This window comes from Paraburkholderia sp. A1RI_3L (assembly GCF_048957895.1).
Taxonomy (GTDB): Bacteria; Pseudomonadota; Gammaproteobacteria; order Burkholderiales; family Burkholderiaceae; genus Paraburkholderia; species Paraburkholderia kururiensis.
In genome coordinates, this window is record NZ_JARCHA010000002.1 from 286,806 (window position 1) to 342,515 (window position 55,710).

Genomic DNA, 55,710 nt, shown 5'->3' on the forward strand with positions numbered 1-55,710 from the left:
TTCGCGATGGTCGCCACCTTCATCGCCATCGTCGTGCCGCAGCTGGTGGCCGTCCGCTACTTCGCGGCCGCGGTCACCGCGGGCACGCTCGCGCTGCTCTGGCAGACGTGGCCCTACAAGCTCGGACTGCTGGGCGCCGTGCTCGCCGGCGTCGCGGTGGGTGTCGCGCTGTCGCTGCCGGGCGCCTCGCGCGGACGCACCGCAGAGGCAAGCCGATGAACTACGCGCTCCTGATTCTCGGCATGGCGCTCATCACCTGGGCGATCCGCGCGGCCGTGTTCGTGCTGGGCGACCGCGTCGTCTTTCCGCCGCTCGTGCGCACGGCGCTTGGCTTCGTGCCCGTCACCGTGCTCACGGCGCTCATCGTCCCCATGGCGGTCGCCCCGCACGGCAGCCCTGAGTTGACGTGGCGCAATCCGCAGCTCGTCGGCGCGCTCGCGGCTATCGCCGTGAGCGCGCTGACGCGCCGGCCGCTGCTCACTATCGCCGTGGGGCTCGCCGTGTTCTTTGTCTGGCAAGGCGTCGTGCTGCGTTAGCGCCCCCGTCCCTTCCCCGTCCGCCGAACGTGAGCCCCCGGCGCGCCCGCCCCGGAGGCCGGCGTTTCGTGCGCTGCGTCATGACTTCCTCAAGTTTGCCCACCGCACGCCGTTAAACAGATCGAAGTCCGCCGATCGAAATCCGCTTTTCGCGCCGGCTCCGGCCCTGGTGCCCGCCGGCCTGGCGGCGCGCAATGCGCCCGGATCGCACGCAGATCGCGCGACGCGCGTCGTCCGTTCACCGCGCCGTCACGAACGTGAAGACGCCGGCAACCCGCGCGAAGGACGCTCCGCCGGCATACAGCAGATACGCCACGGCGCCACGAAGAGGGGCGGACCGGGGAAACGGGATAACAACATGGGCCAGATCACCCTTACGCTGAAGGAAGAAACCCTTGTGTCGCTACGCAAGGATTTCGACGCGTTCCTGCGCGTGTCGCTCAAGCTCGACCCGCAGTTCGCGACGCCCTCGTTCGAGGACTTCCTGCGTGCGAAGCTGCTCGACAACATGGTGCCGCTCACCGAGCACGCGGTGCAGCGCATGCTTCAGGGCGGCCAGTACGCGTGGGCAAAACGCACGCTCGACAAGGAATTTCCGGACGTCGTCGCCATCCTGATGCGGCAGGCCGCCGAGTACGGCTTCGGTTTCGCCGCCCGCTCCGAATGGACGCCCGACGAGCTCGCCAAGCACTGTCGCGACTGGGCCACGGCGATCGTCAACGAGGCGCAGGCCGCGCCCAACCTGATCGATCCGCTCTCGGCGCAGATCAAGTCGGCCGTGCAGGACATCCAGACGCTCGAAGAAGTGATGCAGACGCCGGCGTGGCGGCTCGCGGAATCGCTGCGCCAGCGCATCTACGAGGCGAAGATCGCCTGCGAAACGAGTGTGGGCAGCGCGTCGCGCGAAAAGCTGGGCGAGTTGCGCGGGCTGCTGCGCCTTGGCATTTCGCACGGCTCGTTCCAGAAGCAGGAAGCGCAGCAGATCATGGAATACCTGCGCCTGCTCAAGCCCGAGATCTTCGTCGAAGAACCCTACGACGTGTTCGCTCGCCTCGCGGCGTGGCTGCGCAACGTCTTCACGCCGCCCGTGCGCAACCAGCAACAGCAGCAGCGTCAGTCGCGCTGAGGGCGCAGCGCTGAAGCCAGCACGCCAGCCGCCTTGGCCTCGGATGCAATAACCCTGCTCAGTCCCACATCTTCCTGAGCTTCGCCGCAATCTCCACCTTGGCGTGAGCCGCCGCAGCCAGCCCCGCCGCCGTGGGCGCGGCGGCGACGGGCACGGGCGGCCACGCACGCGCCTCGAAGAGCGGCAACAGCGGCGCCGGAATGAAGCGCGTGCGCGAGGCCCAGACATGCCGGTCGCCCGCTTGCGTCTGGTTGTGCACATAGAAGCGCTGCGGCACGACGATGTGCAGGTCTTCCTTCGCGCGCGTCATCGCCACGTAGAGCAGGCGGCGCTCCTCGTCGATCTCTTCGTCGCTGCCGGTGCCCAGGTCGGACGGAATGCAGCCGTCCACGCCGTTGAGCACGAACACGTTGCGCCACTCCTGGCCCTTCGCCGAATGGATCGTGGAGAGAATCAGGTAGTCCTCGTCGAGCAGCGGCACGCCGGACTCGCCGCTCGTGGCATCGGGCGGATCGAGCGTGAGTTCCGTGAGAAAGCGTTCGCGCGACGGGTACGTGCCCGCAATGCTTTCCATCTGCAGCACGTCCGCGTGACGCATGGCGGCGTCTTCGTGGTTGCGTTCCAGATGCGGTTCGTACCAGCGGCGGATCAGCTCGAACTCGGCAGGCCATGCACTCGTGCGCGAGCAGACCGTCGACATCATCGCGACGAACGCGGCCCAGTCTTCTGCGGCGCGCGGTGGCGGCGCGAATGCCGCGAGCGCGTCGGCGGCAGTCCAGGTACCCTTGCAGGCTGCGACCTGATCGAGCAGCCGCGCCGCCGTGGCCGGCCCCACGCCAGGCAGCAGTTGCACGACCCGAAAGCCCGCCACGCGGTCGAGCGGGTTTTCCGCCCAACGCAGCACAGCGAGCACGTCTTTCACGTGCACGGAATCGAGAAAACGCAGCCCGCCGAACTTGACGAACGGAATGTTGCGTCGAGCCAGCTCCACTTCGAGCGCCGCGCTGTGGTGCGCCGCGCGAAACAGCACGGCCTGCGACTTCAGTTTCATGCCCGCTTCGCGCGCCTCGAGCACCTGCTCGACGACATAGCGCGCTTGCGTGGCTTCGTCGGCCACGGTAACGAGCCGCGGACGCTGCTCGCTCGCGCGGTCGGTCCAGAGGTTCTTCGCGAAGCGCTCTTTGGCGAGCCCGATCACCGCGTTCGACGCCTCGAGAATGGGCGCCGTGGAACGGTAGTTGCGCTCGAGCATGACCTGCCGCGCGGGCGGATCGAACTGCGCGGGAAAGTCGAGGATGTTGCGCACCGTGGCGCCGCGAAACGAGTAGATGGCCTGGGCGTCGTCGCCCACCACCGTCAGGCCGCGCCCGTCGGGCTTGAGGGCGAGCAGGATCGACGCCTGCAGGCGGTTCGTGTCCTGGTACTCATCCACGAGTACATGATCGAAGCGCGCGGAAAGCTCGGCGGCAAGCGCGGGCTCCGCGGCCATGTGCGCCCAGTACAGCAGCAGGTCGTCGTAGTCGAGCACGTTCTGCGCCTGTTTCGCCTCGACGTAGCGGGCAAAGAGCGCGCGCAGGTCCGCCTCCCACTCGCAGCACCACGGAAACGCACGGGCGAGCACATCGGCGAGCGACGCACCGGTATTCACGACGCGCGAATAGATCGAGAGACACGTGGACTTCGACGGGAACCGCCGTTCCTTCGCCGACAAACCGAGTTCGTGGCGCACGAGGTTGATGAGGTCCGCGGAATCTTCGCGGTCGTTGATGGTGAAGCCAGGCGCGAGGCCGATGCGCTCGGCGTACTCGCGCAAGAGCCGCGCGCCCACGCCGTGGAACGTGCCGGCCCACATGAGCCCGTGCGCGAGCGCCGCAGACGCGCCCGGCACGCCGGCGGCGATGCGCGTCACGCGGCGCGTCATTTCGTCGGCGGCGCGGCGCGAGAAGGTGAGCAGCAGGATGCGATGCGGGTCCGCTCCGTTCACGACAAGATGGGCCACGCGATGCGCAAGCGTATTGGTCTTGCCCGAGCCCGCGCCCGCGATCACCACGAGCGGCGCGGGCGCGCCGGCCTCGCCGACGCCGTGCTCGACGGCCGCGCGCTGGGCGTCGTTGAGCTTCGCGAGCCAGGCGGCGACTTTCGTTGCAACCTCGGCTGCCATTTCGGGCGTCGGGCTTGCGCCGCCATGCGCGGCGGGGCGCTCGACGAGGGCAGACGAATCGCGAACAGAAGCGGAAACCGGAACGAAAGCGGAAGGCACGGCGTAGGCAGAATGGGAAGATGGCGACGCACACTGTATATCCATACACCCCTACGAGACAAGCGCGCAGAACCCTTGCCCGCCCACGCACCCGCGGCCTCCACGCAATCCGTTCGACGCGCCCGCGCCCGCGGGCTTATGATGCGAGCCCTTGAACCTGTTCCCTCGCGTGCGCCATGCCCAATCTCGATTTCCCGCTCACCGGCGACTACGTCGAACTCCATAACCTGCTGAAGATCACCGGCCTCGCCGACAGCGGCGGCGCGGCCAAGCAGCTGGTGGCCGCAGGCGAAGTGAAGGTGGACGGTCAAGTGGAGCTGCGCAAGACGTGCAAGATACGCGCGGGCCAGGTCGTGCTGTTCGGCGATACACGCATCGCCGTGCGCGAAGCCGATTGAAAGAAACTGCACCAAAAACGGGCTTTTCCATCGACAACTGCCCGTTCCCGCAATAAGCTGTCCGTCCCGAAAGACATCATAAGAATCGCGGCGCGCCCGTACGCTCGCGCCGTTTTTTCCCTTCCCATGACCCAGCAATCGAGCTTCTCGCGCGTGGGCACGAGGCCGCCCACGCTTTCCCGCCACGCCGCCGACACCGCCCGCCTCGCCGCCCCGCTCGCCATCGCGCAGCTCGCCCAGATGGCCATGAGCGTGACCGACACGGTGCTGCTCGGCTCGCTCGGCGCCGATGCGCTCGCCGCCGGCGGCCTCGGCGCCGCGCTCTACTTCGTCGTCGTCACGCTGCTGCAAGGCGTGCTCACCTCCGTGAGCGTGACCGTGGCCAACGCGCGCGGCGCGCAGAACGAGCATCACGTGCCGCACATCTACTGGACCGGCTTCGTGCTCTCGCTGCTGCTCACCGTGCCGGCGTTCGCGCTGCTGTCGTTTGCCACGCCGATTCTGCTCGCGTTCGGCGAACCTCCGCTGCTCGCGCGCAACGTGGGCGAGTACTGCGCGGTGTTGCGCTGGGCCGCGCCCGCAAGCCTTGCGGGCATCGGGCTGCTGCGCTCGTTTCTGCCCGCCATTGGCGCAGCGCGGCGGCTGCTCGGTGTTTCGATTGCGAGCGTGTTCGTCAACGCGTTTCTCAACTACGGACTCATCCACGGCGTGTACGGACTGCCGCGGCTCGGCTTTCTCGGCTCGGCCGCGGCCACAACGCTCACCGTCTGGCTCTCCGCGCTCGTGCTGGCGGCGCTGCTCCATTTGCGGCCGCGCTACCGGCACTTCGTCGCTGCCCGGCGCCCCACCGTGCCGCTGATGGGTGAACTGTTCGGCATCGGCTGGCCGGTGGCGATCACGTACGGGGTCGAATCGACGCTCTTTCTCGCCACAGGGCTCATGGTGGGCGTGCTGGGCGAATCGCAGCTCGCGGCGCACCAGATTGCGCTCAACGTAGCGTCCGTGTCGTTCATGGTCCCGCTCTCGATCGGCCAGGCGGCCAATGTGCGCGTCGGCTTCTGGGAAGGCGCGGCGCAGCCGCTTGCCGCGCGCCATGCGGGCTTCGTCGCGCTCGTGCTCGGCGTTGCGTTCATGTCGCTCTCGGGGCTCGTGCTGATCGTCGCGCCGCACTGGATCGTCGGGCTCTACCTCAAGCTCGACGACCCCGCCAACGCGAACACCGTCGCGCTTGCCGCGTCGCTGCTCGGCGTGGCGGCGATCTTCCAGATCGTGGACGGCATGCAGACGGTGGCCTCGGGCTGCCTGCGCGGCCTCAAGGACACCCGCGTTCCCATGATCGCGGCTGCGTTCGGCTACTGGGGCATCGGTTTTCCGACGGGCTACACGCTCGCGTTTCACTTCGGCCTGGGCGCGCGCGGGTTGTGGTGGGGGCTCGCCGCGGGGCTCGCGAGCGTGGCTGTTCTGATGACGCTGCGCTTTCACCGCTTGAGCCTTCAGCGTGGGCCGGGCGCAGGGCAAGACCGCGCTTGATCGAAACGTCAGAACAACGCGGGGGCGAAGCATCGCAGCGCGCCGACGATAAGCAACGCACGGATCGTTGGTTGGTAGCACATGGCGTGCACGCTACGATGAAGCCGTTTTCCGTGACACTCCTCTGACAGGGTTTGGGCCCGCGCACTGCGCGGGCTTTTTTTCACGCCCGCGCCCCCATCGACCGCGCACCCACGTGCGGTACCGCCCCACAGCCTGCCTTAACAATTGCCCGTAGAATGTTCTCCACAGGGTACCGGCCCCGTCAGGCCGGCGCCGACAACACCACCCGTGGAGGACGAGGCGTGCTGCCGTACATCGACCGGTCCGTCGCAGCGCTGTGGCGCAAGCGTGTCCGCGCAACGCCTGCGGCACGTCTCTGCCATGACGCGCCTGCCGGGTTTGCGAGCCGGCTCGCCAGCCTTCTGCTCGCCTTCGTTACAGCGCTCGCGCTCGGCGCCTGCGCCACGCGCCCACCCGCTACCGCCTATCCGCGCGACGTCACGCACGCGCTGCCGCCCGGCGCTTCCACGCCACTTGCCGAAGCGCTCGACGCGCCCGTGAAGGCCCATGGCGGCCAGTCCGGATTCAGACTGCTCTCCGCCGGCACTGAAGCCTTGCAGATGCGCATTGCGCTCGCGCGCGCCGCCACGAAAACCCTCGACATGCAGTACTACATCGCCAACGAGGACACCACCGGCAAGCTGCTGCTCGGCGCGGCGCTCTATGCGGCCGATCAGGGCGTTCGCGTGCGCATGCTGGTCGACGACCTGAACTTCAAGGACATCGACAAGCTGATGGCCGCGCTCAACACGCATCCGAAGATCGAGATCCGCGTGTTCAATCCGTTCGGCAGCGAGCAGTTGAGCATGTTCGAGCGCACCACGGACCTGTTCACGCGCATCGACACCTTCACGCGCCGCATGCACAACAAGGCGATGATCGTGGACAACCAGCTCGCGATCGTGGGCGGCCGCAATCTCGGCGACGAGTATTTCAACGCGAGCCCCACGCTGGAGTTCCGCGATCTCGACATGCTTGCCGCCGGTCCCATCGTCGCGGACATCTCCGCGAGTTTCGACCGGTACTGGAACAGCGCGAGCGCCTACCCGCTGCGCGTGCTCAACCGGCAAAGCTTCGACCCGCACGATCTCGACCTCGCGCGCGACGCACTGCGCGAGCACTGGCGCGAAAACGCCGATCCCTACGACGCGAAGCCGATCAATGCGACACCGCTTGCGCAGCAGATCGCGCGTGACGAACTGGGTCTCGTCTGGGCCCCGGCCGAATTCAAGGCCGACACGCCCGACAAGGTGGCCGTGCCGACGGCCGACTACAAGAGCCCGCCCGCGCAGCGGCTCTTCGAACTGATGCGCGGCGCGCACGAGAGTCTGCAGGTCTTCTCGCCCTACTTCGTGCCGCACGAAGTGGGCGTGAAGGCGCTCTCGCGGTTGACGGCACGCGGCGTGCACGTGGCGATTCTCACGAACTCGCTGGCGGCCACCGACGCCGTCGCCGTGCAGGCCGGCTACAGTCCGTACCGCGTGCCGCTTCTGGAGCACGGCGTGGACCTCTACGAATTCAAGCCCGTGCAACGCGAACGCAGCGTGGGTTTCACGGGCTCGCGCTCGCGCGCAAGCCTGCACGCGAAGGCCTACATCATCGACCGCAGCACGCTCGTGATCGGCTCGCTGAATCTCGATCCGCGCTCGGTGCATCTGAATACCGAACTCGCGCTCATCGTGCACAGCCCCCAGATCGCCAGTCAGGCCGCGGCGCTCTTCAAAAGCGCAACGGCGCCCACGGCGAGCTATCGCGTGCAACTGGCCTCGCCGCAGGAAGCCGCCTCGCTGCGGCGCATCGGCGCGCCGCCCTCGCCGCTTGTCTGGACCGGCGAGGACGACGGCGAGATGCGCACCTACAACTTCGACCCGCAGGCGGGTTTCTACAGGAATCTGCTGACCGGGCTATTCTTGCTGTTGCCGGTGGACGATCAGCTCTGAAGCCCACTGCGCCCTGAACGCCCTGCCCGCGCGAACGTCCCTGAATCGAGAAACTGCAGCGAAGAACTGCGGCGCACCGTCTCGCGACGATACGCCATCCACCCAGAGCCTCTGCCGGTTGCAACCATCGCGCGACCGGCAACGCTCGTCATACGGAGCGAAGCTATGACCGAAGACGTCAGAATGGAGCGCGACACGTTCGGCGAAATCGCCGTGCCCAACGCGCAGCTATGGGGCGCGCAAACGCAGCGCTCGCTGCAGAACTTCCGCATCTCCACGGAAAAGCAGGCGCCCGAAATCATCACCGCGCTCGCCACCATCAAGCGCGCCGCGGCGCAAGTGAATCTCGACCTCGGCGTGCTCGACGAAGCGAAGGCGCGCGCCATCATGACGGCCGCGGACGAGATCATCGCGGGCAAACACGCCAACGAGTTTCCGCTCGCCGTGTGGCAAACGGGCTCGGGCACGCAGACCAACATGAACCTCAACGAGGTGATCGCGAACCGCGCGAGCGAGCTGCTGGGCGGCGTGCGCGGCGAAGCGCGCAAGGTGCATCCGAACGACGACGTGAACCGCGGCCAGTCGTCGAACGACGTGTTCCCCACGGCGATGCATGTCGCCGCCGCGGTGGGCATCGTCACGCATCTGCTGCCCGCGCTGAAGACGCTGCGCGAGACGCTCGACGGCAAGGCGAAGGCCTTCGCGGACATCGTGAAGATCGGCCGCACGCATCTGCAGGACGCCACGCCGCTCACGCTCGGCCAGGAGTTCTCGGGCTACGTGGCGCAGCTCGACCAGGGCATCCGGCATGTGGAGTCGACGCTGCCGCACCTCTACGAACTCGCGCAGGGCGGCACGGCGGTGGGCACGGGCCTGAACGCGCATCCGCAATTCGCCCGGAAAGTGGCCGAAGCCATCGCAAAGCTGACGGGGCTGCCCTTCGTCACGGCGCCCAACAAGTTCGAGGTGATGGCCGCCGCCGACGCGCTCGTCTTCGCGCACGGCGCGCTGAAGACGGTGGCCGCAAGCCTCATGAAGATCGCCAACGACATCCGCTGGCTCGCGAGCGGCCCGCGCTGCGGACTCGGCGAACTGTCGATTCCAGAGAACGAGCCGGGCAGCTCGATCATGCCGGGCAAGGTGAATCCCACGCAGTCCGAAGCGGTGACGATGCTGTGCTGCCAGGTGTTCGGCAACGACGTGGCCGTGAACATGGGCGGGGCGAGCGGCAATTTCGAACTCAACGTGTATCGCCCGATGATCGCGCACAACGTGCTGCAATCCGTGCGGCTGCTTGCCGATGGCGCGCGCAGCTTCAACGACAACTGCGCGGTGGGCATCGAGCCGAATCGCGAGCGCATCGATGCGCTGCTCAACGAGTCGCTGATGCTCGTGACTGCGCTCAATCCGCACATCGGCTACGACAAGGCCGCGCAGATCGCCAAGAAAGCGCACAAGGAAGGCACCACGCTCAAGGCTTCGGCGCTCGCGCTCGGCTACGTGACGGAGCAGCAGTTCAACGAGTGGGTGCGGCCGCAGGATATGGTGGGACAAGTGCCGGGCAAGGGTTGATGGCGCCGGCGAGTAACTCGGCCGTGGCGTAGGCGGTGAACGCCTGCGCCATGCCGCTCGAGCCCTTAAAGCCCTTCAAACCGCGCCCGCTGCCACCTCTTCGGGCTTGAGTTCCACGATCGCGTCGAGCGCTTCTTTCACGTCCATCGCGTAACGGGCGAGGCGCTTCTGCTCGTCCGTCTCGGGCACGAACGACGGCACCGGCATGGGCGTGCCCGTCTCGTCCACGGCGACGAACACGACGAGGCAGTCGGTGGTCTGGCGCAACTGTCCGCTCTTCGGGTCGCCCGCGTGAACGGAAACGTGGATATGCATGCTGGTGCGGCCCGTCGCCACGACGCGCGCGCGTAGCTCCACCATGTTGCCGACATGAATGGGACGCCGGAACCGGATGTTGCCCACGCTCACCGTCACGCAATAGCGGCTCGACCACACGGCCGCGCAGGCGTAGGCGGTTTCGTCGATCCACTTCATGAGCGCGCCGCCGTGGACCTTGCCGCCGAAATTCACCGAGCTCGGCTCGGCCAGAAACCGGAACGTGGTTTCGGAACGGTCGTGTGCGTTCGAAGGGGTACTCATCTTGACTCCGGTCATTGACTCCGCTCGTGCGGATGTATATGGAAGGAGCCGATTATACGGGGCGCCATAAAGCGCGGTGGTTCTGTCGGAGATGCGGCGGGCGCGCGTGGCCGCGTTACTTGCTGTGGTAGCTGATGCCTTCGTCGATGGTGCCGTACATCGTGATGCCGCTCCCGCCGCCCGACGATGCAGACGGTCCGCCTGCGGCACAGGCGCTGCACAGAATGCCGGCAAGCACGGCGGCAACGACCCAGGAAAATTTCATGGCTGGCTGGGCGACTGACGTTCGAAATCTGGAGCCACCGATTCTAGCGCAGGGACTGTGAGCGCCGCAGGTGAACCAGGCGCGGCACGAATCGTCGCCGTGCAGTCCACGCTTCACGTCAGCCTGAAACGTCGAATGCCGGCATCCGCTACAGTGCAGACCAGTTCCGACGAAAGAGGCCAACCGCGCAGCACGCCGCATTGCGTTGCTACGCTGGCGCACCGAAAGGAGGTTCCGATGTCCCTTCCCCACTCCGCCGATTCGAGCCATTTCCCCGGGCTCTCGCGCATCGGCGCGCTGCTTGCCGACCCTGGCCGCGCCGCCATGCTGTGGGCGCTCATGGACGGCAGCGCGCGCCCCGCTGGCGAACTGACGCTGATCGCCGGGCTCTCGCCCTCCGCCGCGAGCGCCCACCTCGCGCGGCTCACGGAAAGCGGCCTGCTCGCGCTCGAAGTGCGCGGCCGCCACCGCTACTTCCGCATCGCCACGCCCGAAATCGCGGCGTCGATCGAAGCCCTCGCGCATCTGGCCGAAGCCGCCGCACCGCAACGGCCGGCACCGCGCCCGGCCCGCACCGTGCCGCTCGACATGCGCTACGCGCGCACCTGCTACGACCATATGGCGGGCGAGCTGGCCGTGAACGTCTTCGACCGGCTCGTCCGCGACGGACTGCTGAGCGCCCACGGCGACGAACTCGACGCCACGCCGGCCGGGGCAGCGCGCCTCGCGGACTGGGGCATCGACGTTGTCGCACAGCGCCGACGGCGGCGGCGTTTCGCCTGCACCTGCCCCGACTGGAGCGAACGCCGGCCGCATCTGGGCGGCTCGCTCGGCGCGGCCCTGCTCGACGCCTGGACCGCACGCGGCTGGGTGGAACACGCGGAGCGCCCGCGCGTTCTCCGTATCACGCCGCCCGGGCAACGCGCGTTCGACGAATTCTTGTCGAGCTGATTGCTGCGCCTACTGCCGCGTCAACTGGGTCAACTACCGGATCAACCGCGGGGGCTACCGCCCGGCCGCCTGCCGCCCCAACCGGTCCGTACAGCGCGGCAAAGCAGCGAGGCGCGGTCAGGCAAACGCCTTGCGCGACCTTCAGACGCAAGGCGCTCGAAAGGCCCCCGCATCCGGGACAAATTTTGTTACAGCGCACCATGACGCCCTTACAAATGACTGCCCCTTGAAACATGCACCGCGGATAGAGTGAATTCCGAGGGCGCGCCGTGCCGGCCGCGATCGCGCGTGGCCGCCCCGCTCCGTCGGAGACACACAATGAAAACGCCAGCCACATCGCTCACGCTATTTCGACGCGCCAGTTCCGCGACTCGCGTCAGCCGCACGGGACGCATAAGCCGCCCCGCCATCATCGTCTGCGCGGTGCTTGCCGCGTTCAACCTCGCAGCCTTGCCGGCGCTCGCGCAAACGCCGCCGGTGGCCCCCGGCGCAGCCGTCACGCAGGCAGGCGACCCGCCCGGCCGTGTGGCGCGGCTCGACTACATGGCCGGTGCCGTAACTACGCAGCCCGCCGGTGCATCGGACTGGTCATACGCGCAGTTGAACCGGCCGCTCACCACCGGCGACCAGCTCTGGAACGACCGCAACGCGCGCTCCGAACTGCACATCGGCTCCACCGCGGTACGCATGGACGAACAGACAAGTCTCGACGTCCTCAACCTCGACGACACCTCGACGCAACTGAAGGTCGCGCAGGGCACGCTGTCCACCCACGTTCGCTCGCTGCCGCCCGGCAGCAGCTATGAGATCGACACACCGAACCTCGCGCTCGGCGTGAACGGCCCCGGCGACTACCGCGTGGACGTCGCGCCCGACGGCAGCACCACTACCGTCACGGTGCGGCGCGGCAGCGCTACCGTGTACGGCGACGGCGGGCAGATGCCTGTCGAGGCGGGTCAGCAGGTCCAGTTCGCCGGTACGAACCTGCAGCAGGTGGCGGCGAGCGGCGCCCCCGCGCCCGACGTGTTCGACCAGTGGAGCGGCGCGCGCGACGCGGCCGAAGACCGCTCGGTGTCCGCGCGCTACGTCTCGCGCGAAATGCCGGGCTACCAGGATCTCGACGCGAACGGGTCCTGGCGCGACGATCCGCAGTACGGCGACGTCTGGGTGCCCAATGCGGTGCCCGCGGGATGGGCGCCCTATCACGACGGACACTGGGTATGGCAAGCACCATGGGGCTGGACCTGGGTCGACGACGCTCCGTGGGGTTTCGCGCCCTACCACTACGGCCGCTGGGCTTACGTCGACGACACATGGGCCTGGGTGCCGGGTCCGGTCGTAGAAGCGGCGCCACCTGTCTATGCGCCGGCGCTGGTGGCGTTCGTGGGTGGCGGAGGCGGAGGCGTCGACTGGGGCGTGAGCCTCACGCTGGGCGGCGTGGCAGCGGCCGGGGTGGCGTGGTTCCCGCTCGGCCCCGGCGAGCCGTGGCATCCGCGCTGGTGCAACTGGAGTCCGCACTACTACGAACGGGTGAATCAGCCTGTCGTGATCAACAACTACCGCAACAACGTGAACATCACCAACATCACGAATGTTCACAACACGTACATCAACTACCGGGCACCGGGGGCCATCACGGCTGTGCCGGCCACGGCGTTCGTCCACGGGCAGCCCGCGTCGCGGTTCGCGCAGAAGGTGGATCCGCGGCAGTGGCAACACGCGAGGATCGAATCGGGCACGCCTGGCATCGCGCCAGTGCGCGAGAGTTTCGGCCCGGGTTTGCGCAACGCCGGGTTCCGACCGCCCGCGAGCGCGGGCGAACGCCAGGTCGTCGCCACGCGGCGGCCCGTCGCGCCGCCGGCCTTCCACGATGCGCTCGCACAACGTGCGGCGCATGGCGGCGTGGTGCCGGGCGCGGGCGCGCCGGTGGTGAGGACTTCCGCGCCCGCGCGTAGCGGGTTCATCGGCAACGTGCCGCGTAATCCGGCCGTGCAGGCGATTCCGAATGTGAGACTCGTGCCGCCGCATTCGCCGACGCTGGCCGCCGCCGGGCCGGGGCATCAGCCGCCCGCGAATGGACAAGCGGAACGAGCCGGACAACCGGGCGCGCAACCCGGCATGCCGGCAGCGGGGGCCGGTCCTCAGGCAGCGCAACGGCCGGGCATGGGGGCCGTACCAGGCGGCGGAGCCCGGCCGCAGCCCGGTGCACCGATGGCCGCGCTCGAGCGGCAGCCCCAGCCCGGCAACGGTGTGCCAAGGCCGCCACAACCCGGCGTGCGACCCGAGAACGGCATGCCGCGCGGCGCTGTTGCTGCCGGCGGCCAGCAGCCGCAGCCGGCCCAGGCAAACGCGCGGCGCGAGCCGGTCTGGACGCAACCCCACACGCCGATGGCGATGCAAGGGCAGCCGCGCGTCAACGGCGCACAAGCGGCGCCACAAGAATCGCGCATTGCACCTCAAGGCGGACAACCGATGCCCCGCACACCGGAGGCTGCGGGCCAGCAACGTCAGGCGTTTGCGCCGCAAGGCGGACAGCCGGTGCCGCATGCGCCGGAAGGGCAAAGCCAACAACGTCAGGCGCTCATGCCGCAAGGCGGCGCGCAGCCGGGTGGCCAGCCTCAGGTACAGCAGCCGCGCGAAACCGTCCGCGCGCCACAGGCAGCGGCCCAGGCGCCGCGCCCGCAGTTTGAGCCGCGCGCTCCGATGGCGGCACCCCAGGTGCAGCAACCACGGCCAGAAGTTCGCGCACCGCAGGCAATGCAACCGCGTCCGGAAATCCGTCCACAGCCTCAGCCGCAACCGCGTGCCGAGTTCCGTCCGCAGCCTCAGCCTCAGTCGCAACCTCAGCCGCGCGCGGAATTCCATCCGCAACCTCAGCCGCAACCGCAGCCCCAGCCGCGTCAGGAATTCCATCCGCAGCCGCAGGCCGTTCAGCCGCACGCCGCACCCGCACCCGCGCCTGCAGCCGGCCAGCGCGACGAGCACCATCACGGCTAGGCGAGGCTTTTCCGCGAAGGGAAAGTCTCACTTGCAAAAGAAAACGCCCGCTCCGCGAAATCGCGAAGCGGGCGTGATGCTGTGATTTACCAGCGGCGCGACCGTTTCAGACCTGCAACGCTGCGGCGGAATGCCTGCGGCGCATCGGCGCAAGCCGGACGAACGGGACAAAAAGCAAGCCGCGCACAGCGGCACGAGCGCCGCAGAAGCTGCGCTGCCCGTCGATTCAAACGGCCATGGGCGCCGTCAGCGGCTCGTGATGCCGATACCCCACCAGCGAGAAATCGGACGGCTCGATCTGCTCCAGCCATTGCGGCTCGTAGACGCCGGTCTGCGCGTAGTCGGGCACACGGTCCGAAATGGCGAGCCGCGGGCTCTCGTACGGCTCGCGCGTAAGCTGCTCGCGCAGCATCGGCAGCTGGTTCTCGTAGATGTGCGCGTCACCGATGAAATAGGTGAACCAGCGCGGCGTGTAGCCCGTCAGGCGACCCACCAGATGAAGCAGTACCGCCCCTTCGGTGAGATTGAACGGCGTGCCCAGTCCCACGTCGTTGCTACGGATGTAGAGGCACAGCGACATTTCGCGCCGCGCGGCGTTCGGCAGGAACTGGTACAGCAGATGGCAGGCCGGCAGCGCGATCTGGTCGAGCACTGCAGGGTTCCACGCATGGAACAGGATGCGGCGATCCGCCGGGTTCTGCATGATCGTGTCGAGACACTGGCGTAGTTGATCGACTGCCTTGTACAGCAGCACCTTCTGCGCGCCGTCCTCGGTGAACTGCGTCACCACCTTGAAGCCGCGCGCCTGCGCGTCGGCCAGTTGCGCCGTTGCGGATGCATCGAGCACCTTGTAGGCCGGCCACCGGCGCCATTGCACGCCGTAGACGTCGCCCAGATCGTCCGGCCCCTCGCGGTACGGATTCGCGAGCCACTGGGCGTTCTCGTTCGCGTTGGCGTCCCACACCTTGCAGCCGAGCGCGCGGAAGTCCGCGGCGCTGCGCGACGCGCGCAGAAAGCCCACCAGCTCGCCTACCGCCGACTTGAACGCCAGTTTCTTCGTGGTGACGGCGGGAAAGCCCTGCTGGAGGTCGAAGCGCATCATCGCGCCCGGCATGCTGATGGTACGGATGCCGGTGCGGTTTTCCTGCCACGTGCCGGTGTCGAGAATCGTGCGGACGAGGTCGAGGTACTGTTTCATTCGGGGGCTTCCTTCGGGCCGGCGCGGCGCCGTTTGGATGAACTGAAGCCCCCGATTCTAACAAGCGCGCGTGCGCCTCACCTGGCACCGCCCTCGGCATCGCTCATTGGGCATCGCTCATTGGGCGCCGCACCGGCAGATCGCCCGGCATCCGCGTACCCGAACGTCAGGCCATGCCGCGGTATGTCGCGTCATGCCCTCTCACAGATGCGGCACGCTCGCCGGCAAGTCCCCGCCCTGATGGCCGAGATCGCCCTCCATGTGGCGCATGCCATGTGCGCACAGCAGCCGGTATAGCGTGACGCGCGAGATGCCGAGTTCCTGCGCGGCGTCGCCAAGACGTCCGCGATGGCGCAAGAGCGCAAGCTCGATGGCCTGGCGCTCCGCCGCCTCGCGCGCCTGGGCGAGCGAGACCGGCACGATCTCCACGTACTCCGAGAGTTCGAGGTCACGCGCCGTGATAGCACGGCCCTCCGACATCACGATGGCGCGGCGCACGCGGTTGATCAGCTCGCGCACGTTGCCGGGCCAGCTGTAGTTGTGCAGCGCCGCGATGGCATCCGGCGAGAAGCCGCGCAGACGGCGGCTCGCGTCCTTGCGAAAGCGTTCGAGCATGTGCCGCGCGAGCAGCTCGATGTCCTTGCCGCGCGCGCGCAGCGGCGGCTCGTCGATCTGCAGCACGCACAGGCGGTGATAGAGATCCTGACGGAAGCGCCCTTCGATCATCGCCGTCTGCATGTCCACGTGCGTGGCCGAGATGATGCGCACATCCACGGGAATGGATTGATGCCCGCCCAGCCGCTCCACCTTGCCTTCCTGGAGAAAGCGCAGCAGGCTCGCCTGGCTTTCGAGCGGCAGGTCGCCGATTTCGTCGAGGAACAGCGTGCCGCCATTGGCCGCTTCCACGCGCCCGATCTTGCGCTGGTTCGCGCCCGTGAACGCGCCGCGCTCGTAGCCGAACAGTTCCGATTGCAACAGGTGCGGCGGAATGGCGCCGCAGTTGATGGGCACAAACGGAGCATTGCGCCGCGCGGAGCGCTCATGAATGGCGACCGCGGTCAATTCCTTGCCCGTGCCCGATTCGCCTGAAATGAAAACGGGCGCATCGGTCATCGCAACCTTGCGGATGGAGCGGAAGAGCGCCAGCATCGCGTCGCACGAGCCGACCATTTCGCCCTCGGCGCCCGCGCCCGATTCGTTCGACGCCGGCTCCCCCAACTCCACCATGCCGAACGCGTGGCCCACCGAATCCACCACGCGTTCGCCCGTCCACGGCATCGTTACATAGTCGAAACAGTAATCACGGACCAGCCGGCGCAGCGACGCGTCCTGCAGTTGCCCGGCCGTCGTGGCCGCCACCCAGCCCACGTTGGGCATGGTGAGGCACGACTCGAAGGTCACGATTTCATGCGGCTGAAAACGGCTGGCGAGGTCCAGCAGACCGCCCGCCGTGGCACCCGGGCGCACGGCGCGGCGCACGTCGCGCGCGCTTTCCACAACATCGACTTGCCAGCCACGGTCACGAAAGCGCGAACTCAACTCCGGACTGGGGTTGCGTGTGACATAAACGAGTTGCCGTGTTGCGGGTTCCATTCTTCAGATCCTCTCGTCAACGTGCGCCCGAAAATCCGACAGCACGCACCTGATTCTCCGGACATGCGGACGGGCGGCGGCATTTGCCTAATGGCAAAAAATACCGAACGACCATTCCATTTCCTGTGGACTGCTGATACCCGAAAGCGGCATGTGTGCGTTCAAACGGCCGAATGCTGAGGTTTTTTAAAAATCGGCTCGTGTCAGGAGCTTACTATACGCGTCGTTCGGGCAACAGCAAATATGCAAATAAAATCCTCGGAGCCCATATCCCACAAGGCTGTGCGGCATGGCTGCATGTCTGACGAATTATATAAAACGTTTTCTGCGCCATTACCATGATTACCCTGGTAATGTGACTGCCGCATTGCGAAATAAGCGGTATTTTCTTCCCGCCGTTTCAGTGCTGAAACGTTTCGGCGCGATTTCGGACCTGGGCCCGGGCGCCAATTTCAGCTTCTCCTGTCGCGTCAATGGTTTCCGCGCGATGGCACACGTTTCGCTAAACGTGGGCCACCAGGGAGAAACATCATGCGACTCGTTGACTGCGTAGAACGATGCATTGCCAGGCGCGCTCCGCTCGTGCTCGCCGCCTCGCTAGCACTGCTATTTGCTGCCTCCTCTGCCTCGGCGCAGGAAGCCGCAGCCATCGCCTCACCCGACCCGGCGGTCGCCACCCTCGTGGACACCCCGTCCGCAGCGGTGACGCCGTCGCAGACGGTGGCCCAGGCCGACACCGGTAGGGCCCCCACCACCGCAGCCATCCTGTTCACGCGAGCAATGGCCGTTCCCGGCGCGACCACCTTGAGCGACATCCCGCTCGACGACCAGGTGCTCTCGCGTCAGCGCGGCGGTGCGGTGGGAATGATGATGGTCGCCGCCACGCCTCAACTGATGCGCGGCAACGGCGTGACGCTGTGGGACGAAATCGCCCCGCCCGCGCCGCTGCCCATTCCGGTGGACGCTGCGCGCGCCGCACAGAGCAACGTCACGACGTATCAGCGCAACGGCAACTAAGAGCAATCAAGAGCCACTGGGCGAGGCATCGTGCGCCACGCGCCCACATCGCCCGCCAGTTTCGAGGAACCGACATGATCGCCTCATCTCCCGTGCCACGCCGCGGCGTCCCGTTTGCCGCGCTGCTGTGCGCACTCGCCAGCGCAGCCGCCGCAGCGGCAACGCCCGCGGCCGCGCAGCAACTCATGCAGCCCACCACGCAGCCGGGCAACCTCGTGATCGAGCGCACCATCACGCCGCGCGATGCGTTCGTGCCGGTACCGAAGAGTCAGGATCCCATCGCAGTCCAGGTGGAGACCTTCCCGCGCGCCACGTTCAACGGGGCCATGGCGTCCATGGCCACCGACCTCGACCTGAATGGCGCCCACGGTTCGGGCGGCATTGCGGGCAGCGGCGTGCGCTCCACGCTTGCGAGCGTCGGCGGCATGGGGCAAGTGCTGGGCGCCACAGGCAACTCCGTTCCCGTGGGTGCGAACGCAACGGCGGGCGCAGGCCTCGCCGGTCTCGGCAGCTCGATCTCGCAGACCGTGACGAGCGCGCTGGCGCCGCTCGGTGCCGCACTGGGAGCCACGAAATGAGCGCGTCGCGTCTTCTGCATCGTCTTCTCTTCGCGACTGCCGTCGATCGGCATGTTGGCTCAGGCCGCGCCGTTGGCCGTGTGCTCGGCCGCACGTTAGTCGCCTGCGCGGTGGCAGGCGCGAGCAGCGCGGCGAGCCTCGCCGCCCACGCGCAAACCGTGCCGGAGCGCGTCGACGCGCTCTCCGTGATCGGCAGCGCGGCGGTCACCGGCGCGGTGGGCGTGGTCGCCGTGAACCAGGCGAGCGGCCTCGACAACGTTCAGGCGAACCAGGCGGTGGTCACGACCGGCGCGATGCCGATCGACCTCACGGCAAGCGCGCAAGGCGCGAGCGCCAATGCGCGCGCCACGAACGCGGCGAGCGTGATCGCGAGCAACGCATTTTCCAATGCCTCCGGCGTGATTCAGCTGAACCAGTCGGCAGGCGTAGCGAATCTTCAGCGGAACAGCGCCTTGATCGGCGCTGCTCCGGGTGAAGCGGAGATCGTATCGGATGGGGTGCTATCCGCTACGACCGCCAACGGCAGTGGGCTGGCGAGGTCCGTGGGCAGCCACGACGTGCAGCAGGCGTCCATCGGTGCGGGCGCTTTCGCCAACGTCAACGGCGTCTTGCAGATCAACCAGACAGCCGGAGCAGGCAACGTCAGTTCCAACAGTTTTGTGCTCCGTCCCCCGGCGGGCACCTTTTTTTAACTTGATGTTTTTCGGAGCGTAATCATGAAACGCACTCTCATTGCAGCGGCTGTTCTGTCGACGATGGTCACCGGCGCCTACGCGGGCGAACGCAATTGCGGATCCGGCTGCGACCCCGCCGAGCTTTTCACGGCCACCAACATCTACACCGACATCGGCGAATTCGGCTTCATCACGCTGCGTGGCCACGTGAACGTGGCGGCCAGCTCGGGCGCGACGGTCAACAACTCGCAGAGCGTCAACATCGGCGGCGTGGACATGCAAGGTCCGCCGCAGTCGTACACCAAGGGCAACATCACGACGAATGTGAACACCACGCACGCCTGGGACAACGCAAGCGGCAGCGGCAGCAGCTGGAGCGTGAGTGACTCGTACAAGAACGACAGCTATGCGTACAACAACACGCATACGAGCACCTCGAACTGGTCGAAGAGCGGCAGCTTCGTGAAGGGTGGCGGCTTCGCCTCGGGCATCTCGGCCAACTATGGCGGCTACCAGTACGCGAACACGCATCAGTCCGCGAACGGCTTCATCGCGGCGGGCTTCATCGCGGGCCTGGGCGGCGGCCCCGGCGTGATCTTCGGCGGCGTGGCGGCGGGCTTCGCCGGTGCGCTCAACACGCACGAATCGTCGAACTTCGGCGGCGGCTTCCACGGCAACGCGAGCGGCTACGACGTGGCATGGGGCGGCTTCGCGGCAAGCGGCCAGAGCAGCGCCACGCACACCAACAGCGGCAGCGGCTCGTTCACGTCGAACGACTACTCGGCTCACGCTCACGCCTACGGCTGGAACCGCAACTACGCCGAAGACGCCGGCCGCGTGACGGTGACGGGCTCGGTCACGGAGCACATCGACACGCGCAAGACCACCACGATGGCCGCGACGATCGACTCGGGCGCGCTCGCTGGCGCACAGGGCAACATCGGCGTGAACATGGCCACGGGTGCCAACAATGCGCAGTCCAACGACGCCGCGCTCGCCAACATGGACGTAGGCCCGGTGTTCGGCAGCGCGCAGATCTTCTCGACGCAAAGCTCGTCGGGCAAGGCGAAGGTGGGTCCGCTCAACTTCGTGGCGGCCGTGGGCTCCGGCGTGCTGGCCGGCGCGTCGGGCAATGTCGGCGTGAACGTGGCGTCGGGTGCGGGCAACGTGCAGAACAACAGCCTTGCCGTGTCGTCCACGACGGTTTCGAAGAGCGACCCGAGGGGCTGGGATGAACATAGCAAGAGCGGCAACGGCGGCGAAGTCATCGCGAGCGACCAGAACTGCCAGACCGCCGAAGCCGGCGTGAAGGGCAGCTTCACCGGCTCGTCGTACCTCGGCGCCGGCGCGCTTGCAGGCGCCACGGGCAACATCGGCGTGAACATCGCGTCGGGCGTGGGCAACCTGCAGCACAACGGCCTCGCAGTCGCGAGCGTGGCATCGCACTAAGCCACCTCCCACCGCAGGCAACAGCACTGCACGGGGAAAAACCGGCCGGCCTCGACATCGGCGTCGAGGCCGGTCCGGACCTGATGTCGAGGCCGGTCGGCCCGCATCACCAAGGGGGACATCATGTTCGTTGGAACGAGCAGGGCCGCTGCTTTGTCCGCGCTGGCATTGGCCGTCTCATGCGTCGTGCCGCACGCGGTGCGCGCGCAGTCTTCCCTCAACATGAACGCCGCGGCCGGCGTGCCCTTCAACGTGAAGGTGCGCTCGGTGCGCGAGCTGCGCTACAACCACATCGTCACGCAGCAGTTCGACTACAGCTGCGGGTCCGCTGCGCTTGCCACGCTGCTCAAGTACGGCTACGGCATCGACATTCCCGAAAGCGAACTCATCGCCCGCATGATGGCGTTCTCGACTCCCGAGGTCGTCGTCAAGAACGGCTTTTCGATGCTCGACATGAAGAAGTTCGTCGAGACCATCGGGCTGCGCGGCCGCGGCTTTCGCGTCACCTCCGAGGCGCTTTACCACCTGCAGATCCCCGTGCTCGTGCTGATGAACAGCGACGGTTACGAGCACTTCGTCATCGTCAAGCACGCGGAGTACGGCCGCATCTTCGTCGCCGACCCCGCGCTCGGCAACCGCATCGTGCTCGAAGACGACTTCGTGAAGAAGTGGAACGGGCTCGTCTTTGCCGTCGTCGGCAAACCTTTTCTGGAGGACTCTCCGCTTTTGCAGGGCAACGAATCGCATGCGCTCAAGCTGCGCCAACGTGCGCTGGAAGACGGAAGTGCAGCGATTCCCTTCGTAGAGTTCGGTCTGATCAAGGCAGAGTTGTTCTGACTCGTCATGGATAGAAACCTTCTCACCGCCGGCTGCGCGTTGTGCATCACCACGCTCGGTCTGGCTTCGGTCGCCCATGCTGCCGGGCAAGGTCCGACCGTTTTCGACAACGTCCCGGCGCTCAGGCTTCAGGCCGTGGACGACAACGTGCTCGCAGCACAAACCGGCAAGGGGCTGGCTGGAGACATCATCTCGGGCGTGGTGGTGGAACTGCTCTCCAGCTGGAAAATGCCCAACGGGGCCACGGCCGTCGCGCAAGGCGCGCTCTCGCTCGTGACCGGCAAGCTCAACCAGGTGGCCGCCCAGGTGAGTTCGCAGGCTTCGGTCACGGAGCCAGCGCACAACGCAAGCGGCGGCGCCAATCCGAACGCGGGCGCCGCAGGTGGCGAAAACGTCAGTGTCAACGGCGTTTCGCAGATCACCCAGATCGCGGGCAACAGCAACATCGGCAGCAACCAGGCCGCCATCGACTTCAACGCGGCCACCAACGCTCACACGTCGCCCGCCGCCTGGAACAACGCGACCTCGGCAGCCGCCAGCAGTGCCGACGGTTCGGTCAAAGCCGGCATCACGTTCGGCAGCGGCGGCATCAAGGTGGCCCTGCAAACACCCGCAGGCATCGCCACGCAAACGGTTGCACCGACCAACGCCCAACAGGCAAGCATGATCGGGCAACTCCTTCAGATCGCAGGCAATAACCAGCAAGTGGCCAACCAGCTGCAACTGCATCTGCAGACGCAGCCGATGTCGGCCGACGCGCTACGCCAGCTCGGCGTACTACAAGCCCTGCAGAACGGTGTGAGGAGATAGGCGGGCAGCCGGCCCGCACGCGCGTCACCGAGGACGCGCAGAAACAAAGGCAGCACACGGAAGAAGAACGCAGCCGCGCAGGCCACACAGGAGACCGGTGCTGCGCGGCCGCAACACCGGGGGACCAACAATGAACCACTTGCAGAGGACGAGGGGGCCGCGCATGGCGTTGGCGGCCATTCCGGCAGCAGTGATGCTGCTCGCCATATCGCAGGGAGCAGGCGCGCAGGCGCTTGCGCATCAGTCGCTGGAAGACCGGCTCAACACGCTGATGCGTGTGGTCGATGAGCAGCAGAGACAGATCAATTCGCTGGAGCGCCAGGTGACGGATCTCCAGATGGCACAGCGCGGGCGCGGGCTGCCCGGCGCAGGCGCCGCGCCCGCCGACAACGGCGCAGCCGACAGCACCGCTGCCCAGCAGCCCGGCGCCGACGGCCTGCCGGTGCCGCTGCCGCCGCTCGCACAGATCAATCCCAACGCGAATGCGCCGGGCAGCAGCACGGGCACGGCCACGGGCGTGCCGGTCACGCCGCCGGTGCCTGAAGGCGCGAGCGCAAAGGCCGCAGGCACGGGTGGAGGGACAGGCGGCGCGCCGTCGTCAGGCGAATCGCCGGGCGCGATCGGTCAGACCCAGAAGGCCGCCGAGCCCGCCCGCACCCAGGCCGAAGAAGCCGTCGTGCAACGCGAACACGCCCCGCTCTTCGACCACAAGCTCACGCTCGACTGGGGCATCAACGACACCTATTACGACCGCCGGCAACTGCAGCTTTCCGGCTTCCTCGCGCTCGACGCGATCTTCCTCGGCAACATCAACCTGGGCGAGACGAAGTCGCACCAGGTCATGTCGGACCTCGACGTGCGCTACGGGCTCACTGACCGCATCAGCATCGACGCCGACGTGCCCTACATGTACCGCACGAGCAACTTCATCGTGGGCGGCGCGGGCGGGTCGGCGAGCACGATGTCGGATGCGTCCGCCAGCTCGCATGCGCTCGGCGACGTCAACTTCGGCCTCTACTATCAGCTGCTCAAGGAGACCGGCAATCTGCCCGACGTGGTGGCGAGCCTGCGCGTGAAGGCGCCCACCGGCACCTCGCCCTTCGGCATCAAGGTCGTGCAGGTGGATGCGGACAATACCAACCTCGTCGCGCCGACCAAGCTGCCCACGGGCACGGGCTTCTGGAACATCACGGGCGGCGTGTCGGTGCTGAAGACCTACGACCCGGTCGTGCTGTTCGGCAGCTTCTCGTACACGTACAACGTGTCGCGCTCGTTCGCGGACATCTCGTCGGTGGTCGGGCAGACGCAGCCCGCCACCGTCAAGCTGGGCGACGTGATCCAGTTCGGCGGCGGCGTCGCGCTCGCCTTCTCCGACAAGGACTCGGCAAGCGTGGCCTACACCATGGCGCTGGAACCCGCCACCGAAACGAAGGCGCCCGGCGGCGCCTGGTCGAAGGTGCCGGGCAGCGAAACCACCGCCTCCGCCGTGACGTTCGGCCTGAATCACGTGGTAAACAAGCATCTGACCATCAACGGCTCGGTATCGATCGGCCTCACGCCCGATACGCCGAACTTCGTGGTTGGCGTGCGCTTTCCCTACACTTTCTGATGTAAGAGGCTCATCGTGCGCGAATCACCCCACTTGAGCGGTACAGTTACGTCGTTAGCGGGCTCGGGCCCTCGTCTCGTCATGACGAGCCCGGACAAGATCGAAGCGCAGCGCCACAAGAACACTTCGCCCGCCCGAACCGAGGACACGACACCTTTGACGACTGCTCAGGCCGAACGCTTGCTGCTCTACGTCGCGCGCTCCCCCGACGACGACCTGGCGGCACACCTGAAGAGCCGCGGCTGGAACATTTCAGTCGCCCGCTCCGCGCACGACGTCGCCCGGCTGGCCAAGCCCGACGCAACCTGCGCGGGCATTGTCGATCTCACGAGCTTCGCCGCCCGCGACGTTGCCGGGCTCGAATCCGCGCTGCGCCAGCAACAGATCGGCTGGATTGCGCTCGCCAACAGCGAGCGGCTTGCCGACCCGGAAGTGCGCCGCCTGATTCGCCACTACTGCTTCGACTACGTGAAGATCCCGGTTGCCAATGCAACCATCGACTATCTCGTCGGCCACGCCTACGGCATGGTCACGCTCTGCGATCTCGACTTCGTGGCGGGCGTGGCCACTGCGGGCGACGACGAAATGGTGGGCACCTGCGAGGCAATGCAGCAGCTCTTTCGCACCATCCGGAAGGTGGCGAACACCGACGCGACCGTCTTCATCTCGGGCGAATCGGGCACGGGCAAGGAACTCACCGCGCTCGCCATTCACGAGCGCTCGCAGCGGCGCAAGTCCACCTTCGTGCCGATCAACTGCGGCGCGATTCCGCATCACCTGCTGCAGTCCGAACTCTTCGGCTACGAGCGCGGCGCGTTCACGGGCGCGAACCAGCGCAAGGTCGGCCGCGTGGAAGCCGCGGACGGCGGCACGCTGTTCCTCGATGAAATCGGCGACCTGCCGCTCGAAAGCCAGGCGAGCCTGCTGCGCTTTCTGCAGGAAGGCAAGATCGAGCGGCTGGGCGGGCACGAGTCGATTCCGGTGGACGTGCGCATCATCTCGGCGACCCACGTGGATCTCGAAGCGGCGATGCGCGACGGCCGCTTTCGCGCGGATCTTTTTCACCGCCTCTGCGTGCTGCGCGTGGACGAACCGCCGCTGCGCGCACGCGGCAAGGACATCGAGATCCTCGCGCATCACATCCTGCACAAATTCAAGACCGACAGCGCGCGCAAGATTCGCGGCTTCACGCCGTCGGCCATCGAGGCCATGTACAACTACAACTGGCCCGGCAACGTGCGCGAACTCATCAACCGCGTGCGCCGCGCCATCGTGATGGCGGAGAACAAGCTGATTTCGGCCGAAGACCTCGACCTCGAGCACTTCACGGCGCAGCAGACCATGACGCTCGCGCAGGCGCGCGAGGCCGCCGAGAAGCGCGCGATCGAGTCGGCGCTGCTGCGCCACCGGCACCGGCTCAACGAAGCGGCCACCGACCTCGGCATCTCGCGCGTGACGCTGTACCGGCTGATGGGCGCGCACGGCCTGCGCGACGCGAGCGCAAGCGACGAGAAGAACCTGTTCGGCGGGGAAGCGGAAGGACACGAATAACGCGTTACTCGGCTCGCACGCAGCCGGGCAACGAAGGGCGGTCGGTTAGAATCGCGAGATTCACGACTGCCCTTCCTGTTTTCATGACGACGCTCACCTTGATCGTGGCGCGCGCGCGCAACGGCGTAATCGGCCGCGACAACCAGTTGCCCTGGCGGCTGCCCGAAGACCTCGCGTTTTTCAAACGCACCACGATGGGCGCGCCCATCATCATGGGACGCAAGACGCACGAGTCGATCGGCCGGCCGCTGCCGGGCCGGCGCAACATCGTCGTCACGCGCGACCCGGCGCGCCGCTTCGAAGGCTGCGACACCGTAACGGGTCTTGACGACGCGCTCGCGCTCGCCGCGCGCGACGGCGCCGCAGAGGCATTCCTGATTGGCGGCGCCGAGCTTTACCGCGAAGGATTCGAGCGGGCGCAAAAACTGATCGTCACCGAGATTGCCGCGGACTTCGCAGGCGATACCACCTTCCCGGCGCCGGACCCGCTCACGTGGGACGAAGTCTCGCGCGAAGCCCATCGGGCCGCGGCGCCCAATGACTTCGAATTCGCGTTTGTGGTCTACGCGCGCAAGCCGGGGGCTTGAGGCGTATTCGGGGAAAGAACTGCGAGGGAGGCGAGCGGCCGAATGCGCCGCCCACCGATGTGACACAAAGAGCGGCGGCCTGTGCCAACCTGCCGCGCAGGCCCGCCCGCTGTTGCGGTGACTTGCGCCTGCTATTTACTGCCCTGCCACCGTCATCCGTTCGATCAGCACCGAACCGGTCTGCTTGGTGCCGCGCACGATGGTGTCGGCGCCCACTGCAACGATGTTGCGAAACATCTCCTGAAGCGTGCTCGCCACGGTGATCTCTTCCACCGGATACTGGATCTCGCCGTTCTCGACCCAGAAACCCGAGGCGCCGCGCGAATAGTCGCCCGTCACGTAGTTCACGCCCTGCCCCATCAACTCCGTGAGCAGCAGGCCCGTGCCGAGCTTCTTCAGCATCGCCTTGAAGTCGTCTTCGGGCCGCGTTTGCGTGCTGAGCAGCGAGACGTTGTGCGAGCCGCCCGCGTTGCCCGTGGTCTGCATGCCGAGCTTGCGCGCCGAATACGTGGAGAGGAAATAGCCTTCCACCACGCCGTCCTTCACGACCGAACGCTGCTTCGTGCGCACGCCTTCTTCGTCGAACGGTGCGCTGCCCATGGCGCGCGGCACGTGCGGGTCTTCGACGATCTGGATGTGCGGCGCGAATACGGGTTTGCCGAGGCTGTCGACCAGAAACGAGGTCTTGCGGTACAGCGCGCCGCCGCTCGTGGCCTGCACGAACGCGCCGAGCAGGCCGGAGGCGAGCGGCGCCTCGAACAGCACCGGCACCTTGCGCGTATCGAGCCCGCGCGCGCCCATGCGGGCGAGCGCCCGTTCGGCGGCGTAGCGGCCCACGGCCTCGGGCTGCGCCAGTTCTGCCGCACTGCGCTTCGACGAGTACCAGTCGTCGCGCTGCATGTGGCGGCCTTCGCCCGCAATCGGCGCACAGGCGATGTAGTGGCGCGAATACGGATACCCGCCGAGGAAGCCCCGCGTGGTGGCCAGCACGAACTGCGAGTGCTGCGCCGACACGCTCGCGCCTTCCGAGTTGCGGATGCGGGAATCGGTGGCAAAAGCGGCTTCTTCGGCGCGACGCGCGAGCGCGACGGCCTCGTCGGCGGTGAGATTCCACGGATGGTAGAGGTCGAGGTTGCGCGGCGACGTTTCCAGCAGTTCGGCCTCGGCGAGGCCCGCGCAATCGTCTTCAGCCGTGAAACGGGCGATGTTGTAGGCGGCCGCAACGGTGTCCTTGAGCGCCTGCGACGAGAAGTCCGAGGTGCTCGCGTTGCCGCGCTTGTTGCCGATGTAGACCGTCACGCCCACCATCTTGTCGCGGTTGTGCTCGATGGTCTCCACTTCACCGCGCCGCACCGACACCGAGAGGCCGTCGCCTTCGGAAATCTCGGTGCCGGCATCGGTCGCGCCGAGCGCCTTCGCGTGGCGGAGAATGTCCGACGCGATCTCCTTGAGCTCGTCCTGGGTGTGCGGGAAAAAGCGTTGCCGGGCTTCGATGTCTGCTGCCATTGTGTTTGCTGTCCGGGTTCGGGGCCCTGGGTGGCCCGGGATAAGGTGCGTGGCAATTTCGTCACGTATCACGCGATCATAGCAAGGTCCGCGCAAAGACATGTGCCGCAGCCTGACGGCGTTCGCCGGCGCGGCTGTGCGGCGTGCCGGCGGCCCGGGCCGGAACTGTCCCGTGACAGGCCCACGCTACAATACGGCCCATGACACGCAAAACCCGCATCCAACCTATGCACGCGGCCGTCGAGGAAGACGACAACGGCTACGATCGCCCCAGCAAATCCCAACTGAAGCGTGAAATGCACGCGTTGCAGGAGCTGGGCAAGGCGCTCGTCGAACTGCCGAAAGACGCGCTCAAGCGCATGCCGATGCCAGAGCATCTCGCCGATGCCGTTGCCGAAGCGCGCCGCATCACCGACCACGAAGGCAAGCGCCGCCAACTGCAGTACGTCGGCCGCGTGATGCGCGGACTGGCCGACGAAGAGACCGAGGCGTTGCGCACGGCGCTGGAAACCTACCGCGGCGTGAACCGCGCGGCCACGGCACAACTCCACTGGATCGAACGTACCCGCGAACAGCTGCTTGCCGACGACGCCGCGTTCACGGCGTTCCTGCGCGAGCACCCCGCCGCCGACGCCCAGGAAGGCCGCACGCTGATCCGCAACGCGCGCAAGGAAGCGCAGATGGGCAAGCCGCCCCGCTACTTCCGCGAACTCTTTCAGTGGATCAAGGACGTGAGCGGCAGCACCGACGAAGACACAGGCGACACCGGCGACGCAGGCGAAGGAACCGACGATGACGACTCCCACGCGTAACCACCCCGACGAAATCGTGATCGGCCTCGTGTCCATCAGCGACCGGGCCACGAGCGGCGTCTATCAGGACGAAGGCATTCCCTCGCTCACCGCCTGGCTTGGCGCGGCCCTGACCTCGCCGTGGCGCGCCGAAACGCGGCTCATCCCCGACGATGCACCGACCATTTCCGCGACGCTCGTGGAACTCGTCGACACGGCAGGCTGCGACCTCGTGCTGACGACGGGCGGCACCGGCCCCGCGCGGCGCGACGTAACGCCCGAAGCCACGCTCGCGGTGGCAACGAAGGAAATGCCCGGCTTCGGCGAACAGATGCGGCAGATCAGCCTGAACTTCGTGCCCACCGCGATTCTCTCGCGCCAGGTCGCGGTGATCCGCGAAAGCCAGACGTCGGCGACGCACGCGGCGTTGATCGTCAACCTGCCGGGACAGCCGAAGTCGATCAAGGAAACGCTGGAAGGTTTGCGCGACGAGAGCGGTGCCGTGAAGGTGCCGGGCATCTTCGCGGCCGTGCCGTATTGCATCGACCTGATCGGCGGGCCGTACGTGGAAACCAACGACGCGGTCGTGGCGGCATTCCGGCCCAAGAGCGCGCGGCGGACGCCGCGCACGGCATAACGCACGGTATGCGCTATATGCGCGTGGTCAGTACGCGCGGGTAGCGTGGTCGCTCGGTGGCCGGCGGGCTTGTCGGCTCATTGACCGGCTCATCCGCCACCAATTCATTGGCCGGCTTATTTGTCGACCTGCGCTGCGCTCGCGTCGATAGCAAGCGAGTCGCTGGCCGCCGGAATCAGGAAGTGCTTGCGGTAGTACTGCAGTTCGTCGATCGACTCGTGAATGTCGGCGAGCGCGGTGTGCATGGCGCGCTTCTGGAAGCCCTTGTAAATGGCCGGCTGCCAGCGGCGGCACAGCTCCTTCAAGGTGCTCACGTCGAGGTTGCGGTAGTGAAAGAAGCGCTCGAGGTCGGGCATCCACCGCGCCATGAAGCGGCGGTCCTGGCAGATCGAGTTGCCGCACATCGGCGACTTGCCGGGCGGCACGTATTGCGACAGAAAGGCGATGAGCTGTTCCGTGGCCGAAGCCTCGTCCACCGTCGAGGCGCGCACCCGGTCAGTGAGGCCCGAGCGGCCATGCGTATTGCGGTTCCACTCGTCCATCTTGCCGAGCGTCTCGTCGCTCTGGTGGATGGCCAGCACCGGCCCTTCGACCATCTTGTCCAGCGTCGAATTCGTCACGACGACGGCGACTTCGATGATGCGGTCGTTGTCGGGATCGAGCCCCGTCATTTCCATGTCGAGCCAGATGAGATTCATGTCGCTGCGCGCGAGCGCGGGCGGCGTGACGGAGTCGAGAGTGTCAGTCATGAAAGCAACCTTGTGTGTCGCGGGGTGCAGGGCGCACCGGCCGGTCGGCGAGAACATATAATTGTCGCATAGATACCACGGATTCCCCGGATGCCTACCCTGTACTTCACTGTGCTGTTCGCCGTCGCCGTGCTTGCGATGGTCGTCACGAAACTCTGGCTCGCCTCGCGCCAGATCCGCTTCGTCGCCGCGCACCGCGAGATCGTGCCGGACCAGTTCGCGACGTCCATCCCGCTTTCCGCCCACCAGCGCGCCGCCGACTACACGGTTGCGCGCACGCGCCTCGGCATGGTCGAGATCGTAGTGGGCGCGGCGGTGCTGATCGGGCTCACGCTGGTGGGCGGCGTTCAGGTGCTCGACCTGGCAATTTCGGAGTGGCTCGGCCGCGGGTATCTGGGTCAGATCGTACTGGTGGCAGCGGTTGTCGCCATTTCGGGCATTGTCGAGGTGCCGTTCGACTATTACCGGCAGTTCGTCATCGAAGAGCGCTTCGGCTTCAACCGCATGGGCAAGGGCATCTTCTTCGCCGACCGCCTCAAGGGCGTGCTGCTCGGTGCCGCGTTCGGCCTGCCGCTGCTGTTCGTGGTGCTGTGGCTGATGCGCCAGGCGGGCAGCTTGTGGTGGCTGTGGACGTGGGTCGTCTGGGTCGTGTTCCAGATGCTCGTGCTGGTGCTGTACCCCACGGTCATCGCGCCCCTCTTCAACAAGTTCGAACCGCTCAAGGACGACGCGCTGCGCACGCGCATCGAAGGGCTCATGAAGCGCTGCGGCTTCGCGGCCAAGGGCCTCTTCGTGATGGACGGCAGCCGCCGCTCGGCACACGGCAACGCCTATTTCACCGGCTTCGGGTCGGCAAGGCGCATCGTGTTCTTCGACACCCTGCTCTCGCGCCTCTCCGGCAGCGAGATCGAAGCCGTGCTCGCGCACGAGCTCGGTCACTTCAAGCGCCATCACGTCATCAAACGCATGATCGTCACCTTCGCGATCAGCCTCGCCATGCTCGCGCTGCTCGGCTGGCTTTCGCAGTGCGTGTGGTTCTACGAAGGACTCGGCGTGCGGCCGTCGCTCATCGACGACAACAGCGGGCTCGCGCTCGTGCTGTTCTTCCTCGCGGTCCCGGTGTTCCTGTTCTTCGTCACGCCCATCGGCAGCCTGAGTTCGCGCAAGCACGAGTTCGAGGCCGACGCGTTCGCCGCCACGCAAACGGACGCGAAAGATCTTGTGAATGCGCTCGTGAAGCTTTACGAAGACAACGCCTCCACGCTCACGCCGGACCCCATCTACACCGCGTTTTACTACTCGCATCCGCCCGCTTCGCAGCGCATTGACCGGCTGCTGCGGCACGCATGACGCGGCGCGCACCGAAAGCGGCGCAAGGCGCCGCGGAAAACCGCGCGCAAGGTAAGCGCATGGAAGGACGCGTGATCGCAGCGCATGGCCGCCATTACCTCGTGACCCCGGACGCTGGCGGCGCTGCGCTGCAGTGCTTTCCACGCGGCAAGCGCAGTGAGATCGCCGTGGGCGACCACGTAACCTATGAGCCGACCTCCGCGGACCAGGGCGTGATCGTGGCCATCGGCGAGCGGCGCAATCTGCTCTACCGCTCGGATCAGTACAAGTCGAAGCTCTTCGCGGCGAATATCGACCAGTTGCTGATCGTGCTCGCCACCGAACCGCACTTCAGCGAGGACCTGCTCGGCCGCGCACTCGTCGCGGCCGAAGCGAACGAGCTGAAGCCGATCATCCTGCTCAACAAGACCGACGTAGAGGCCGCGCTGCCAGCGGCGCGTGCGCGCCTCGAACGCTACCGCGCGCTTGGCTATTCCGTGCTCGAAGTATCGATCAAGGCGGCGCCGGAGGCGGCGCAGGCCGTGCTCGCCGAGCGCCTGCACGGCCACGACACGCTGCTGCTCGGCCAGTCAGGCATGGGCAAATCGACGCTCGTGAACCTGCTGATTCCAGACGCCGAAGCCGCCACGCGCGAAATCTCGACGGCACTCAACAGCGGCCGACACACCACGACCTTCACGCGGCTCTACCCGTTTGCGGGCGGCGGGGCGCTGATCGATTCGCCGGGCTTCCAGGAGTTCGGGCTGCACCATCTCACAGAAGGACGGCTCGAGCGCGCTTTTCCGGAATTCCGGCCGCTACTCGCGCACTGCCGCTTCTACAACTGCCATCATCTGCACGAGCCCGGGTGCGCGATACTCGCCGCCGTCGAAGATGGCCGCATCGCCCGCGAACGGCATGCGCTCTACGCGCAGCTCGTTCACGAAGCGAGCCAGATCGTGCGTTGACCATCCGGTCGCCGCAGCCCGCCCACCGCTATGCTCAAGCTCACGAGCGCGCCGAACCTGCTGACCGCACAGCACTGGCTGAACGTACTCGAGACAGCCGGGATTGCGTGCGAGATGCACAACCGCTATCTGAGCGGCGCGATGGGCGAGATTCCGGCGGAACAATGTGCGCCGGAACTGTGGCTCGTTGACGAACGCGACGAGGCGGTGGCGCGCAAGCTGCTCGCCGCCGCGATGAGCGGACCGCCGAAGGACGCGGCGCCGTGGCGCTGCCGCCAATGCGGCGAAACGCTGGAAGCGCAATTTACCGTGTGCTGGCAATGCGGGACGGCGCGCAATCCGCTGGACTGACTGAAATCCAGCGGCGCTGAAACGGAAAAAGAGGCTGAAGCGGATCTACGAGCGCGGGTGGGTTAGAACCACATCGCGATGGTGAGCATGAGGAGCAGCAGCATCCACAGGATCACCGCACGCCACACCAGCCCAACTGCGGATTGCAGGGTACGCGGCGTGCAATCGTCGCCAACCTGCAGCGGACCGCCGTCGCCCGTGGCCAGGGCATCGAGACTCGACGGCTCGGCAAGCGGCCCGGAGAGACGCGCGCCCAATGCACCGCTACCCGCGGCGAGCAATACCCCCTCGTTGGTGTCCGGCCACGTGTGCGCATGATTGCGCCAGGCGTAAATCGCGTCTTCGAAGTTGCCGACAATCGCAAAGCCCAGCGACGTGAGCCGTGTGGGCACCCAGTCGATCAGAAAGAACGCGGTCTGTGCGAAGCTGGAAAATGCCGCGGTGCGATCGTCGGCGGGCCGCGACCATGTGCGGGCGAGATATTCCGCAATCCGGTACAACACCGCGCCGGCGGGTCCGATCGGCACGAGGAACCAGAAGAACACGCCGAACACGTGCCGATGCGACGCCACAACCGCGTGAATGAGCGTGTGACGCACGATTTCGCCGACCGGCATGTCGACGGTGTCCATGCCAGTCCATTCATTGAGAATTTCGCGGGCGCGCGGCACGTCGTCGCTATTCAGAGCGAGATGAATGTCCGTGAAATAGTGGCTGAACTGCCGGAAGCCGAGCGTGAAATAGACGATGACGACGTTCCACAGGAACGCCAGCACAAAGCTGATGCGATACAACACATAATAGACGAGCGCGACCGCGAGTGTCCACGGCAACACCACCGCAAGCCACGCGAGCAACCCATGCTTTTTCTTGCCGGCGTCGAACCCTTGCGCCGCGGACTCGGCGTGAAATTGAAGCAGCGCGGACACCGGATTGGTCGGCGACAGCGCGCGCACCTGTTCGATGATGAGGGCCAGCAATACGGAGAAAAAAGTCATGCGACGCGCCGTGCGATTCGGAAGTTTGGAATTCTTTTATAACGATAGCACAGGGTCAGATGGGCCTGAATGCGCGCGGGCCGCGGCGCAACATCGAAACAACAACGGCGTGATGTGCACGAGCCACATTCCAGTCGGCATGGTGTTTCATGCCGCAAGAAAGCGATAGAAATTGCGCAACATGCCGGCCGTCGCACCCCAGATGAAGTAATGACCACCGGTGCTGCCGCCGCGCGGATACGGCATGGAGAAGAAGCGTCGCTCGCCGCCTTCCCAGCGGAACACGCGCACCTCATGGTGCGTCGGATTCATCAGGAAGCTGAGCGGCACTTCGAAGATATCCGCCACTTCGAGCGTATCCGCTGACACTGTGAAGGGCGGATGCACAAGACCTACCACGGGCGCCACCAGAAAGCCGGTGCCCGTGATGTAGTCCGGCAAGGCGCCCAGCACTTCCACGCGCCCGGAATCGAGGCCCACTTCCTCGTTCGCCTCGCGCAGCGCGGTGGCGAAGGCGTCCGCGTCTTCCGGTTCCCGGCGTCCGCCGGGAAAACTGATCTGGCCAGCGTGATCGTTGAGGTGATCGGCACGTTGGGTGAGCAGCACCGTCAGCCCATCCTCTCGCACTACGAGCGGTACGAGCACAGCTGCGTCGCGTGGGTCGACGTCTTCCGTGAGACGCGGCTCGAACGGCTCAGGCGACCACAGCAGGCGTTGCTCGAAGCGCGCGCGTAAGCCGTCCGGCGTCAAACGGGCAGACGGCACAGGCGGCAGGTCCGTGCCGGTCGACTCGACCGGCAAGTTTTCAGGCTCGAATACAGGACGGATCAACGGGTCTCCCGGAACGGGCACCGGCGTGCGTGGCGGGGCGCTACCGCCGGACAGCGAACATAGCGATGTCGCGCGGACATCTGCACATATCGCTATTTTGACCTGGCAAACAAAAAAGCACCCGGGAAGGGTGCTTTTTCTTACAGCTTTTACTCTGCGGCAGCTGCGCGGTCTTTCGACACCAGCTTTTCCTTGATCCGGGCAGCCTTGCCCGAACGCTCGCGCAGGTAGTACAGCTTCGCACGACGCACATCGCCGCGACGCTTCACGACGATGCTGGCGAGCAGCGGCGAGTACGTCTGGAACGTCCGTTCGACGCCTTCGCCCGACGAGATCTTGCGCACGATGAACGACGAGTTCAGACCGCGATTACGCTTCGCGATCACGACGCCTTCGTATGCCTGAACGCGCTTGCGGTTGCCTTCCACGACGTTCACGTTCACCACCACCGTGTCGCCGGGGGCGAATTCGGGAATGGTCTTGCCTGCGAGCACGCGCTCGATTTCTTCCTGCTCGAGTTTTCCGATGAGGTTCATCACTGACTCCGTAAGCCATCTTGTCGGCGTTCGTGCCCGTACCGGCTTGAGCAGCATTCCGGCACCACGGCCCCGATAGAGGATGGGTTCACATCAGGCACCGTCCACGCATGGAGCGGCGCCGCCTTTCGCCTCGCTAGTGGCCGCCGAAGACGATGCCTTCCGCGCTTCCTTCGCGAGACTTGCGAGCCATGCCTCGTCGGCGCGGCTCAACATCTTGTTCTTCCTGGCCTTCTCGATCAGATCGGGCCGCTTGTAGAGTGTGTTGCGCAATGCCTCGCGGCGGCGCCACTGCTCGATTTCCGCATGATGCCCGCCGAGCAGCACATCCGGCACGCGCATGCCGTCGTATTCCTCAGGGCGCGTGTAATGGGGACAATCGAGCAGTCCGTCCACGAAGCTGTCCTGCACCGCCGACTGGGCATCGTTGAGCACGCCCGGCAGCTGTCGCACCACCGCATCCATCAGCGCCATGGCCGGCAGCTCGCCGCCTGACAGCACGAAGTCGCCGAGGCTCACTTCTTCGTCGACACAACGGTCGACAAGGCGCTGGTCGATGGCTTCATACCGCCCGCACAGCAATACGAGGCTGGGCTGCTGTGCGAACTGCATCACGCGTTCATGCGTAAGCGTGGCGCCTTGCGGCGACATCAGCACGACCTTCGCACCGGTAATGCCCTGTTGCGCCTGAGCCGCTTTCGCCGCGCCAATCGCGTCTTCGAGCGGCCTGGCGAGCATTACCATGCCGGGCCCGCCCCCGTAGGGACGGTCGTCAATCGTGCGGTAGTTGTCGGTGGTGAAATCGCGTGGATTCCACGTACGCAACCCGTAGCGCTGCTGCTTCGCGGCCCGACTGGTAATGCCCCAATCGGTCAGCGCACGGAACATCTCAGGAAAGAGCGTCACGACATCGAACTGCATCGCTCTCTCCGTTCAGCGAATCGTGTTCAATAGTCGGCTTGCCAGTCGACGACAATCCGCTTCGCCGCCTGGTCCACCGACTTCACATAGACGCCGACGAACGGAATCAGCCGCTCGCCGGTTAGTGGCTTGCCGTCTTTCCCGGTGGAGGGATACTCGACCTGCAGCACCGAGTGGGCGCCGTTGTCGATCATGCTCGCTACTTTGCCGAGCACATCGCCGCCTTCGTTGACAACTTCGAGGCCGAGCAGATCGACCCAGTAAAACTCGTCGGCTTCGAGCGCGGGAAACTCGGTGCGGCTCACGTACACGCGGTGACCACGCAGCGCGAGTGCCGCATCGCGGTCGTCCGTGCCGCCCAATTGCGCCACCACTGCGTCGCCGTGCGTTTTGGCGAGCACGACCGGCACCGACTTGCGCTCGCGGCCCTTCTCGAGCCACCAGCGCTTCGCAGCCAGCAGGGCATCGCCGCCGCGACCGGCCTGCGCGTGCGCCGCCACTTTGACCCAGCCTTTCAAACCGTAGGCATCGACGATCGCGCCGACTTCCACCGCGTCGACCGGCCAGCTTTGTTCCGACTCAAGCCGCATGCCCGGCGCCTCTGCTGCGCCCTGCGACTCGCCGCGTGTTGCTTCACGGCTGCGGCCGGGTTTGCGCACGAACGCACCGAACGGTGCGACGCCTTCGCCGGAAGCCGGCGGCTGAACGCGACGCTGGCTGCGCTCCACCGGTCCAGCGCGTCCCGATCGTTCGGAATCACGTGCGGACATCAGCGAACCTCGCAGCCAGTTTCAATTGCCGGGGCACACTCGCCCGGCCAGGCATCGCAGAGTTTGCGCGACGCAACCGGGAATGCACACCCACAAGCACGGACCCTGCGGAGCCGGACAAGCTCATGCACGCGGCTCATGCAAGCAGATTACGCAGCCGGAGCTGCTGCCTGCGCCTTCTGCGCCTGCTTCACGAGACGCTCCACGGCCGGCGACAGCTGGGCACCCACGCCTTGCCAGTACGTCACGCGATCTTGCGCGATGCGCAGCGCTTCGCCCTTCGTCGCGACCGGGTTGTAGAAGCCGACGCGTTCGATGAAGCGGCCGTCGCGACGGTTACGCGAATCGGTTGCAACGATGTTGTAGAACGGGCGCTTCTTCGAGCCGCCGCGAGCCAGACGGATGATGACCATACTTGAATCCTTGAAAACCGGGGGTTCGGGACCACTGAAACCGGCGATTATAGCCTGAAACCAACGCCATAACAAACACTTAACGGAGAACCTTGCAAATCGGGCTGTGACGGCAATGCAGGCCCGGCTGCGCGAAGGTGGCACAAAGCGGCTTGCCACCCGACGTGCCTTTGCCCGCGGGCCTATTCCGTACCTATGCCCGCACCCCTGCCGACCGTATTTGGGCGCCGCAACCAGCCCATCCCGGTCACTCTCGCCGCGACGCATTCGCCGACTGTCCCACCTGCCTTACGCCGTCCCGTCGGCGTAGAATTCGGCTCGGCCGGAATCCCGAGCAGCGTGACGCAGGCACTACAGGCAGCGGCGGCGCTCTCCACCATCACTCGTTCCCATGTCCACCGTTTCGAATTCATCGCGCTTTCGTTCCAAAACGCTCACCGCTGCTCTTGCCTTTTTCTTCGGCAGCATCGGAGCACATCGCTTCTATCTATACGGCCCGCGCGATGTCTGGGGATGGGCACATCTGCTCGGCACCGTGATCGGCATTCCTGGCTTTTTGCTGCTCGTCGCCACCCAGCGCGAATCTGCCCTCGGATGGTCGCTCGCGCTACCCGGCGCAGTGTCGCTGCTGGCCGCGTTTCTCGCCGCCATCGTCTACGGGTTGCGCCCCGACGAGAAGTGGGACGCGCAGTTCAACGCGCAGGCCGGCCGTCGCAGTCGCTCGGGTTGGACGGTCATCTTCATCGTCATCTTTTCGCTGCTGATCGGCGCCTTCCTGCTGATGACGGGACTTGCGCTCTCGTTCCAGACCTATTTCGAGTCGCAGGTCGAAGCGGCGAAGTCGCTATCGCAGTAATCGGACCGGCAACAGACACGACGCCGCACAAGCCCGCAACCCGCCTAGAACAGATCGAGTTGCGGGTCATCCGCCGCACGCCGCAACACGACCGGTTCGCGGCGAAACTGCGAAATGTCGAGAATGCCGCGCCGCCGCTCGTTGAGACCGAGCCGTCGCACGGCTTTCCCGAAGCGCTGTTTCAGCAGATCGGCCCACGGCCCCTCGCCTTTCATTCGGCGTGCGAATGAGGCGTCGTAGTCTTTGCCGCCTCGCATGTCGCGCACGCGGCTCATGACGCGGTCCGCGCGGTCCGGAAAATGGGCTGCCAGCCAGTCCTTGAATAGCGGCGCGACTTCCCATGGCAGCCGCAGCACGATGTAACTCGCGCTCGTCGCGCCTGCCTCCGTACACGCTTCCAGAATGCGCTCCATGTCGGGCTCCGTTACAAACGGGATCACCGGCGCAATGCTCACGCCCACCGGCACGCCCGCCTGAGCGAGCGTACGAATGGTGCGCAGGCGCCGGGCGGGCGACGCCGCGCGAGGCTCCAGCGTGCGCGCAATGCCTGCATCGAGCGTGGTGATGGTGATGGCAGCCATCACCTGGCCGCGTTCCGCCATCGGCGCCAGCAGATCGAGGTCGCGCTCGATCAGCGACGACTTCGTGATGGCGGCGAACGGATGATGACGATCGTGCAGCACCTCGATCACGCGACGCGTGAGCCGCAGATCTCGCTCCACGGGCTGCCATGCGTCCGTGTTGACGCCGAGCGCAATCGGTTCCGGCACATAGGACTTCTTCGAAATCTCTCGTGCCAGCAGTTCCGGCGCGTTGACCTTCGCATAGATGCGACTTTCGAAATCCAGGCCCGGCGACAGGCCCAGATAGGCATGCGTGGGCCGCGCGAAACAGTAAATACAGCCGTGCTCGCAGCCGCGGTACGGGTTCAGCGAAATGCTGAACGGAATATCCGGCGACTGGTTGCGCGTAAGGATGCTCTTCGCGCGCTCCTCGAACACCTGCGTGCGCAGCGGGGGCGGCACGTCGCCCTCCGGGGAGTCGGGGTGCGTCCAGCCGTCGTCGAACGCTTCGCGCTGGTCGACTTCGTAGCGGCCCTGCAGGTTCGTTACGGCGCCGCGCCCCTTGTGTGGGGCGGGCGGGGCAACGGGATACTCGGAATATTCGGCGTCGGGATCGTTCACGGCGGCACACGACAAACGGAAAGCGACCGCGCCATACGAGGCAACGGCCGAAGTACTGTATAAATATACAGTACTTCGGCCGTTTGTCGAGCCGTTCTTCGAGCCGCAGTTCAGTCAATCGCCCACAGCGATCGTCAGCGTTTCCTTGATCTCTTCCATCACCACGTAGCTCTTCGACTGAACCGCCCCGGGCAGCTGCAGCAGGATGTCGCCGAGCAGCTTGCGGTAGTCCGCCATCTCGCCGATGCGTGCCTTGATGAGGTAGTCGAAGTCGCCCGACACGAGGTGGCACTCCAGCACCTCAGGAATCTTCTGCACCTCCCGGCGAAACTGCTCGAACATGTTGCCGCTCTTGTGATCGAGCGTGATTTCCACGAACACGAGCAGCGCGGCGCCCAACATGCCGGGATTCACCCGCGCGTAGTAGCCAGTAATGATGCCGTCGCGCTCCATGCGCTTCACCCGCTCCGTGCACGGGGTGACCGAGAGACCGACCTGCTCGGCGAGGTCTTTCATCGCCATGCGACCGTCCTGCTGGAGCAGTTTCAGGATGCGGTGATCGATGCGATCGAGGGTCCGGACGGGCTGGCGTTGTGTGCGCATGGTTTTTCTACTGAAAACTGGAAAAATACAATAACAAAACCTACTTCAACACCAATAGCATAGCCGTAAATACTGGACACACGCGATATTTCATGGTTTTTCGGACGCGCAGACCAGTTTCCCTTTCTGGATGGAGCAGCTATGCGAGTCGTCGTTCTGGGCAGTGGCGTCGTCGGCGTGACGAGCGCCTATTATCTGGCGCGCGCCGGTCATGAGGTCACGGTGATCGACCGCGAAACCGGCCCTGCGCTCGACACGAGTTTCGCGAACGCAGGCCAGATCTCGCCGGGTTATGCCTCGCCCTGGGCCGCTCCCGGCGTGCCACTCAAGGCCGTGAAGTGGATGTTCCAGAAGCATGCGCCGCTCGCCATCCGGCTCGACGGCACGCGCTTCCAACTGCAGTGGATGTGGCAAATGCTGCAGAACTGCACGGCCGGGCGTTACGCCGTCAACAAAGGCCGCATGGTTCGCCTCGCCGAATACAGCCGCGATTGCCTTCAAGCGCTGCGCGCCGAAACCGGCATCGAGTACGAAGGCCGCCAGGGCGGCACACTGCAGGTGTTCCGCACGCAGCAGCAACTCGAGGGCGCCGCGAAAGACATCACCGTGCTGAAAGACGCGAACGTGCCCTACGAGTTGCTCTCGCCCGAAGAGCTGTCGCGTGCCGAGCCGGCGCTCGCCGCCGTGTCGCACAAGCTCACGGGCGGCCTGCGTCTGCCAGGCGACGAAACCGGCGACTGCCAGTTGTTCACCACGCGCCTTGCCGCGCTTGCAGGCGAACTCGGCGTACGTTTTCGCTACAACACGGCCATCGACGGCCTCGCCGTCGCCGGTGGACGCATTGCCGGCGTGCAGTGCGGCAGCGAACTCGTGCGTGCCGACGCTTTCGTCGTGGCCCTCGGCTCGTACTCGACGAAGCTGCTGTCGGGCATCGTGAAGATTCCCGTGTATCCGCTCAAGGGCTACTCGATCACGGCACCGATTGTCGATGCCAAGGCTGCGCCGGTTTCGACGGTGCTCGACGAAACGTACAAGATCGCCATCACGCGCTTCGACGACCGCATCCGCGTGGGTGGCATGGCCGAGATCGTCGGTTTCGACAAGCGTCTGCGCGACGCGCGTCGCGAGACGCTCGAAATGTGCGTGAACGACCTGTTCCCGGGCGGCGGCGACACCTCGAACGCCACCTTCTGGACCGGCCTGCGCCCGATGACGCCGGACGGCACGCCGGTGGTGGGCCGCACGCCGATGCCCAATCTGTTCCTCAACACGGGACACGGCACGTTGGGCTGGACGATGTCGTGCGGCTCGGGCCAATTGCTCGCAGACCTGATGTCGGGCAAGCAACCCGCCATTCGCGCCGACGACCTCTCCGTCCATCGCTACCTCGGCGAAACGGGCGGCACGGGGCGTCCTGCATACGCCTGATTCGACTGGCGCGAGCCGCACACGAGAAGCTCGCAGAAGCAAAAAAAAGAAGGTGCCCACATTGGGCGCCTTCTGTCTTATGGACCGCGTTCCGCGCGCCAGGCGCCCCGCTTCTCGCAGGGCGTCCGGCCCATCAGTTTCAGAACTGGTCCTCGGCAAGTGCAAACACGCCTTCGCCACCTTTCGCGCTGACGATCGACACCTCCAACGCGCCAGCCTGAGGCAGCACGTGCTGCGCGAAGAACTGTGCCGTGGCGATCTTCGCTTCGTAGAACGCCGGGTCCTCCGCGCGCTTGCTGGCCGCGGCCAGCATGGCACGCGCCATCTGCCAGCCGCCCAGCACGATGCCGGCCAGCTTCAGATACGGCACGCTGCCCGCGAACACCGCGTTCGGATCGCCCTTCGCGTTGGCAACGACATACTCCACAACCGACTGCAGCGCACGCTGACCTTGCGCCAACTGCGTGCGCATGGCACCGAATGCCGCGCCTTCGTTCGCGCCTAGCGCTTCGACGGTCTGCCCGATCTCCGCGATCAGGGCCTTCGCCACCGCACCGCCGTCGCGAACCGTCTTGCGGCCGATGAGGTCGTTTGCCTGAATCGCCGTGGTGCCTTCGTAGATCGTCAGGATGCGGGCGTCACGGTAGTACTGCGCCGCGCCCGTTTCCTCGATGAAGCCCATGCCGCCGTGCACCTGCACGCCGAGGCTCGTCACTTCGAGCGAAAGCTCCGTACTCCAGCCCTTCACCACGGGCACGAGGAACTCGTAGATCGCATGATGCCGCTCGCGCGTAGCCGCATCCGCGTGGCGATGCGCGATATCGCAGTGCGCGGCCGCCACGTAGGCAAGCGAGCGCGACGCTTCCGTAAGCGCGCGCATCGTGGCCAGCATGCGGCGCACGTCCGGGTGGTGGATGATCGTGACGGCCTGCTTCGCCGATCCGTCCACGGGCCGGCTCTGCACACGCTCCTTCGCATAGGCGAGCGCCTTCTGGTAGGCGCGGTCGGACACCGCCACGCCCTGCATGCCGACCGCGAAGCGGGCCGCGTTCATCATGATGAACATGTACTCGAGGCCGCGATTTTCTTCGCCCACGAGCTGACCGATCGCGCCGCCATGATCGCCGAACTGCAGCACCGCCGTCGGGCTCGCCTTGATGCCCAGCTTGTGTTCGATCGACACGCAATGCACGTCGTTGCGCGCGCCGAGCGAACCGTCGTCGTTGACGAGGAACTTCGGCACGGTAAAGAGCGAAATACCCTTCACGCCTTCCGGCGCGCCAGGCGTGCGCGCGAGCACGAGATGCACGATGTTGCCCGCCATGTCGTGCTCGCCCCACGTGATAAAGATCTTCGTGCCGAAGATGCGGTACGTGCCGTCGCCCTGCGGCTCGGCACGCGTGCGCACGAGTGCGAGATCGGAGCCGGCTTGCGGCTCGGTGAGGTTCATGGTGCCGGTCCATTCGCCGGAGATCAGCTTCGGCACGTAGCGCTGCTTCTGCTCCTCCGTGCCTGCGGTCAGCAGGGCTTCGATGGCGCCGTCGGTAAGCAGCGGGCACAGCGCGAACGACAGGTTCGCGGCATTGAGCATTTCGATACACGCAGTGGCAATCAGCTTCGGCAGACCCTGACCGTCGTAATCGGTAGGATGCTGGACGCCTTGCCAGCCGCCTTCGGCGAACTGCCGGAAAGCATCGGCGAAACCGGGCGTCGCCTTCACTTCGCCGTTGTGCCAGCTGCTGGGGTTGCGATCGCCTTCCACGTTGAGCGGCGCGATGACGTCGCCGCACAGCTTCGCGGCCTCTTCCAGTACGGCTTGGGCCGTCTCCGGCGTAGCGTCTTCGAAGCCGGGCAGGCTTGCGACCTGATCGATGCCGGCAAGCTCGTTCATCACGAACAGCATGTCTTTGACGGGGGCGGTGTAGCTCATTGAGTCAGTCTCCTCTACTGCCTGATATCAATAAAAAAGGGGGCGCCGTGCGCGCCCCCTTCGTGTGCCGATAGCCTTCTGCGAGGCGCGGGTGCCGCGCTTAGCCGAGTTCGCCGACGAGTTCGGGCACGAGCGCAAACAGATCGCCGACGAGGCCGTAGTCGGCCACGCTGAAGATCGGTGCTTCGGGGTCCTTGTTGATCGCGACAATCACCTTCGAGTCCTTCATGCCGGCCAGATGCTGGATCGCACCCGAGATGCCCACCGCCACGTACAGCTGCGGCGCCACGATCTTGCCGGTCTGGCCCACCTGGTAGTCGTTGGGCACATAGCCCGCGTCCACGGCCGCACGCGAGGCGCCTAGCGCTGCGCCGAGCTTGTCGGCGAGCGGCTCCAGCACCTTCGTATAGTTCTCGCCGCTGCCGAGACCCCGGCCGCCCGAGACGATGATGTTCGCGCTCGTCAGCTCGGGACGGTCAAGCTTCGTCACTTCGCGGCTCACGAACTGCGAGATGCCGGCGTCCGGCGCGGCCTCGATCTTCTCGATGGACGCGCTGCCGCCTTCGGCCGCCACGGCGTCGAAGCCCGTGGTGCGCACCGTGATGACCTTGATCGGGTCGCCCGACTGCACCGTTGCGATCGCGTTGCCCGCGTAGATAGGACGCTCGAACGTGTCGGCGCTGACCACGGCCGTGATGTCGCTGATCTGCGCCACGTCGAGCTTCGCCGCGATGCGCGGCGTCACGTTCTTGCCCGCCGCCGTAGCCGGCGCGAGGATGTGCGAGTAGTCCTTCGCGATGTTCAGTACCGTCGCCTCGACATTCTCCGCGAGGCCCGCGTCCAGCTGCGGCGCGTCGGCGAGCAGCACCTTCGATACGCCCGCAATCTTCGCTGCGGCTTCGGCCGCGCCCTGCGCATTGTGGCCGGCTACCAGCACGTGCACGTCGCCACCAATCTTCGTCGCAGCCGCCACCGTGTTCAGCGTCGCGCCCTTCACGGTCGCGTTGTCGTGTTCCGCAATTACCAGAATTGTCATTTGTCGTCGCTCCCTTACAGCACCTTCGCTTCGGTCTTCAGCTTCTCCACCAGCGTCTTCACGTCCGGCACCTTCACGCCGGCCGAGCGCTTCGGCGGCTCGGCAACCTTCAGCGTCTTCAGGCGCGGCGTCACATCCACGCCGAGGTCCTCGGGCTTGATGGTTTCGAGCGGCTTCTTCTTCGCCTTCATGATGTTGGGCAGCGTCACGTAGCGCGGCTCGTTCAGGCGCAGGTCGGTCGTGACCACGGCGGGCAGCTTCAGCGAGAGCGTTTCGGCACCGCCGTCCACTTCGCGCATCACGGTTGCCTTGCCGTCAGCCACGGTCACCTTCGAGGCGAACGTCGCCTGCGGCAGGTTCGCGAGTGCGGCAAGCATCTGGCCGGTCTGGTTGGAGTCGTCGTCGATGGCCTGCTTGCCGAGAATGACGAGCTGCGGCTGTTCCTTGTCGACCAGGGCCTTGAGCAGCTTCGCCACGGCGAGCGGCTGCAGGTCTTCGTTCGATTCGATCAGGATGGCCCGGTCCGCGCCGATGGCCAGCGCCGTGCGCAGCGTTTCCTGCGCCTGCGCCACGCCCGCCGACACCGCGATCACCTCGGTCGCCACGCCCGCTTCCTTCAGGCGCACGGCTTCCTCGACGGCGATTTCGTCGAACGGGTTCATCGACATCTTCACGTTTGCAATGTCGACGCCCGTGCCGTCCGTCTTCACGCGGACCTTCACGTTGTAGTCGACCACTCTCTTGACTGGCACCAGGATTTTCATGCACACGCTCCAAAGTTACGAATACGTCAACCTGCGGGACATTATAGCGACAGCCCCTTGCGCACTGCGGCGCCGCAGGCCGTTTCGATCAACAATACCGCCCTTGGGCTGGGCGTCGGAAATAGCGAACGGTCGTGCGATTTTAGCCTTGAAAAAACCCGGGCGCCAAGCCCGGGCTCCGACCGGCGCCTCTAATTTTGTTGCCCGCCTCGCGGGACCAGCCGTCCATATTGCTTGAGCCGTTTTTGCGCAGCCTATTACCAGCCCGCCACCACCGCGCCGCCGAACTTCGTTTCGATGTACTGCTTCACTTCCGGCGAGTGGTACGCCGCCACGAGCTTCGCCACCCACGGCTTGTTACGGTCAGCCTCACGAATCGCGATGATGTTCACGTACGGGCCGTTCGGATCTTCGATGGCAATGGCGTCCTGCCTGGGCTTAAGCCCGGCTTCCATTGCGAAATTCGTGTTGATGGCGGCCGCGTCCACATCGCCCAGCGAGCGCGGAATCTGCGCGGCGTCCAGTTCCACGATCTTCAGCTTCTTCGGGTTGTCGACGATATCGATCGGCGTGGCCTTCAGTCCCGCGTCGGCGCGCAGCTTGATGAGGCCCTGCTTTTGCAGCAGCAGGAGCGCGCGGCCGCCGTTGGTCGGGTCGTTCGGCACGGCGATCTTCGCGCCCACGGGCAGCGCCGCCAGCGACTTCACGCGCTTCGAGTAGATGCCCATCGGGAACGTCACCGTATCCGCGATCTTGATGATCTTGTAGCCGCGGTCCTTCACCTGCGCCTGCAGATACGGCTCGTGCTGATAGCTGTTCGCGTCGAGGTCGCCGCCTGCCAGTGCCGCGTTCGGCTGCACGTAGTCCGAGAACTCGACGATCTTGATGTTGAGCCCGTTACGCGCGGCCACAGTCTTCACGGCGTCCATCAATTGCGCGTGCGGCCCGCCCGTCACGCCCACCTTGATGGTTTCATCGGCACGCGCGGCGCCCGAGGCAAACAGCGTAGCCGCACCGAGCACGGCGACCAGTTTCAATACGAAGCGACGTTGCATAACTCAATCCCCAAACGTGTGTTGTTTCGTGTGTTGTTTATTGACGCACTGACGCATGGCCCGCGTCGCGAACGCCACGGGCCTTGCATCGATTCAGCGATGACCCAGGCGCCGCACGAGCCAGTCGCCGAACGACTGCACGAGTTGAACGAAGACGATCAGAATCACGACCACTGCGACCATCACTTCGGGCTCGAAGCGCTGATAGCCATAGCGGATGCCCAGATCGCCCAGTCCGCCACCGCCGATCGCGCCCGCCATCGCCGAATAGCCGACGAGCGAGACGAACGTAATGGTGAGCCCGGCCACGATGCCTGGCAGCGCTTCGGGCAGCAGCACCTTGAAGACGATCTGGCGCGTCGTGGCGCCCATCGCCTGAGCGGCTTCGATCAGGCCGCGATCCACTTCGCGCAGCGCCGTCTCGACGAGTCGGGCAATGAAGGGGGCAGCGGCAATCGTGAGCGGCACGACGGCTGCGGCCGTGCCGATCGATGAACCCACCACGAGGCGCGTGAACGGAATCACTGCGACGAGCAGGATGATGAACGGCGTCGAACGCACAGCGTTCACGAGCATACCCATCGCGCGGTTCACGGCGAGGTTCTGCAGCACGCCTTGACGGTCGGTGAGATGGAGCAGCACGCCGAGCGGCAGCCCCACGAGGGCGCCGATCAAGCCCGAGATGCCGACCATCACGAGCGTCTCCCAGAACGACTGCACGAACATATCGAGCATTTCACTCAACATACGAGAGCTCCTCCACGACGACACCCTGCTCGCGCAGCCACGCGATGGCCTGCGCGACCTTCACCGCCTCGCCGCTCGCAAGCACCGCGAGCGACCCGAACGCCTGGCCCTGAATCTCGTCGATCTGGCCGTGCAGAATATTGAAGTCCAGTTCGTAGCGGCGAATGGTTTCCGAGAGCACCGGCTGGTCCACGCCCGAGCCCGTGAAGGCGAGGCGCAGCAGATGTCCGTTGCCCGTCTTCAGACGCTCGGCCACGCGCGCCTTGAGCGCGGGCGGCAATTCCTGGGCAATCACGTCGCCCAGCAGCGCGCGCGTGACTTCGTGATGCGGCTGCAGGAACACGTCGATCACGCGGCCTTCTTCCACCACCTTGCCCGCATCGAGCACGGCAACGCGATCGCACACCTGCTTGATGACCTCCATCTGATGCGTGATCAACACGACGGTGAGCCCGAGTTCGCGATTGATCTTGCGCAGCAGATCGAGAATGGCGCGCGTGGTTTCGGGGTCGAGTGCCGACGTAGCTTCGTCGGAAAGCAGCACCTTCGGTTTGCTGGCAAGGGCGCGCGCAATGCCGACGCGCTGCTTCTGTCCGCCGCTGATCTGCGCCGGGTAGCGGTCTTTCTGCGCGGTCAGGCCAACCAGTTCGAGCAGCGGCAACACCGCTTCTTCAATCTCTGCGCGCTTCATGCCCGCGAGCTCGAGCGGCAGCGCAACGTTTTCGTAGACGGTGCGCGACGACAGCAGGTTGAAGTGCTGGAAAATCATGCCGATCTCGCGACGCGCAGCACGCAACTCGGCAGCCGGCAACGACGTGAGCGCCCGTCCGTTCACGACGATCTCGCCTTCGGTAGGCCGCGCCAGCAGATTGATGGTACGTACCAGCGTGCTCTTGCCGGCGCCGCTGCGGCCGATGATGCCGAACACTTCGCCTGGGGGAATCGTGAGGTTGATGTTGTGGAGCGCTTCGACCCAGCCTCGGGGCCCCGCGAAGCGCTGCGACACATTGCGTAGTTCGATCATGAAAAAACGAAACGGCGGTACTGCCGGGCAGGCCTTGGGCCGATGCACGCCGGCAATGGCCGCCGCTGTTTTATTGGTGTGTGGGCCGCGATTTTAACCTGGCCGCGAAATTCTCTTTAATAATCAATTTCGATCCTTTCATAACGCGAGGGAATTAGAGCGGCACGCCGCCGACCGCGCTCGCTTGAGATACGCGGGCGCGGCTATGATCCGTCGCATTATCAATATGAAACGGCGGGCAATCAGTCATGGAGACGACAAAGCCTTTCGATGCCGCAACCCAGCGAAGTGCGGCCGCAACGCAGACGCTCGCAGGCGGGAACGGCGAGGGCTCGGACACCTCGCCGCCGCACACGGACACCGTAACGGCCGCGGACGGCACTGGCCTGCCGCTCTACCGCTGGCCCGCCGTTGGAACACGACGGGCCACTGTCGCGCTTGTCCACGGTCTCGCCGAACACGCCGGGCGATATGCGGCGCTCGCGGCACGGCTCAATGCCGTCGGGATCGAACTGGTCGCTATCGATCTGCGCGGACACGGACAGGCGCCCGGCCCCCGCGCATGGGTGTCGCGCTTCGACGACTACCTGCTCGACGCCGAAGCGCTCATCGACGCCGCTTCACAGCACGGCGGCCCGCTCTTCCTGATGGGCCACAGCATGGGCGGCGCAGTGGCTGCGCTCTATGCCGTGGAACGGTTGCCGGCGAGCCGTCATGACGTCGCGGGCCTGATCCTGTCGAGCCCGGCGCTCGCGCCTGGACACGACGTGCCCCGCTGGATGATCGCGGCCAGCCGTGTCATGAGCCGCGTGTGGCCCCGGTTTCCCGCCATGAAAATCGACGCTGCGCTACTGTCGCGCGATCCCGCCGTGGTGGAGGCGAATCGCTGCGATCCGCTCGTCCATCACGGGGCAATTCCCGCTCGCACGGGCGCGGAGATTCTGGCTGCCATGGAACGCATCGAGCGGGGCCGCGTGGGTCTGCGCTTGCCCGTCCTCGTCTATCACGGTACGCGGGACAAGCTGACCGAGCCCGAAGGCAGCCGCGATTTCGGCAGCCACGTCGGCTCGCCCGACAAGACGCTCACGCTCTACGAAGGCAGCTACCACGAGACGATGAACGACCTGGACCGCGATCGCGTGATCGGAGCGTTGATCGACTGGATAGCCGCGCGGAGTTGAGGCACTTCGCCTCGTGTTTCGCCCCGTGTCACTTCATCACCGCGGCGCCCGCTTTTCGATGAAGGCCTGCACACCTTCCAGCGTGGCGTCCTCCATCATGTTGCAGGCCATCGTTTGTCCCGCAAGCTGGTACGCCGCCTCGACACCCATTTCGAGCTGCCGGTAGAACAACGCCTTGCCCGCCTCGACCGCGGCACGCGGCTTGGCGCAGATGCTCGCGGCGAGCGCTGCCAACGTGGCGTCCAGTTCGGCAGCGCTCGCCACGCGGTTCACGAGCCCGCGGCGCCGGGCTTCGTGCGCATCGATGAACTCGCCGGTCATCAGCATCTCGAAGGCCATCTTGCGTGACACGTTGCGCGTGAGCGGCACGGAAGGCGTCGAACAGAAGAGCCCGAGGTTCACGCCGGAGACCGCGAAACGCGCTTCGTCCGATGCCACGGCGAGGTCGCACATCGCCACCAGCTGACAGCCGGCGGCGGTCGCGATGCCATGCACGCGCGCGATCACCGGCTGGGGCATGCGCTGGATTGCCAGCATCACCTTCGTGCAGCGCGCGAACAGCGCCTGGTAATACTCGAGCGACGGCGCCGCGCGCATTTCCTTCAGGTCGTGTCCCGCGCAGAAAGCGCGTCCCGCGCCGGCAATCACGACGACACGGGCGTCGCTCGCTGCAATCGACGTGAGCGCAGTCTGCAATTCGTCGAGCAGCGCTTCGGATAGTGCGTTGAACGCATCCGGCCGATTGAGCGTAACGGCCGTCACGCCATGCACTCCGTAGGCGTCCCGGGTTAGCTCGACCAGCGGGCTGGCTTCGCTCGCCTTCGACGAAACGGTTTGCGTGCTCATGCTCGCCTCCTCAAACCTCCGCCAGCGCGCGAATGTGCGCGACGGCGCTGCGGCCGAGCGCAGACAGGTTGTATCCGCCTTCGAGACAGCTCACGATGCGCCCGCGCGCATAGCGGTTTGCGATGTCGCGCACGCGGTCGGTGATCCACGTGTAGTCGTCTTCAACGAGGCCCATGTTGCCGAGGTCGTCCTCGCGATGGGCATCGAAGCCGGCGGAGATGAAGATCATCTCGGGCTTGAAGTCGTGGAGCCGCGGCAGCCACAGCACGTCCACCGCCTCGCGCACCGCCATGCCCTTCGAGCGCGCCGGCATCGGCACGTTGACCATGTTCGGAGCCTGGTTGTCCGCGCCCGTGAACGGATAGAACGGATGCTGGAAGAAGCTGCACATCAGCACGCGCGGGTCTGCGGCGAACGCGGCCTCGGTGCCGTTGCCGTGATGCACGTCGAAGTCGATGATCGCCACGCGCGCAAGGCCGTGAACGTCGAGCGCATGTCGCGCCGCAATCGCCACGTTGTTGAAGAAGCAGAAGCCCATGGCGCGTGCCGGCTCCGCGTGATGTCCCGGCGGACGCACGCTGCAAAACGCGTTGTCGTACTGGCCCGCGATCACGGCGTCCGTGGCGGCAATGGCCGCGCCCGCTGCGCGCAGCGCTGCCTGCCAGGTGTGCGGATTCATCGACGTGTCGGGATCGATGGGCGCGTAGCCCTCGATCGGCGAGGTGTCCCGAATGTGATCGACATGCGCCTTCGTATGGACACGCAGTAGCGCGGCTTCATCGGCGAGCGGCGCCGGCTCGCGTTCGATCAGCGCGTCGATGCGGCTTGCGATCAGCTGGTCTTCGATCGCCTGCAGCCGCGCGGGACACTCGGGGTGCCATTGTCCCATCTCGTGCAGCAGACAATCGGCGTGGGAGTAGAAGGCTGTTGCCATGATTCGTTCGTTCTGCGGCGCGCGCCGTCGGCTCGTGCGCGGCAGGTCTCCTTCATATGCGCGCGGCAACGCGCCGCGGGTAATAACCGTCACGTTACCACACGACGCCGCGACTCGACCCCATGCCGCAAGGGCCCGCGCCCTGTCGTTCGGCGAGGTTAGTTGCGCCAGAGTCGTCGGTTATACTGCGCCGAACCGTTTTGCTCCGTCTGTTCTCCCGCCTTGCTGCCCATGATCTTCAAGTCTGCTTCGCCCGTATTCCGCCGCCTGTCCGCCTCGACGCTCACCGCTGCGACATGCATTGCGCTACAGACGCTCGCGGCGCCCTCTACGGCATTCGCTCAGACCGGCAGTTCCACGCCCGCCATGCGTCTCGCCCAGGCCCAGCCGCAGGCTCCCGTACCGCAGGGGCAGACCTTCGAAGAAGAGATCATCCCGCAGCGTTACGCGAACAATCCCAACGTCGACACATTCGTCGACGACATGGTTGCCCGCTACGACTTCGATCCTGCCGCCCTGCATGCGCTCTTTGCGCACGCGAGCTACTCGGCAACCGCGGTGAAGCTCGTGCTGCCGTCGCCCACGCCCGCGGCGAAGAACTGGCGCGCTTATCAGGCGCGCTTTCTCGATGCGATACGCGTGAATGCGGGTGTGCGCTTCTGGCGCGAGAACCAGGCGACGCTGCAACGCGCCTACGACGAGTTCGGCGTGCCGCCCGAGGTGATCGTCGGCATCATTGGTGTCGAGACGATCTACGGACGTTTCATGGGCAACTTCCGCGTGCTCGATGCGCTCACCACGCTGACCTTCGACTACCCGGATACCCCGAACCGCGCCGATCGCATGGCGACGTTCCGCAAGAACCTCGAAGACTACCTGGTGTGGACGCGCGACTCACAGGTCGATCCAACCAGCGTGCTGGGCTCATACACGGGCGCAATCGGCATTCCGCAGTTCCTGCCCAGCAGCATCGTGAAATACGCGGTGAGTTACGACGGCAACAAACAGATCGACCTGCGCACGAGCCAGGCGGATGCGATCGGCAGTGTCGCGAACTATCTCAAGCAGAACGGCTGGGAAACGGGACGCCCCGTGGTGTGGAAGATTGCAGGCGACCCGGGTAGCCAGGGTGTCGCGCAGGCCGCCGCCGACGGACAGCCTGAGCCGCACTGGCCGCTCGAGCAACTGCTGCGCGCCGGACTGGTGCTGAACCAGCCCGACATCGACATCGCCTCGGAAGCGGGCACGCCGGTCACCATCGTGGACCTGCCAACGCCGGGACGCGCTACCGAGTACGTGCTGGGACTCAGAAATTTCTACGTGCTCACGCGCTATAACCGCAGCTTCTTCTACGCGCTTGCGGTGTATCAACTCGGACAGAAAGTGAAGGCGCAAATGATGGCGAGCAACGGCGGCATACCTGGCGCGGGCTCGGGCGCCGCTGCTTCCGGCGCCGCGGCACCCGCGTTCGCGCCGCAGGGAGCTTCGGTGTCGGGCGGCCTTCCCGCGGCCGGCGTTCCTGCGCAGAACGGAGCTACGCCAGGCAACTCCGCCCCGGGTGGAACGGTACCCGCGCCGTTAATGCCTGTGGCGCCCACGACGCCCGCTGCACCTTCCGCAGACTAAGGCGGTCTATCGTCGCCACCTGATTCGTGAGTCGTCGCTTAAACAAACAAAACGCCGGACATTGCCGGCGTTTTGTCATTCAGCGGACGCGGTGACATGCTCCGCGTTTTTTGAAACGTTGCGCGCTTTAGGCGGGGAACACGCCCGTCGAGAGATACCGGTCGCCACGGTCGCACACCACGAACACGATCGTGGCGTTCTCGACCTGGCGCGCAATGCGCAACGCGACCTCGCACGCACCGCCCGACGAGATGCCCGCGAAGATCCCTTCGACCGAAGCGAGACGCCGCGCCATGGCTTCCGCCGCCGCCTGACTCACGTTCTCGACACGATCCACGCGGCTGCGATCGAAGATCTTCGGCAGATAGGCTTCGGGCCACTTGCGAATGCCCGGAATGCGCGAGCCCTCTTCGGGCTGGGCACCGACGATCTCGACAGCCTGGTTCTGCTCTTTCAGATACTTCGACACGCCCATGATGGTGCCCGTCGTGCCCATCGACGATACGAAGTGGGTGATGCGACCTTCGGTCTCACGCCAGATTTCGGGCCCCGTGGTCTCGTAGTGCGCAAGCGGATTGTCGGGATTGGCGAACTGGTCGAGGATGATGCCCTTGCCGTCGCGCTGCATCTGCTCGGCGAGATCGCGCGCGTACTCCATGCCGCCCTTCACTGGCGTGAGCACGATCTGCGCGCCGTAGGCCGCCATGCTCTGGCGACGCTCTACCGAAAGGTCTTCCGGCATGATGAGCACCATCTTGTAGCCGCGAATGGCGGCGGCCATCGCGAGCGCAATGCCGGTGTTACCGCTCGTGGCTTCGATGAGCGTGTCGCCCGGCTTGATGCGGCCGCGTTCTTCGGCTTTGCGGATCATCGAGAGCGCCGGGCGGTCTTTCACGGAGCCTGCGGGGTTGTTGCCCTCGAGCTTGCCGAGCACGACATTGTTGCGGCTGCGGATTTCATCGTCCGAAAGCCGGACGAGTTGCACGAGCGGGGTATTGCCGATCGTGTCTTCGATTGTCTTGTAGGCCATACGCGGATCGCAGTCGGGCGCAGGATGAAGCGTTGCGCAAACAGGGGATGAATGCGTCGATTCTAAACCACGCCGCCCGCGGGTGCCGCCCGACCCTGCTGCGCGAAGGGGGGTGAAGGCAGATGAAGGGAAGTGCATCGAACTGAATGACGCGTGTCGCACGGGACGCCGAACGCCAAAAAGCCCGCGGCCAAGGCCGCGGGAGCCAGTCATATGAAGGACGGCTGAAGGAGCGTGTTTCGTCGTGGACCCGAAACCCGCTCTGGGCGCGTACACGAGGGTGGCGACGTGCACGCAGGGGACGTGACCTGAAGCGGGATGCCGCGAATCGCGCCTATTTCTTCGCCGTCGTGGCGGGCGCCGGCTTTTGCGAGCCTGCGGCCGGTGTGGCGTGCGCCTGTGCGACCGCCGCGGTTTGCGAGCCGGTAGCCGGCGTGGAGGGCCCGACGCTCAGACCTTCGGCCTGCAGCCGCTCGACCGTATGGCCGCCCATGCCCTTCACGCGCTTGCCGAGATCGGCGGGGTCCTTGAACGGGCCGTGCGCGCCGCGCTCGTCGAGAATGGCCTTGGCTCTCGCCGGGCCAATGCCCTTGATGCCGCGCAGTGCATCTTCGTTGGCCGTGTTGACGTCGACGGCGGCAAACGCCTGACCGAACGCGGCAACGAGCGCCGCGGCAGCGAGAATTTTTTTGAACATGCTGGATCTCCCTCTGGACTCCTGACTGGCGCCCATCGCCAGCAGGAGACCTCAGTGTAGGGAGACCGAAGCCGGAATCACACCTGGCCGGATAGCCAACGCACGTAACGGTCCACGCCTTCCTGGACGGAAAGGAACGGCGCGTCGTAACCCGCTGCGCGCAGCTTCGTGGGGTCGGCCTGCGTGAAGCACTGATACTTGCCACGCAGCGCGTCGGGGAACGGCACGTACTCGATCAACCCGCGCTGCACCTGTTCGGCGAGCGAAAGCGGGGCCTCGCCCGCGAGCGCACGCAGCGTGTTGACCACGGTCGTCGCGATGTCGTTGAACGGCTGCGCGCGGCCCGTGCCGAGATTGAAAATGCCCGACTTCTCGGGATGATCGAAGAAGAACAGGTTGACCTTGACCACGTCTTCGACCGAGACGAAGTCACGCGTCTGCTCGCCCGCCCCGTAGCCGTTGTACTCGCCGAATAGCTTCACCTTGCCTTCGGCGCGGAACTGGTTGAAGTTGTGGAACGCCACCGACGCCATGCGCGCCTTGTGCGTTTCACGCGGCCCGTACACGTTGAAGTAGCGAAAGCCCGCGATCTGGCTGCGCGCCTGCGGCAGCACCCGGCGAATCACCTGATCGAACAGGAACTTCGAATAACCGTAGACGTTGAGCGGCGCTTCCACCTCGCGCTCTTCAACGAAGCGGCTCGACCCGCCGTAAATCGCCGCCGACGACGCATACAGGAACTGCGTGCCCTGCGCGAGGCACGCGTCGAGCACCGCGCGGCTGTAGCGGAAGTTGTTGTCCATCATGTAGCGGCCGTCGGTTTCCATGGTGTCCGAGCAGGCGCCTTCATGAAAGATCGCGCGTACCTTGCCGAAGTCACCGCGCGCGAAGCGCTCGACGAATTCGGTCTTGTCCAGATAGTCGTCGATCTCGCAGTCCACGAGGTTTCGGAATTTGTCCGCGCGCGTGAGGTTGTCGACGGCGATGATGCGTTGTTCGCCGCGCTCGTTGAGCGCCTTGACGATGTTGCTGCCGATGAAGCCGGCCGCGCCGGTCACGATGAGAGTCATGATCGTGGTGTCAGTTGAAGAGTTCGTCGTAGTCGACCGTTGCCGTACCCAGTTTGCCGACGACGATGCCCGCCGCGCGGTTGGCCAGCGACACGGCCTCGAAGAGTGACAGGCCCGCGCCCAGCATGACGGCGAGCGTGGCGATCACCGTGTCGCCAGCGCCCGAAACATCATACACTTCGCGTGCTACCGCCGGCGCGTGCAGGATGCCGTCGTCCGAGAAGAGCGTCATGCCTTCTTCCGAGCGCGTGAGCAGCAGCGCGCCCAGGTCCAGATCGGTACGCAGTTTCGTGACGCGAGCCAGCAAGTCTTCCTCCGACTTCCACTTGCCCACCACCTCGCGCAACTCGGCGCGGTTCGGGGTAATGATGCTCGCGCCGCGATAACGCTCCCAGTCGTCGCCTTTCGGGTCCACGAGCACGGCCTTGCCCGCCTCGCGTGCCTTCGAGATCATGCGCGTGACGTGCGTAAGCCCGCCCTTCGCGTAGTCAGACATCAGGATCACGTCGTGCGACGGCAGCAGCGCATCGAAACGGGCGAGCCCGGCGAGCAGCACTTCGTGCGCCGGGGTGTTCTCGAAGTCGACGCGCAGCAATTGCTGCTGACGCGAGAGCACGCGCAGCTTGATGGTGGTCGGCAGCGCCGGATCGCGCTCGAGATACGCCGTGACGCCGCTCGCGTCGAGCAGCTCCACGATGCGCTCGCCCGGCTCGTCGTGGCCCACCACGCAGAGCAGCCCCGCCTGGGCGCCGAGCGCGGCGATGTTACGCGCGACGTTC

54 protein-coding genes (2 of these 54 running past the window's edge) are annotated in these 55,710 nt (G+C 65.9%); 27 read left to right on the forward strand and 27 right to left on the reverse strand.

Annotation, left to right across the window (positions count from 1 at the left end; genetic code table 11):
- The 3 genes from PXJ20_RS07395 to PXJ20_RS07405 form a co-directional block, all read left to right on the forward strand.
- Nucleotides 1-219 carry the end of an AzlC family ABC transporter permease gene (locus PXJ20_RS07395; protein ID WP_085970107.1) on the forward strand. It extends 462 nt beyond the left edge of the window, so the window shows 219 of its 681 coding nt (coding positions 463-681); the start codon falls outside the window, past its left edge; it ends in the stop codon at nt 217-219.
- Nucleotides 216-536, forward strand: coding sequence for an AzlD domain-containing protein (locus PXJ20_RS07400; protein ID WP_126876649.1), 321 nt, complete (start codon nt 216-218; stop codon nt 534-536). Before PXJ20_RS07395 ends, PXJ20_RS07400 begins: the two co-directional genes overlap by 4 nt.
- A 358-nt stretch (nt 537-894) precedes the next feature.
- Complete coding sequence (locus PXJ20_RS07405; protein WP_017774640.1) at nt 895-1,662, forward strand: DUF4088 family protein; 768 nt, start codon at nt 895-897, stop codon at nt 1,660-1,662.
- Between the two features lie 58 nt (nt 1,663-1,720).
- Here PXJ20_RS07405 and PXJ20_RS07410 read toward each other — a convergent pair whose 3' ends face one another.
- Complete coding sequence (locus PXJ20_RS07410; RefSeq protein WP_421029676.1) at nt 1,721-3,823, reverse strand: ATP-dependent helicase; 2,103 nt, start codon at nt 3,821-3,823, stop codon at nt 1,721-1,723.
- 275 nt (nt 3,824-4,098) lie between these two features.
- On the opposite strand from PXJ20_RS07410, the gene PXJ20_RS07415 reads away from it, so the two are divergent.
- The 4 genes from PXJ20_RS07415 to fumC all read left to right on the forward strand — a co-directional run bounded on the left by PXJ20_RS07415 (nt 4,099) and on the right by fumC (nt 9,425).
- Complete coding sequence (locus PXJ20_RS07415; protein WP_017774638.1) at nt 4,099-4,320, forward strand: RNA-binding S4 domain-containing protein; 222 nt, start codon at nt 4,099-4,101, stop codon at nt 4,318-4,320.
- A 126-nt stretch (nt 4,321-4,446) separates the two neighbouring features.
- Nucleotides 4,447-5,850, forward strand: a complete 1,404-nt coding sequence (locus tag PXJ20_RS07420) for an MATE family efflux transporter (protein WP_277596677.1) — start codon at nt 4,447-4,449, stop codon at nt 5,848-5,850.
- Between the two features lie 308 nt (nt 5,851-6,158).
- Nucleotides 6,159-7,853: a phospholipase D family protein gene (locus PXJ20_RS07425; protein ID WP_421030938.1), complete on the forward strand. Its 1,695-nt coding sequence runs from the start codon at nt 6,159-6,161 to the stop codon at nt 7,851-7,853.
- Nucleotides 7,854-8,018: 165 nt separating this feature from the next.
- The gene (fumC, locus tag PXJ20_RS07430; RefSeq protein WP_421029677.1) at nt 8,019-9,425 is read left to right on the forward strand and encodes a class II fumarate hydratase; all 1,407 of its coding nucleotides are present in this window, start codon (nt 8,019-8,021) and stop codon (nt 9,423-9,425) included.
- A gap of 75 nt (nt 9,426-9,500) precedes the next feature.
- On the opposite strand, the gene PXJ20_RS07435 is transcribed toward fumC, so the two are convergent.
- Nucleotides 9,501-10,004 (reverse strand): acyl-CoA thioesterase, encoded by a 504-nt coding sequence (locus PXJ20_RS07435; protein WP_026121399.1) that lies wholly within the window; start codon nt 10,002-10,004, stop codon nt 9,501-9,503.
- Nucleotides 10,005-10,119: 115 nt separating this feature from the next.
- A complete protein-coding gene (locus tag PXJ20_RS07440) occupies nt 10,120-10,269 on the reverse strand; it encodes a hypothetical protein (protein ID WP_017774633.1) in 150 nt (49 codons plus the stop codon).
- Nucleotides 10,270-10,506: 237 nt separating this feature from the next.
- Between PXJ20_RS07440 and PXJ20_RS07445 the strand changes: the two genes are divergently transcribed.
- Nucleotides 10,507-11,220: an ArsR/SmtB family transcription factor gene (locus tag PXJ20_RS07445; protein ID WP_017774632.1), complete on the forward strand. Its 714-nt coding sequence runs from the start codon at nt 10,507-10,509 to the stop codon at nt 11,218-11,220.
- 318 nt (nt 11,221-11,538) lie between these two features.
- Entirely contained in the window at nt 11,539-14,217 is a 2,679-nt protein-coding gene (locus tag PXJ20_RS07450) for a DUF6600 domain-containing protein (RefSeq protein WP_421029678.1), read from the forward strand.
- A gap of 226 nt (nt 14,218-14,443) precedes the next feature.
- Here PXJ20_RS07450 and PXJ20_RS07455 read toward each other — a convergent pair whose 3' ends face one another.
- Both PXJ20_RS07455 and PXJ20_RS07460 read right to left on the reverse strand, forming a co-directional pair.
- A complete protein-coding gene (locus PXJ20_RS07455) occupies nt 14,444-15,415 on the reverse strand; it encodes a thymidylate synthase (RefSeq protein ID WP_421029679.1) in 972 nt (323 codons plus the stop codon).
- 201 nt (nt 15,416-15,616) lie between these two features.
- Nucleotides 15,617-17,008, reverse strand: a complete 1,392-nt coding sequence (locus PXJ20_RS07460) for a sigma-54 dependent transcriptional regulator (RefSeq protein WP_026121398.1) — start codon at nt 17,006-17,008, stop codon at nt 15,617-15,619.
- Nucleotides 17,009-17,539: 531 nt separating this feature from the next.
- On the opposite strand from PXJ20_RS07460, the gene PXJ20_RS07465 reads away from it, so the two are divergent.
- The 9 genes from PXJ20_RS07465 (at nt 17,540) to PXJ20_RS07505 (ending at nt 26,120) form a co-directional block, all read left to right on the forward strand.
- Nucleotides 17,540-18,025, forward strand: a complete 486-nt coding sequence (locus PXJ20_RS07465; protein ID WP_277596682.1) for a hypothetical protein — start codon at nt 17,540-17,542, stop codon at nt 18,023-18,025.
- Nucleotides 18,026-18,099: 74 nt separating this feature from the next.
- The gene (locus PXJ20_RS07470) at nt 18,100-18,603 is read left to right on the forward strand and encodes a hypothetical protein (RefSeq protein ID WP_126876657.1); all 504 of its coding nucleotides are present in this window, start codon (nt 18,100-18,102) and stop codon (nt 18,601-18,603) included.
- Nucleotides 18,600-19,295: a hypothetical protein gene (locus tag PXJ20_RS07475; RefSeq protein ID WP_421029680.1), complete on the forward strand. Its 696-nt coding sequence runs from the start codon at nt 18,600-18,602 to the stop codon at nt 19,293-19,295. The genes PXJ20_RS07470 and PXJ20_RS07475 overlap by 4 nt, the downstream gene beginning before the upstream one ends.
- Nucleotides 19,296-19,319: 24 nt before the next feature.
- The gene (locus PXJ20_RS07480; protein WP_126876659.1) at nt 19,320-20,726 is read left to right on the forward strand and encodes a hypothetical protein; all 1,407 of its coding nucleotides are present in this window, start codon (nt 19,320-19,322) and stop codon (nt 20,724-20,726) included.
- Between the two features lie 123 nt (nt 20,727-20,849).
- The gene (locus tag PXJ20_RS07485; RefSeq protein WP_051061991.1) at nt 20,850-21,563 is read left to right on the forward strand and encodes a C39 family peptidase; all 714 of its coding nucleotides are present in this window, start codon (nt 20,850-20,852) and stop codon (nt 21,561-21,563) included.
- Between the two features lie 6 nt (nt 21,564-21,569).
- Nucleotides 21,570-22,373, forward strand: coding sequence for a peptidase C39 (locus tag PXJ20_RS07490; RefSeq protein ID WP_421029681.1), 804 nt, complete (start codon nt 21,570-21,572; stop codon nt 22,371-22,373).
- Nucleotides 22,374-22,536: 163 nt separating this feature from the next.
- Nucleotides 22,537-23,982 carry a SlyX family protein gene (locus tag PXJ20_RS07495; RefSeq protein ID WP_126876660.1) on the forward strand — a complete coding sequence of 482 codons (1,446 nt, stop codon included), beginning with the start codon at nt 22,537-22,539 and terminating at the stop codon, nt 23,980-23,982.
- 81 nt (nt 23,983-24,063) lie between these two features.
- On the forward strand, nt 24,064-25,533 hold the full coding sequence (locus tag PXJ20_RS07500) for a sigma-54 dependent transcriptional regulator (protein WP_240658847.1): 1,470 nt from the start codon (nt 24,064-24,066) through the stop codon (nt 25,531-25,533).
- A gap of 83 nt (nt 25,534-25,616) precedes the next feature.
- On the forward strand, nt 25,617-26,120 hold the full coding sequence (locus tag PXJ20_RS07505) for a dihydrofolate reductase (protein WP_277596687.1): 504 nt from the start codon (nt 25,617-25,619) through the stop codon (nt 26,118-26,120).
- A gap of 135 nt (nt 26,121-26,255) precedes the next feature.
- On the opposite strand, the gene pmbA is transcribed toward PXJ20_RS07505, so the two are convergent.
- Complete coding sequence (pmbA, locus tag PXJ20_RS07510; RefSeq protein ID WP_199540343.1) at nt 26,256-27,626, reverse strand: metalloprotease PmbA; 1,371 nt, start codon at nt 27,624-27,626, stop codon at nt 26,256-26,258.
- A gap of 200 nt (nt 27,627-27,826) precedes the next feature.
- Between pmbA and yjgA the strand changes: the two genes are divergently transcribed.
- Nucleotides 27,827-28,438, forward strand: coding sequence for a ribosome biogenesis factor YjgA (gene yjgA / locus PXJ20_RS07515; RefSeq protein WP_275450549.1), 612 nt, complete (start codon nt 27,827-27,829; stop codon nt 28,436-28,438).
- Nucleotides 28,419-29,054, forward strand: a complete 636-nt coding sequence (gene mog, locus PXJ20_RS07520; RefSeq protein WP_421029682.1) for a molybdopterin adenylyltransferase — start codon at nt 28,419-28,421, stop codon at nt 29,052-29,054. Before yjgA ends, mog begins: the two co-directional genes overlap by 20 nt.
- Before the next feature lie 116 nt (nt 29,055-29,170).
- On the opposite strand, the gene orn is transcribed toward mog, so the two are convergent.
- Nucleotides 29,171-29,803 (reverse strand): oligoribonuclease, encoded by a 633-nt coding sequence (gene orn, locus PXJ20_RS07525; RefSeq protein ID WP_126876665.1) that lies wholly within the window; start codon nt 29,801-29,803, stop codon nt 29,171-29,173.
- 90 nt (nt 29,804-29,893) lie between these two features.
- Between orn and PXJ20_RS07530 the strand changes: the two genes are divergently transcribed.
- From PXJ20_RS07530 to PXJ20_RS07540, 3 genes are read left to right on the forward strand one after another with little or no spacing between them, the layout of a single operon-like run.
- Nucleotides 29,894-31,153 (forward strand): M48 family metallopeptidase, encoded by a 1,260-nt coding sequence (locus PXJ20_RS07530; protein WP_421029683.1) that lies wholly within the window; start codon nt 29,894-29,896, stop codon nt 31,151-31,153.
- Nucleotides 31,150-32,100: a ribosome small subunit-dependent GTPase A gene (gene rsgA / locus PXJ20_RS07535; protein ID WP_421029684.1), complete on the forward strand. Its 951-nt coding sequence runs from the start codon at nt 31,150-31,152 to the stop codon at nt 32,098-32,100. Before PXJ20_RS07530 ends, rsgA begins: the two co-directional genes overlap by 4 nt.
- A gap of 30 nt (nt 32,101-32,130) precedes the next feature.
- Nucleotides 32,131-32,451 carry a DUF2007 domain-containing protein gene (locus tag PXJ20_RS07540; RefSeq protein ID WP_017774612.1) on the forward strand — a complete coding sequence of 107 codons (321 nt, stop codon included), beginning with the start codon at nt 32,131-32,133 and terminating at the stop codon, nt 32,449-32,451.
- Nucleotides 32,452-32,513: 62 nt separating this feature from the next.
- Here the strand turns inward: PXJ20_RS07540 and PXJ20_RS07545 are convergent, their stop codons facing one another.
- The 6 genes from PXJ20_RS07545 to rpsP form a co-directional block, all read right to left on the reverse strand.
- The gene (locus tag PXJ20_RS07545; RefSeq protein ID WP_017774611.1) at nt 32,514-33,449 is read right to left on the reverse strand and encodes a CobD/CbiB family protein; all 936 of its coding nucleotides are present in this window, start codon (nt 33,447-33,449) and stop codon (nt 32,514-32,516) included.
- Nucleotides 33,450-33,596: 147 nt separating this feature from the next.
- A complete protein-coding gene (locus tag PXJ20_RS07550) occupies nt 33,597-34,280 on the reverse strand; it encodes a CoA pyrophosphatase (RefSeq protein WP_421029685.1) in 684 nt (227 codons plus the stop codon).
- Between the two features lie 149 nt (nt 34,281-34,429).
- The gene (rplS, locus tag PXJ20_RS07555) at nt 34,430-34,816 is read right to left on the reverse strand and encodes a 50S ribosomal protein L19 (RefSeq protein WP_017774609.1); all 387 of its coding nucleotides are present in this window, start codon (nt 34,814-34,816) and stop codon (nt 34,430-34,432) included.
- Between the two features lie 93 nt (nt 34,817-34,909).
- Nucleotides 34,910-35,737: a tRNA (guanosine(37)-N1)-methyltransferase TrmD gene (gene trmD / locus PXJ20_RS07560; RefSeq protein ID WP_421029686.1), complete on the reverse strand. Its 828-nt coding sequence runs from the start codon at nt 35,735-35,737 to the stop codon at nt 34,910-34,912.
- A 26-nt stretch (nt 35,738-35,763) separates the two neighbouring features.
- Nucleotides 35,764-36,507: a ribosome maturation factor RimM gene (gene rimM, locus PXJ20_RS07565; protein ID WP_421029687.1), complete on the reverse strand. Its 744-nt coding sequence runs from the start codon at nt 36,505-36,507 to the stop codon at nt 35,764-35,766.
- Between the two features lie 149 nt (nt 36,508-36,656).
- Nucleotides 36,657-36,920, reverse strand: coding sequence for a 30S ribosomal protein S16 (gene rpsP, locus PXJ20_RS07570; protein WP_017774606.1), 264 nt, complete (start codon nt 36,918-36,920; stop codon nt 36,657-36,659).
- A gap of 391 nt (nt 36,921-37,311) precedes the next feature.
- Here rpsP and PXJ20_RS07575 point away from each other — a divergent pair, with 391 nt between their 5' ends.
- Nucleotides 37,312-37,776 carry an NINE protein gene (locus tag PXJ20_RS07575; RefSeq protein ID WP_413212277.1) on the forward strand — a complete coding sequence of 155 codons (465 nt, stop codon included), beginning with the start codon at nt 37,312-37,314 and terminating at the stop codon, nt 37,774-37,776.
- 44 nt (nt 37,777-37,820) lie between these two features.
- Here the strand turns inward: PXJ20_RS07575 and PXJ20_RS07580 are convergent, their stop codons facing one another.
- Together PXJ20_RS07580 and PXJ20_RS07585 are read right to left on the reverse strand one after the other, a co-directional pair.
- On the reverse strand, nt 37,821-38,960 hold the full coding sequence (locus PXJ20_RS07580; RefSeq protein ID WP_199540338.1) for a PA0069 family radical SAM protein: 1,140 nt from the start codon (nt 38,958-38,960) through the stop codon (nt 37,821-37,823).
- A 114-nt stretch (nt 38,961-39,074) separates the two neighbouring features.
- Nucleotides 39,075-39,563: an Lrp/AsnC ligand binding domain-containing protein gene (locus PXJ20_RS07585; protein ID WP_017774603.1), complete on the reverse strand. Its 489-nt coding sequence runs from the start codon at nt 39,561-39,563 to the stop codon at nt 39,075-39,077.
- A 141-nt stretch (nt 39,564-39,704) separates the two neighbouring features.
- On the opposite strand from PXJ20_RS07585, the gene PXJ20_RS07590 reads away from it, so the two are divergent.
- The gene (locus PXJ20_RS07590) at nt 39,705-40,991 is read left to right on the forward strand and encodes a D-amino acid dehydrogenase (protein ID WP_421029688.1); all 1,287 of its coding nucleotides are present in this window, start codon (nt 39,705-39,707) and stop codon (nt 40,989-40,991) included.
- Between the two features lie 139 nt (nt 40,992-41,130).
- Here PXJ20_RS07590 and PXJ20_RS07595 read toward each other — a convergent pair whose 3' ends face one another.
- The 6 genes from PXJ20_RS07595 to PXJ20_RS07620 all read right to left on the reverse strand — a co-directional run bounded on the left by PXJ20_RS07595 (nt 41,131) and on the right by PXJ20_RS07620 (nt 47,547).
- Nucleotides 41,131-42,921 (reverse strand): acyl-CoA dehydrogenase, encoded by a 1,791-nt coding sequence (locus tag PXJ20_RS07595; RefSeq protein ID WP_421029689.1) that lies wholly within the window; start codon nt 42,919-42,921, stop codon nt 41,131-41,133.
- Between the two features lie 100 nt (nt 42,922-43,021).
- Nucleotides 43,022-43,957, reverse strand: a complete 936-nt coding sequence (locus PXJ20_RS07600) for an electron transfer flavoprotein subunit alpha/FixB family protein (protein ID WP_421029690.1) — start codon at nt 43,955-43,957, stop codon at nt 43,022-43,024.
- Between the two features lie 14 nt (nt 43,958-43,971).
- Nucleotides 43,972-44,721: an electron transfer flavoprotein subunit beta/FixA family protein gene (locus PXJ20_RS07605; RefSeq protein ID WP_114810210.1), complete on the reverse strand. Its 750-nt coding sequence runs from the start codon at nt 44,719-44,721 to the stop codon at nt 43,972-43,974.
- Between the two features lie 257 nt (nt 44,722-44,978).
- The gene (locus PXJ20_RS07610) at nt 44,979-45,776 is read right to left on the reverse strand and encodes a MetQ/NlpA family ABC transporter substrate-binding protein (RefSeq protein ID WP_421029691.1); all 798 of its coding nucleotides are present in this window, start codon (nt 45,774-45,776) and stop codon (nt 44,979-44,981) included.
- Between the two features lie 93 nt (nt 45,777-45,869).
- Nucleotides 45,870-46,523 (reverse strand): methionine ABC transporter permease, encoded by a 654-nt coding sequence (locus PXJ20_RS07615; protein ID WP_026121722.1) that lies wholly within the window; start codon nt 46,521-46,523, stop codon nt 45,870-45,872.
- Nucleotides 46,513-47,547 (reverse strand): methionine ABC transporter ATP-binding protein, encoded by a 1,035-nt coding sequence (locus PXJ20_RS07620; protein ID WP_421029692.1) that lies wholly within the window; start codon nt 47,545-47,547, stop codon nt 46,513-46,515. Before PXJ20_RS07620 ends, PXJ20_RS07615 begins: the two co-directional genes overlap by 11 nt.
- 248 nt (nt 47,548-47,795) lie before the next feature.
- Here PXJ20_RS07620 and PXJ20_RS07625 point away from each other — a divergent pair, with 248 nt between their 5' ends.
- Nucleotides 47,796-48,728, forward strand: a complete 933-nt coding sequence (locus PXJ20_RS07625; protein ID WP_421029693.1) for a lysophospholipase — start codon at nt 47,796-47,798, stop codon at nt 48,726-48,728.
- Between the two features lie 36 nt (nt 48,729-48,764).
- Here PXJ20_RS07625 and PXJ20_RS07630 read toward each other — a convergent pair whose 3' ends face one another.
- Together PXJ20_RS07630 and PXJ20_RS07635 are read right to left on the reverse strand one after the other, a co-directional pair.
- A complete protein-coding gene (locus PXJ20_RS07630) occupies nt 48,765-49,574 on the reverse strand; it encodes an enoyl-CoA hydratase (protein ID WP_421029694.1) in 810 nt (269 codons plus the stop codon).
- 10 nt (nt 49,575-49,584) lie between these two features.
- Nucleotides 49,585-50,508: a histone deacetylase family protein gene (locus PXJ20_RS07635; RefSeq protein ID WP_017774593.1), complete on the reverse strand. Its 924-nt coding sequence runs from the start codon at nt 50,506-50,508 to the stop codon at nt 49,585-49,587.
- Nucleotides 50,509-50,739: 231 nt separating this feature from the next.
- Here PXJ20_RS07635 and mltB point away from each other — a divergent pair, with 231 nt between their 5' ends.
- The gene (mltB, locus tag PXJ20_RS07640; protein WP_421029695.1) at nt 50,740-52,134 is read left to right on the forward strand and encodes a lytic murein transglycosylase B; all 1,395 of its coding nucleotides are present in this window, start codon (nt 50,740-50,742) and stop codon (nt 52,132-52,134) included.
- Between the two features lie 127 nt (nt 52,135-52,261).
- Here mltB and cysM read toward each other — a convergent pair whose 3' ends face one another.
- The 4 genes from cysM to rfaE1 form a co-directional block, all read right to left on the reverse strand.
- The gene (gene cysM / locus PXJ20_RS07645; protein ID WP_017774591.1) at nt 52,262-53,164 is read right to left on the reverse strand and encodes a cysteine synthase CysM; all 903 of its coding nucleotides are present in this window, start codon (nt 53,162-53,164) and stop codon (nt 52,262-52,264) included.
- A 334-nt stretch (nt 53,165-53,498) separates the two neighbouring features.
- Complete coding sequence (locus tag PXJ20_RS07650; RefSeq protein ID WP_017774590.1) at nt 53,499-53,861, reverse strand: ComEA family DNA-binding protein; 363 nt, start codon at nt 53,859-53,861, stop codon at nt 53,499-53,501.
- 77 nt (nt 53,862-53,938) lie between these two features.
- Nucleotides 53,939-54,931 (reverse strand): ADP-glyceromanno-heptose 6-epimerase, encoded by a 993-nt coding sequence (gene rfaD / locus PXJ20_RS07655; protein WP_017774589.1) that lies wholly within the window; start codon nt 54,929-54,931, stop codon nt 53,939-53,941.
- 10 nt (nt 54,932-54,941) lie between these two features.
- On the reverse strand, nt 54,942-55,710 hold the 3' portion of the coding sequence (gene rfaE1 / locus PXJ20_RS07660) for a D-glycero-beta-D-manno-heptose-7-phosphate kinase (RefSeq protein WP_413213913.1). 194 nt of this gene lie beyond the right edge of the window; the window shows 769 of its 963 coding nt (coding positions 195-963); the start codon falls outside the window, past its right edge — the gene reads right to left on this strand; the stop codon is at nt 54,942-54,944.

Bases quoted from the DNA above. Each gene is read 5' to 3' on its own strand.
- PXJ20_RS07530 (WP_421029683.1), top strand. From the start codon at position 29,894: ATGCCTACCCTGTACTTCACTGTGCTGTTCGCCGTCGCCGTGCTTGCG.
- PXJ20_RS07410 (WP_421029676.1), bottom strand. From the start codon at position 3,823: ATGGCAGCCGAGGTTGCAACGAAAGTCGCCGCCTGGCTCGCGAAGCTC.
- PXJ20_RS07650 (WP_017774590.1), bottom strand. From the start codon at position 53,861: ATGTTCAAAAAAATTCTCGCTGCCGCGGCGCTCGTTGCCGCGTTCGGT.
- PXJ20_RS07545 (WP_017774611.1), bottom strand. From the start codon at position 33,449: ATGACTTTTTTCTCCGTATTGCTGGCCCTCATCATCGAACAGGTGCGC.
- rpsP (WP_017774606.1), bottom strand. From the start codon at position 36,920: ATGGTCATCATCCGTCTGGCTCGCGGCGGCTCGAAGAAGCGCCCGTTC.
- PXJ20_RS07635 (WP_017774593.1), bottom strand. From the start codon at position 50,508: ATGGCAACAGCCTTCTACTCCCACGCCGATTGTCTGCTGCACGAGATG.
- PXJ20_RS07475 (WP_421029680.1), top strand. From the start codon at position 18,600: ATGAGCGCGTCGCGTCTTCTGCATCGTCTTCTCTTCGCGACTGCCGTC.
- PXJ20_RS07590 (WP_421029688.1), top strand. From the start codon at position 39,705: ATGCGAGTCGTCGTTCTGGGCAGTGGCGTCGTCGGCGTGACGAGCGCC.
- cysM (WP_017774591.1), bottom strand. From the start codon at position 53,164: ATGGCCTACAAGACAATCGAAGACACGATCGGCAATACCCCGCTCGTG.
- rsgA (WP_421029684.1), top strand. From the start codon at position 31,150: ATGACGCGGCGCGCACCGAAAGCGGCGCAAGGCGCCGCGGAAAACCGC.
- PXJ20_RS07500 (WP_240658847.1), top strand. From the start codon at position 24,064: ATGACGAGCCCGGACAAGATCGAAGCGCAGCGCCACAAGAACACTTCG.
- PXJ20_RS07610 (WP_421029691.1), bottom strand. From the start codon at position 45,776: ATGCAACGTCGCTTCGTATTGAAACTGGTCGCCGTGCTCGGTGCGGCT.
- PXJ20_RS07465 (WP_277596682.1), top strand. From the start codon at position 17,540: ATGCGACTCGTTGACTGCGTAGAACGATGCATTGCCAGGCGCGCTCCG.
- PXJ20_RS07445 (WP_017774632.1), top strand. From the start codon at position 10,507: ATGTCCCTTCCCCACTCCGCCGATTCGAGCCATTTCCCCGGGCTCTCG.
- PXJ20_RS07435 (WP_026121399.1), bottom strand. From the start codon at position 10,004: ATGAGTACCCCTTCGAACGCACACGACCGTTCCGAAACCACGTTCCGG.
- PXJ20_RS07505 (WP_277596687.1), top strand. From the start codon at position 25,617: ATGACGACGCTCACCTTGATCGTGGCGCGCGCGCGCAACGGCGTAATC.
- PXJ20_RS07490 (WP_421029681.1), top strand. From the start codon at position 21,570: ATGGATAGAAACCTTCTCACCGCCGGCTGCGCGTTGTGCATCACCACG.
- PXJ20_RS07460 (WP_026121398.1), bottom strand. From the start codon at position 17,008: ATGGAACCCGCAACACGGCAACTCGTTTATGTCACACGCAACCCCAGT.
- PXJ20_RS07595 (WP_421029689.1), bottom strand. From the start codon at position 42,921: ATGAGCTACACCGCCCCCGTCAAAGACATGCTGTTCGTGATGAACGAG.
- PXJ20_RS07630 (WP_421029694.1), bottom strand. From the start codon at position 49,574: ATGAGCACGCAAACCGTTTCGTCGAAGGCGAGCGAAGCCAGCCCGCTG.
- PXJ20_RS07605 (WP_114810210.1), bottom strand. From the start codon at position 44,721: ATGAAAATCCTGGTGCCAGTCAAGAGAGTGGTCGACTACAACGTGAAG.
- pmbA (WP_199540343.1), bottom strand. From the start codon at position 27,626: ATGGCAGCAGACATCGAAGCCCGGCAACGCTTTTTCCCGCACACCCAG.
- PXJ20_RS07455 (WP_421029679.1), bottom strand. From the start codon at position 15,415: ATGAAACAGTACCTCGACCTCGTCCGCACGATTCTCGACACCGGCACG.
- PXJ20_RS07620 (WP_421029692.1), bottom strand. From the start codon at position 47,547: ATGATCGAACTACGCAATGTGTCGCAGCGCTTCGCGGGGCCCCGAGGC.
- PXJ20_RS07540 (WP_017774612.1), top strand. From the start codon at position 32,131: ATGCTCAAGCTCACGAGCGCGCCGAACCTGCTGACCGCACAGCACTGG.
- PXJ20_RS07575 (WP_413212277.1), top strand. From the start codon at position 37,312: ATGTCCACCGTTTCGAATTCATCGCGCTTTCGTTCCAAAACGCTCACC.
- PXJ20_RS07585 (WP_017774603.1), bottom strand. From the start codon at position 39,563: ATGCGCACACAACGCCAGCCCGTCCGGACCCTCGATCGCATCGATCAC.
- rplS (WP_017774609.1), bottom strand. From the start codon at position 34,816: ATGAACCTCATCGGAAAACTCGAGCAGGAAGAAATCGAGCGCGTGCTC.
- orn (WP_126876665.1), bottom strand. From the start codon at position 29,803: ATGACTGACACTCTCGACTCCGTCACGCCGCCCGCGCTCGCGCGCAGC.
- PXJ20_RS07415 (WP_017774638.1), top strand. From the start codon at position 4,099: ATGCCCAATCTCGATTTCCCGCTCACCGGCGACTACGTCGAACTCCAT.
- PXJ20_RS07615 (WP_026121722.1), bottom strand. From the start codon at position 46,523: ATGTTGAGTGAAATGCTCGATATGTTCGTGCAGTCGTTCTGGGAGACG.
- PXJ20_RS07400 (WP_126876649.1), top strand. From the start codon at position 216: ATGAACTACGCGCTCCTGATTCTCGGCATGGCGCTCATCACCTGGGCG.
- mltB (WP_421029695.1), top strand. From the start codon at position 50,740: ATGATCTTCAAGTCTGCTTCGCCCGTATTCCGCCGCCTGTCCGCCTCG.
- PXJ20_RS07485 (WP_051061991.1), top strand. From the start codon at position 20,850: ATGTTCGTTGGAACGAGCAGGGCCGCTGCTTTGTCCGCGCTGGCATTG.
- PXJ20_RS07470 (WP_126876657.1), top strand. From the start codon at position 18,100: ATGATCGCCTCATCTCCCGTGCCACGCCGCGGCGTCCCGTTTGCCGCG.
- trmD (WP_421029686.1), bottom strand. From the start codon at position 35,737: ATGCAGTTCGATGTCGTGACGCTCTTTCCTGAGATGTTCCGTGCGCTG.
- PXJ20_RS07480 (WP_126876659.1), top strand. From the start codon at position 19,320: ATGAAACGCACTCTCATTGCAGCGGCTGTTCTGTCGACGATGGTCACC.
- PXJ20_RS07625 (WP_421029693.1), top strand. From the start codon at position 47,796: ATGGAGACGACAAAGCCTTTCGATGCCGCAACCCAGCGAAGTGCGGCC.
- fumC (WP_421029677.1), top strand. From the start codon at position 8,019: ATGACCGAAGACGTCAGAATGGAGCGCGACACGTTCGGCGAAATCGCC.
- mog (WP_421029682.1), top strand. From the start codon at position 28,419: ATGACGACTCCCACGCGTAACCACCCCGACGAAATCGTGATCGGCCTC.
- rimM (WP_421029687.1), bottom strand. From the start codon at position 36,507: ATGTCCGCACGTGATTCCGAACGATCGGGACGCGCTGGACCGGTGGAG.
- PXJ20_RS07495 (WP_126876660.1), top strand. From the start codon at position 22,537: ATGGCGTTGGCGGCCATTCCGGCAGCAGTGATGCTGCTCGCCATATCG.
- PXJ20_RS07440 (WP_017774633.1), bottom strand. From the start codon at position 10,269: ATGAAATTTTCCTGGGTCGTTGCCGCCGTGCTTGCCGGCATTCTGTGC.
- PXJ20_RS07600 (WP_421029690.1), bottom strand. From the start codon at position 43,957: ATGACAATTCTGGTAATTGCGGAACACGACAACGCGACCGTGAAGGGC.
- PXJ20_RS07450 (WP_421029678.1), top strand. From the start codon at position 11,539: ATGAAAACGCCAGCCACATCGCTCACGCTATTTCGACGCGCCAGTTCC.
- PXJ20_RS07420 (WP_277596677.1), top strand. From the start codon at position 4,447: ATGACCCAGCAATCGAGCTTCTCGCGCGTGGGCACGAGGCCGCCCACG.
- yjgA (WP_275450549.1), top strand. From the start codon at position 27,827: ATGACACGCAAAACCCGCATCCAACCTATGCACGCGGCCGTCGAGGAA.
- PXJ20_RS07405 (WP_017774640.1), top strand. From the start codon at position 895: ATGGGCCAGATCACCCTTACGCTGAAGGAAGAAACCCTTGTGTCGCTA.
- rfaD (WP_017774589.1), bottom strand. From the start codon at position 54,931: ATGACTCTCATCGTGACCGGCGCGGCCGGCTTCATCGGCAGCAACATC.